Origin of the sequence: Microbulbifer epialgicus, assembly GCF_041447265.1 — a bacterium.
Taxonomy (GTDB): Bacteria; Pseudomonadota; Gammaproteobacteria; order Pseudomonadales; family Cellvibrionaceae; genus Microbulbifer; species Microbulbifer epialgicus.
This window is the reverse complement of record NZ_JBGMEK010000002.1, coordinates 1-57,671: the sequence shown is the minus strand read 5'-3', so window position 1 is coordinate 57,671 and position 57,671 is coordinate 1. Positions and strand designations below refer to the sequence as shown.

Genomic DNA, 57,671 nt, shown 5'->3' with positions numbered 1-57,671 from the left:
ATTATTTTGAGGGGGATTAGAGATTACTTTAATTCCCCTTTCGACAAAAATAAACTTTTAAAATAAAAGCCTTCATGATTTCTTGACCTTCCATTCTTAATGGAATTTTTAGTCCATATGAACCTTCATCGTTTTGTATGTAGGTTTTGCCACCTTTTAGGTTGTGTGATCGTAATTCTCTCTAAACGTACTATTGGGTCAGAAGGAGAGAATGCACTGCACTCAAGACTCGCTGTGAATACATCCCTATAAGCTCGTAATCGGCATCCATGCCTAATACGGTCCCGAGTGCAATGTATTCTTTCCTTTCCTCTTTTTAGTAAGATAAATATTGTTCGTTGGATGTAATGTTTTTTTATGGGTTTTAAAAAATGCGAATGATGCATAAAACAAGTTCACAAGAATATCCCCGACTGTTAATTAAAATTTATCGGGCGAAATTGATAGCTTGGTCTCAATTTGTTGCGGTATGTTTTTTTTGGTGTATAGGAAATACAAAGACTAAATGTTAACCTCTCCAAGGTCGCTGATTTAATTGCGATTAAAAAGGATGTATAACAATAATAAGGTTAGGAATATGGCTATCAAAAAAATTTTACTAGCAAGCTCTTTGTTAATTGCCTCATCCCTCGCTGTACCGGCATTTTCTGCTAATTTGGTTTGTCAGCTCAATGTTAAGTCCGGGGGGCAGGTTATGGGTAATGGCACCTCCAGCTGCAATGGAATAGATTTTAGTTTCGGCAGCTCCACTTCTGGGAGTTGGAGTATTACAAATATCACTAAATCCATTGATCGAATTCACTGGATAAAAGGCTGTAGTTCTGGATTATCGTGCAGCGTGACAGTCAGAGCCTATTCATCAAATGAAGCTCAAGCATATATTCATTATGACGATGGCAGTATTGAGTACGTGGAAGCAGATATGTGGTATGAAACTGGGTATTAATGTCTAGTGTATGGGCGTCGATAATTAATCGGCGCCGATTATAAGATCCTTATTTAGCAAATAATTTAATAAGTTGTGCCATTTCATAGTCCCTCTGTTTTTAAATCCCTCCTAATTGAATGACATAATCAATCGAAAAGTCTCTTGGAAATGTAACTAACGCCAAAATAACAACAAGTGAATGATGGCAAACTGCTCCATCATCGGCTTTTATTAAAGCCATGGAATACAAGGATTACTACAAAATTCTCGGTTTAGAAAGGAGCGCCGATCAGGCAGAGGTGAAACGCGCCTATCGGAAGTTGGCGCGTAAATACCACCCCGATGTGAGCAGCGAAAGTAACGCTGAAGAGCGCTTTAAAGAGGTCAATGAAGCTTATGAAGTCCTCAAAGATCCCGAGAAGCGCGCTGCTTACGACCATTTAGGGGCTGGTTATCAGTCCGGTCAGGATTTCCGTCCGCCACCTGATTGGGATCAGGGATTTGAATTCCACGGTGGGGGCTATACCGGTGCTGATTCTGCGGCGTTTAGCGATTTCTTTGAAAGTCTTTTTGGAGGGGGCGGATTTCGTCAGTCTTATGGTCATGGACAGCGCCGTCAATTCAATGCTCAAGGTGAGAACACCTATGCACGTATTGCCATAGACCTTGAAGACAGCTATCGAGGAGCCACACGTCAAATTAGCTTGAAGCATTCTGTACTCGGTGCAGATGGACGCCCACAGCTGCGTGAGCGAACTCTCAAAGTAAAAATTCCCAAAGGCGTTACCGAAGGCCAACAGATTCGTTTGGCGGGGCAGGGTGAGCCCGGTATTGGAGATGGACTTTCCGGTGATCTTTATTTGGAGATTACTTTTAACCCCCATTCGCTGTATCACGCTGAGGGCAAGACCGTGTATCTGGATTTGCCGTTGGCGCCCTGGGAGATTGCTCTGGGGGCTAAAGTTCAGGTGCCGACTCCAGATGGGCCGGTGAAGTTGACTATTCCAGCAAACAGTACAAACGGCAAAAAACTGCGTCTGAAAGGACGGGGGATTCCTGCCAAGCAACCTGGAGATATGTACGTAGTGATGCAAACTGTCACACCACCTGCCGGTAGTGATGCTCAGCGGGAAGCTTATCGACAGTTTAGCGATGCATTTGACTTCAACCCACGCCAGTCCATGGGGGGCTGAAGATGGAACGGAAGGAACTTGAGCAGGTTTCCGGGGTTCTTCTGGATGAAGAAAGTGAGCTCAGCCTCAGCGAGTTGTGCAGGGCCTGTGGAATGCCGGCGGAGCGTATAATTGCCTTAGTTGAAGAGGGGATTATCGAGCCTCGTAGGGGTGCAGCCCAGTGGCGTTTCAGCGGTATTTGTATTCGCCGTGTGCGTCGGGTTTATACCCTTGAGCGCGACCTGGGCGTGAACTTGGCCGGGGCTGCTTTGGCTTTGGAATTACTTGATGAAATAGAGCGATTGCAGGCGCACCTAGCTCAGCTTGAGGAGCGCCATAAGCGCTAATAACTTTTATTGTGCCACTCTCAAGTGTGGGCCTATAACCTCAATTTTTTCAATCCATATAGCGCCACTGTAGTCTTGGGGGAGGTAATTTAATTCCTCCGGCTTGTATATACCTGCCAATCCCTTCTTGCCGCCTTTGTGATTTACCGCCATAACCAAACTTCCCGCCTGAGCGACCCGCGCAGAATAGCGATTGGGCCAACCCCAAAGGGCCCATTGCCAAGTGTTAGGCGCGACCACAATGCTGTTGTGACAGGCATCGGGCATATAGCCGCTCCAACCAATAAGCACATATTGCAGCGCGCATTTCTTTGCGCTGGCCTTGCTGAAGGCTAGTGCCCCTGGTCGTAATTCCCGGATTCTTTCAATCGGGCGGGTGCCGCCGTAGACCATCAGACGGGAGTCAGTGAGTAACTGATGCTGACGCAGATAGGCATCTAACCGGTCTGCTTCTGTTGGGTCATTGCTTTTTATATTGATAAGGAATTGTCGATTCGGAAAATGTTGCAGAATCTCCTTTAAAGTAGGTAGCTGCCCGATACCTTGGCCGCGAAAGGGAAAAGTTACACCACCATCGAAGGTATAACCGTAGCCAATATCGAGCTTCTTTAAGTCTGCGAGGGAATGTTCCCGAGTAACGCCTTTTCCATCTGTACGGCAATCCAGGGTCCAGTCATGAAAAACGGCAAACTCACCATCAGTGGTGGGATGAATGTCTAGTTCAACAATATCTGCACCGTGAGCAAAGGCGGCCTCCATGGAGGGTATAGTGTTTTCCAGGTAGCTGTGTTCAGGTCGGAATATACGAATAGCAGTGCAATCGTCACGTCCCAGGTTATCGCGATTGTAGGTTTGGTAGACTCCACGATGGGAAATCAGGATGGGATCTCCCTGGGGAGCCGGTGCCAGCCAGGAAGCATTGAGTAGATAGATCGCCCCAAATCCGAGAAGAGAAGTCAGTACTCCAATTTTGATGATAGTACCCCGCCCCATAAAATTGTCTCCGCATTTCCTGTTGAAGATGCGCCAATACTAGCTGCCTTTGGTTCGTAGAAATGGACTTTGAGGGGGCAAATTAAGGCAAATTAAGGCAAATTAAGGCAAATTAAGGCAAATTCGGGCGAGGGACAGGGCGACCGGAGCCGCCCTGAATCTGGCTTTAGAGTGCAGCCTTCGTGATAGTAATAATCAGATAGCCTGTGTAGACAAGATAAGCTGTCAACAGAGCGCAGCCTTCCCAGCGATTAATGCGTCCCTGACCTCGAAAGCCGTAGGCGAAGATAAATAGAGCAATGGTGAGGCCAATCACCATGGGCCAATCCCTGGACAAAACTTCAGGTGGCACGCTTGGCATGGGAGCGATGGTACCGGCGATGCCAATTACGGCAAGCAGATTAAACATATTGGAACCGACCACATTGCCTATGGCGATATCGTGTTCGCCCTTGCGTGCGGCCACGATAGTGGCTGCGAGTTCTGGCAGGGAGGTGCCGAGAGCCACGATAGTAAGGCCGATAATCAGATCGCTGACCCCCAGGGACTCTGCAATCGTAACCGCACCCCATACCAATATACGTGAGCTGACAATTAATAGGACCAGGCCGGCTACTACCCAAAAAATGGCCCGCCCCAGAGGCATGGAATGTTCTTCCAGTTCTCCCGCGACTTCTCCTTCGAGTTGATCGCCCTTTCCACGCAAGGCGGAGAAAATACTCCAGCTGATTAGAGCGAAGAAGCCCAACAGCAGGATGATAGCCTCCCAACGTTCCAACTTGTCATTCCAAAGGAATGCGCCACTTAGCAAGGTGATTGCAAGCAGCAGGGGCAACTCCTTACGCACGATTTTTGAGTGAACCGTAAGTGGGATGATGAGCGCGCTAAGGCCGAGAATCAGGCCTGTGTTGGCAATATTGGAGCCAAAAGCATTGCCTAGAGCTAGCCCGGGGCTGCCGTCCAGCGCGGCAATGGCGGAAACCACCATTTCCGGCGCGGAGGTTCCGAAGCCGACGATCACCATGCCGATTAGCAGTGTAGGCATACCGGCGTGCTTGGCAGTGGCTGCGGCGCCTTCTACGAAGCGGTCAGCACTCCAGACCAGTACAACAAAGCCGGTGATAATGGCGAGAGCGGCAAGAAGCATAGGCGATCCTCAATAGATATAGTCGAATTGGGGCACTGCCCGACAAAAGGGAGCGATTGTAACGAGTCTCGGTGTTACAAACAGGGGTATGGTCTGTTAGACGGCGCGATAAATGAAAATAAACGAAAATGTCCCGCCAGTCAGGCGATTTTGCGCCAGTCTGGACTACAGTCAATGCATGGCCCGGTAAATCTGCGGGATGGCTTATGGGTGTCGCCCTTGGGCGCGGTGCCTCGCCCAGCTGGTGGAGATGTCGGGTAAATCTACGCGGGTCGCACAAAGCAATGCGCGGCAGATTCCGCGATATCCATGTCACCGGCCACTCGCCGGGTATCTAGGAGGCCTATATGCAACTCAAAGCTTCAATCGGAATACTGGCCGCGGCACTGGTGCTGACCCTGTCCGCCTGCGAACATCGTAAAAAGGAGGAGTCGATGGAAAAGAAAGGGATGGGAGCGACCGAAACCGGCTGTTGCCAGCACGCGGAAAGTGCCTGCGCCGGTGATGTCACCAAATCTCAATGCGACCAGATGAATGGTAAGTTTCACAAGGATCATATGTGCCGCAGGGACAACGGAAAGTGTGCCCGCGAGTAATGCTGATAACGCCGGGTGCGGTGCTGATCCTCACCGCACCCGATCTTTTACATCTTTAGACATCCCCCACTCTCCCATCAAAGAGTCGTTTTGCGACTAAAAAGGCTAACCGGATAAGCCGTTAGCTGACGGCGGCAAGCCCACTTGACATTAGTTACATCTGCAACTAACTTCGTTTGCGTTTTAAATCCACAATCCGCAGCCCACCTTTCGGGGCCGCGATGATAAGAAATGGAGGACCGCATGGCGGACTTATTTGAAAACCCGATGGGTCTTAACGGCTTCGAATTCGTAGAGTTTACCGCGCCAGAAAAAGGTATCCTTGAAACCGTATTTACTGCCATGGGCTTTGAGAAAGTCGCCCGTCACCGCTCCAAGGATGTTGAGCTATGGCGTCAGGGTGATATTAACTTTATCACTAACTACGAGCCCAACAGCCACGCCTATTACTATGCCCAGGAGCACGGCCCCTCTGCATGTGGTCTGGCCTTCCGAGTGAAAGATTCCAAGTTTGCTTACGAAGAGGCCCTGCGTAAGGGCGCGCAACCGGTAGAGGTGAATACAGGCCCCATGGAGCTGCATCTGCCTGCGATTAAGGGGATTGGCGGTGCGACCCTGTATTTGATCGACCGTTATAAAGACGGTGAGTCCATCTACGATATCGACTTTATCTGGGAGGAAGGCGCAGACCGCCGCCCCGAAGGTTGTGGTTTCCATACCCTGGACCACCTCACCCACAACGTATATCGCGGTCGTATGGACTATTGGGCCAAGTACTACGAGGACCTGTTTAATTTCCGCGAGATCCGTTACTTCGATATCAAAGGCGAGTACACCGGCCTGCTGTCAAAGGCTATGACCGCGCCCGATGGCAAGATCCGTATCCCGCTGAACGAAGAAGCGGCCGGTGGCGGTGGCCAGATCGAAGAATTCCTGATGAAGTACAACGGTGAGGGTATCCAGCATATCGCCTTTGCCTGTGATGACTTGATCGCCTGTTGGGATCGTCTGAAAGAGCGCGGTATGGAGTTTATGACTCCGCCGCCGGACACTTACTACGAAATGCTGGAAGAGCGCCTACCCGGCCACGGTGAGCCCACCGAAGAATTCCAGAGCCGCGGCATCCTACTCGATGGCACCACCGAGGGCGGACAGCCGCGTCTGCTGCTGCAGATCTTCTCCGCCAATATGCTAGGCCCGGTATTTTTCGAATTTATCCAGCGCAAGGAAGACGAAGGATTTGGAGAGGGCAACTTTAAGGCCCTGTTCGAATCCATTGAGCGCGACCAGCTCAAGCGCGGCGTCATTAAAGAAAAGGAATAAAAAGCGGAGGCTTCAATGGGCATTAAGCGCATTCACCACGTGGCGTATCGCTGCAGGGACGCCAAGGAGACAGTGGAGTTCTACCGCGACCTTCTCGGTATGGACTTCCAGCTGGCCATTGCCGAAAACGAGGTACCATCAACCGGTGAGCCGGACCCTTACATGCATGTCTTTATGGATGCGGGTATGGGGAATGTGCTTGCCTTCTTCGAAATCCCCAACTCCCCGGAGATGGGGCGCGATGAGAACACACCCAAATGGGTGCAGCATATCGCTTTCGAAGTGGAGTCCATGGAAGAAATGCTTGAGACCAAAGCGCGACTGGAAGCGGCCGGGGTCGACGTACTTGGCCCTACCAATCACACTATCTTCCAGTCGATCTACTTCTTCGACCCCAACGGCCATCGTATTGAGCTGGCTGCCAATACCGCCAAGCCTGGTATGCACAAAGAGCTGAAGCGGGTTGCTGAGGATATGTTGGAAGAGTGGTCGCGTACGAAAAAAGCCCCGAGACATGCCGCCTGGATGCACGGGGAAGAAGAATTTGTGGAAAAAACTGAAGGGGAGGCACAGTGAAGTTAGCCAGCCTTAAATCCGGCCGCGATGGTCAACTGGTTGTTGTTAGCGACGATCTTACCCGTATGGAGCCAGCTGGTGATATTGCCCCCACCATGCAGAGTGCGTTGGACAATTGGGCATCAGTTAGCAGCGAGTTGGAGAAGCTACACGAGCGCCTGCAAAATGGCGAGATTCAAGGGGAAGCCTTTGACCAAACTCTGTGTGCTTCGCCTTTACCGCGCGCATATCACTGGGCCGACGGTAGTGCTTACGTGAATCATGTTGAGCTGGTGCGCAAAGCCCGCGGTGCCGAGGTACCGGAGAGCTTCTACAGCGACCCGCTCATGTATCAAGGTGGTTCCGATACCTTCCTGGATCCACGCGAGCCGGTAAAGATGCCGCAAAGCAATGGCTTTGGCATCGACTTCGAGGCAGAAATTGCCGTGATCACCGACGATGTCCCTATGGGGGTGTCCGCTGAGGATGCACTGTCCCATATCAAGTTGGTGATGCTGGTGAATGATGTTTCCCTGCGCGGCTTGATCCCTGCGGAATTGGCCAAGGGGTTTGGTTTCTACCAGTCCAAACCCTCCAGCGCTTTCTCACCGGTATGCGTGACTCCAGAGCAGCTGGGTGAAAACTGGCGCGAGGGTAAATTGCACCTGCCGCTTGTTTCCCACCTGAATGGGGAAAAGTTCGGCGAGCCCAATGCCGGCGTGGATATGACTTTCCATTTCGGCCAGCTGGTTGCCCATGCAGCCAGAACCCGCCCACTTTGTGCGGGTACCATTATTGGTTCCGGTACCGTCTCCAATAAGTTGGATGGTGGCCCTGGTAAGCCTGTCGCAGAGGGTGGGGTTGGTTACAGCTGCATTGCAGAGATTCGTATGATTGAGACCATCCAGAATGGCTCAGCGAGCACGCCATTTATGGACTTTGGCAATACTATTGCTATCGAAATGCTCGATGATAAAGGCCAGTCAATTTTTGGTCGTATTGAGCAGACTGTAGAGCAGGTTTAATTTTACAGATGATAAAATCCGACTGAATGGAATCAACGGAGTCTTTTGACTGCTGAATTCTTTCAGTCGGTTTTTACTTTTACTGAGAATTGAATTTTCTTTCGTTTGTTTCTGACAAAAGAAAAGTTCAAATTCTTATTTTGGAAAATTTCCCTCTCTGTCATCATACAAAGAAGAGAGTATTATTTAAGCCGAATCTAGCGTTAAATAATGATACTGTCTTAAGCCAAAAAGGCATGTTTTTTGACCAGTTAAAAAACAGCCAGGCCTTGGCTCTATCCTAAATCCCTAGATAAGCTCTATGTCTAAAATGCCTGCTGTTGAGCGAATAAACTCAACTATAATCTTGAGCAGTGTGAATTAGTTTTTAACTCTGGTCAGAAATTATAATTTAATCAAATAAATTAAATTATAAGCCTTCCAGTTTACCTCTTCGACTTAAAGCCAATGCAGCGCTAAAAAATAGTGTCAGAGTCAGTTTAAAAATGCTTGCACACTCGGTGTATATGACTTTGACTAATAGCCCTTAACTGAATGATTTTGTAGTTCTTACTTGATTTTTGAGCATTTACTAGGCTTGTATTAGGTGCCTCAGGCAGTAGGAGCTCTTTGTTTGAATAGTGAAAATAAGCTGGAGGAAATTAATTTATGGAAATCTATTTAATTGGTCATGGAGGCAGACTTGAGTCTGATGGCGAATGTGAAGTGCCGCCCAATGTTATTTTACATTTTTATTGCCCGGATAAGAAAAAGTTTGATAGTAGCTGGGAGAAAGCAATAAGATCAGGGTCAGGTGTGGATCATAAAGATTTCAGTCATGAACCACACGTCTCTGGTAGCCGATGCAAGAATTATCGCTTGGCACACCCTGGAGGAATTAAATCACTTGTATCTTATGCATCTCTTCATCCTTTAAAAAATCCATATTATGTTGGTTCAAATCTACGAGACCAGCTGAATTGCGCAGTTAAGGATAGGGCCGGAGAATGGTACGTTTCTTTGCAGGATGTTCTTAATTCAGTAAAACCAAATGGCTCAATTTGTCACGTACATTGGTTCGCTTGTCGTGATGATATCACTGGAATAGAAGACGATTTTGCAAAAGAGGCGAAAGGCATGTATGGCGGTATTGCGCTTGAGAGCAACTCTAAAGCGCCTGCTGGAAAACTAGATATGAATAAATATGCCGGCTTAAGCTTATTTCAGAAAAAGTAGGGATTGATAATGTTCGAATCAGGAGAAGCTCGGGCTCTAGCTGGCTTTAAGGTATAAAGCTTACTAAGTCAGACTTTTTCTGATTAGCTATGATGCATGCAATGCAAATTAAATAGATACTAAAAAGGGGAAGGAAAGAATACACTGCGCTCGGGACCGTATGAGGCATGGATGCCGATTACGAGCTTACAGGGATGTATTCACAGCGAGTCTCGAGTGCAGTGTATTCTTTCCTTCTGGCCCAGTAGTAAAAGCTGTTTTATAATTTTTTACAGTTGTCCTGTTTATTTACATTAATGGTTTGAATGAAAACTATATAGACGTGAAATTTTTTTGAAAAAATAGAAAACTTTTGGTGGTTTATAGGTTTTTCCGAGTTTTAAAGCGGCCGCTATTCATATCGTAATTTGAATATTAAAAGGAGTATGGTTGGCAGGTGAATTGTGTTGAGCTACGTCTTCATGTCCTTATGCCCCGCTGAAAATTATTTATTTGATAATCCTTATGAACAGCTTATCAAGTTGATTTTTTCGTTGAGAGCTATTTGGGTAGCGCAAAATCCTAAATGGTAAGCGTATCAAAGAATATAATATCTAAGCATATGGCAAAGTGGAGTGTGTCTAGGCTCTGTACCATTTGATAACCTGGAAGTTTTCCAGGCATCCTCAGAATCATATCTGGCTAGAGAAACCAATCATTTTCTACCCCCACCCGTGTTAAGGTTGTCAGATAACTCGATCAAGAATTGGAAGACAACAACGGAGAGCGAAGTGAAAATCGGCAAGGCCCTCGCTAAATATCTTAAGCATACATCTGCTTTTATCCTGGCTATTAGTATTCTGCCTTCTATGTCTTGGGCGTCAACAGCGGCAGAGCAACTACAAGAGGTAATCGAAGAGCACTGGCAATACAGTCTACGTGAGGACCCGATTACTGCGGGTCGTATGGGGGTATCGGACTATAATCGCCAATTACCGGGGGTGGCTGCTGAGGACAGGGCGCGCCGACTGAAAGCCGAAGAGGAATTGCTCCGGCGTCTGCAAGCGGTGGATGCCAATGAATTGAGCGATTCGGATAGGGTCAATCGCGAGTTACTCGCCTGGGTATTGAAAAACTCTATCGAAGCCAATGGATTGTTCCTGGAGCGGGTACCCCTCAATACTTTCTACAGTTTTTATAGTGCGGCCCTGGATGCCAATAGTGGCCTGGCGATGACCCGTGTTGGCGATTATGAGGACTATATCGCCCGCATCCGGGACTTTGGCCGCTACTTCGATGAGAATATTGCCAATATGCGTGAAGGAGTTCGCACAGGTTTTGTCTTGCCCAAAATAGTGGTGCAGGGCATAGCCCCCACCGTGCGAGCTCAAGTTTATAAGGATCCCACCAAGAGCAGCTTGTACAAACCTTTTGTTGATATGCCTAGATCAATTCCCTCTGCAGAGCAGCAACGCTTACGCGATGCCGGGAAAGGGGCAATTGAACAGGTGGCCATTCCAGCCTTTGCCCGAGTGGCGAACTTCCTAGAGGGGGAATACCTCAAAGCTGCCAGCGAAACCATTGGCGCTGAGAAAATGCGCGGAGGCAGTGACTATTATCGCCACAATATCCGCAACTATGTGACCCTGGATATGGACCCGGCAGAGATCCATCGCACTGGCCTCGCTGAAGTGAAGCGTATCCGTGCGGAGATGGAGGAACTGATTAAGGAGTCCGACTTTGAAGGTACTTTTGAGGAGTTTACCCATTTCCTGCGCACCGACCCGCAGTTCTATGCCAAGACACCGGAAGAGTTGCTTAAAGAGACCGCCTATATCTCCAAGCGCATCGATTATCTGTTGCCCGAGTTCTTTAACCTGCTGCCACGCACTCCCTACGGAGTGGTTCCGGTACCTAGCGAGATCGCGCCCAACTACACGACCGCTTCCTATAATCCCGCCGCCATTGGTGGTACCCGCGGCGGGGCCTACTGGTTGAATACTTACGGCTTGGACCAGCGCCCTCTGTACGAGTTGCCCGCCTTGACCTTGCATGAGGCGGTGCCAGGCCACCATCTACAAAATGCCCTGTCCCAGGAGCTTGAAAATGTGCCGGACTTCCGACGGAATCTTTACTTGAGTGCTTTTGGCGAGGGTTGGGCACTTTACTCAGAGCGTCTCGGCAAGGAAATGGGCCTGTACACTACGCCTTATGAGCATTTTGGGCGCCTTAGCTATGAAATGTGGCGTGCGGCACGCCTGGTAATTGATACCGGCATCCACTCCCAAGGCTGGACCCGCCAGCAAGCGCTCGATTTTCTTTCCAGCAATACTTCGCTTTCTCCCGCGAATGTGCGTGCAGAAGTGGACCGCTATATTTCCTGGCCGGGCCAAGCCCTCTCTTACAAAATGGGAGAAATTAAGATCCGCCAGCTGCGTGCACAGGCGGAAAAAGAGCTTGGTGATCAGTTTGACTTGCGTGCCTTCCACGATGCGCTGTTAAAAAATGGAGCCTTACCTCTCTCCATGTTGGAAGAGCAGATGCAAGGTTTTATAGAGGAGCAGAAATCTTCTTAAAATATCGTTTCGCAATCCCGCTCTCAATCGCTAGAGCGGGATTGCAAATGAGAAAGCAGGCGCGCTTCTGGCAAATTTTCTATACAAGCTAATAGACAGCTTGTTTTCAGATAAAGTCTATCCATCCCATAGAATGGGCGTACTTTATTAGCATCCCGCTACACATAAGAACGACGACTCCTCTCAGGTAGGTAGGATTAATTTTAAATAGGCAGTGTGATCCTATCCACGCACCTATGATTTGTCCAATCATCATTAGGATGCCTACTATCCACGCAACATGTCCGGCAAGTAAAAATATAATTAAAGAAGCTATATTGGTAGAGAAGTTAAGAGGTTTTGCCATCGCAGTGGATGTCAATAAATCTTGTCCTCTGCAAGCAATACCTGACAAGGTAAAAAATGACCCTGTTCCAGGTCCGAACATGCCATCGTAGTACCCAATCAATGGAATTACCCCATATTTATATTTTCTGCTGGATAATTTTGGTTCTTCATTATTCTGAGTCAATGACGGGGAAATTAGGAAATAAACGGCAATAAATAAAAGCACTACAGGAATTATAAATGACAAGATGTCAGTGTTAATAAATTGTACTGCTATTGTTCCAATAGCCGCACCAATAAAAGCCGGTAGCATTAAGCTCTTAATCCCACTCCAGCTTATTTTACTGCTCTTAATCATCATATAAGTTGCAGTTGCTGTACCGATACTGCCTTGCAATTAATTGGTGCTTAGGGCTGTTAAGGGCGGTACACCACTCAGAATTAAGACCGGTACTGTTACCAGGCCGCCACCACCTGCCAATGTATCGAGTAGGCCGGCTATTACGGCAATAAAAAACAAAATAGACAATAATTCAATAGAGAAACTTGCGAACTCCAAGAGAGTACCTCCTTTCGCTTGTTGCTAAGACTTAACTTTCAATAGCCTTCTTTGTTTTTTTCCACCATGTTAGGAAATTTTCCCCAATGGAATGCTGTGGTAGGGAATGAGAATCTTTTTCTATCCCCTGTTCCTTTTCCATTTCAGTGACCTTTTTATTCGCCGTGCTAAACCAAACCTTGGGGTCTTTTATTCCCTGCTGTAGAGCATCGCCATAGAGTGCAGAACTGAACCAGGTGCGGTGGGAGTCATCGCTGCAACCAAAAGAGGTTCTGTTATCGGCGGCGGAGGTAAATACGATACGATTTGGGGTGCTCAAAGGCTTAATCCACTGGCCGGAATAGCAGGCTGAAATCACTATCCACTGGTACCTTACATTAAGGTTATCCAGCCATTTTTTTCCGTCTGCCACAGAGAGATCCTTTAGTGGCATTTTACCCTCAGCAATTGTTAAGTCGCCATTGCGTGCACCGTGGCTGACAAGGTGCACTAACAGTAGGTCTTCCTGTGGGTCCAGTAACTGATCCAGGGCATTGAGACTTTCTTGGATACTGGTGCGGGTGGCGAGAGGAAAACTGTAGCCGCCACCGTTACTGAGGCGCAGTACACGCTCATCAATACCAAAGGCCTTATCAAGGCGTTCTGACACCCAATCCAATTCCCTGGCAAATACCGGAGAGGTGCCATCACCGCCTACTAACAGCGTGTACACATCGCGTACACCAGGCCTCTGCGGTGCCAGTGCATCAATAGCACTTTGTAAGCGATCACTCTCGCTGTAAAGGCGTGTTTCCGCCTGGGCTGCAGGAATTTCTTGTTGTATGCGCCAGGCCGCCTCACTGGGAAAGTAGATACCCTTAGCAAAATAGCCGGACTCCTCAATAGTATTTCCCTCGCCATCAATGCTCACACGCTGGCCTTCTCCATCCGCCTCTCCGTAGCGGAAGTTGGCGCGAATAGTGGTCCCATCAGGTTGGGTCAATTCACCAGCGCCAGAGTAATAACCGTATTCAAAGTCGCCTTTGTAGTTGTAGCCCTCGATATCTGAGTAGCTTCCGCGTAGAAACATTCCCTGTTCAAAAGTGCCTTTATATTGACTGCCATCTTCAGTGGTCAGCTCACCTTCACCGTGTGGACCGTAATCCAGAAACTCACCACTATAAGTTTCTCCACCATCCCATTTTGCTGTGCCTTTTTGTAGCTCCCCTTCACTGAAATGACCCGACCATTCATCTTCACCACAGGTATAGCGGCCTTCGCCATGTGGTTCTCCATTGAGGAATTCACCCTCGTAAGTACAGCCATCCGCTTTGGTAAGTAGTCCCTGGCCGCTAATGCGGCCATTGTGAAAATCCCCGCGATAGTGATTGCCATCGGGCCATTGCAACTGGCCCTGACCATGGAAAAGGCCATTTTGTAAGTCACCTTTGTATACGGAACCATCTGGCAGGGCGGTGCCGCCTGCAAACTGTGTTGGCTCGCAGGCGCTGAGAAGAAGAAAAAGCGGGGTTAAGTAGGCGTATCTCATTCCATGATCCATCATTGATGCTCTGGAGTGAGATTAACAAAATGGTGCCAACAGGGCTCTAGGCTTGATTCAGTTGCTCGAACTTAAGCCCGTATTTTTCCAGTAGCTGGCGTACCCGGTGAGAATCGTTATTGGACTTTTTTGTAGTGCGGCTCACTTGGAAGAGTTTGCGTCCGGCCTCCGCCATGGAGCTGGACTCTTCACACACCTGAATCAGCCCCGCCAGTTTGATCTGCTCGTAGTAATCCATCTGTTCAATACTGTCGGGGCCCAGTAGTGCTTTGATACGCGCGAGGGGTAGTAATGATTCGTCTTTAAGGGCTCGCCACTTGACTTGCAGCCGTTGGATTTCTTCTTCTACCACCTGCGACGTGATGCGCCCACCAGCAGCGAGAGTACTCATACGCAGGATACTGGCGTTAAGGTCGCGAAAATTGGCGGACCAGCTGGCCTCTGCCGAGCGGCCAAAGTTGAGGTACCTCTCCCGTGCCACTTTATTGAAACTCACCAGGTGGCCGGACTTTCTGGAAAACGCCTCCAGCTCAAAATCGATATTGGGTTCCAAGTCTTCAATACGCTCCCGCAGGGAGGGCAGGCGGTAGGTCCACAGGTCGATACGGGCCAGCAGGTCTGCGCGAAACTTGTCTTCGTGGCTGAGTTGCACAAGATCCCGGTTGGTGCCTGCGATCAGCTGAAAGTGACTGCTCACTTCTTTGTCTGAGCCAAAAGGCATAAAGCGCTTGTGCTCTATAGCGCGCAGCAGCATCGCTTGCTCGTCCAATCCCAACTCGCCGATCTCGTCCAGAAAAAGCAGGCCCTTATCAGCCTCCATTAACAGTCCAGAGCGGTGTGTGGTGGCGCCGGTAAAGGCGCCTTTGCGGTGCCCGAACAGGGCGGACATGGCATTCTCGCCGCGCAGGGTGGCGCAGTTCACTGCTACCAAGCCCCCCTCCAATTTTCCGCGCTGCTTGCGCAACTCATAGACTCGCTGGGCCAGTTGCGGTTTGCCAGCCCCCGTCGGCCCTGTAATCAGGATGGGCGCATCGGAACGAATGGAGACCTGCTCCAACTGCTTGATCATCTGGTTGAAGGCGAGGTTGTTGGTCTCAATGCCACCTTTCAGATAGGTGGTGCCCTCCTGGTGTTCCCGCTGGAAGCGCGAGGCGATCTGGTCGTATTTGGATAGATCCAAATCGATGATTTGGTACTCACCTGGCAGGTTGCTGTGCTTTCGTGCCGGGGATGTTTGCAGCAGGCACCCGGGGAAATATCCGGCCTCCGTTAGCAGGTAGAGGCAGATCTGGGCCACATGGGTACCGGTAGTGATATGCACCAGGTATTGCTCCTGATCCGGCTTGAATACGTAACCGCGGGCAAAATCCAGCAGGTTGCTATAGACGCTTTCAAAGTCTCAGGGATCGCCGAAGTTGACTCGGTGATGAACTACTTCTGTCTCTGGAGAGATTTGCGCAATGTCCTTTGTGACCTGGTCGGCCAGGCCTTTTGAGTGGTTGTCGAACAGGAGTTCCAGCCGATCGATAAGCAGATCATCGTGCTGACACATGGAAATATTGGGCCGCCATTTGTCCCAGCGTTTGTCGCCTTTGCCGCGCCGGTCTTTAGTGGTACCGAGAATACTAATAGCTACTGTTTTCATGCTATCTAAAATATTAAATAGCTATCTAAAATATTAAATAGCTATCAAAAAAGATAGATAAGTTAATGCTTTGTAACTCGTTAAAGCCAGCTGAAAGCTCTGGGTGAAATTAAATTTCATTTAAAAACAATAGGTTAGGGAAAACCCAATAACTTTTACAAAAGTTGGCACCCTATTCGCTATATCAATAGCAAACGAAACGCATGAATTGATAACGCGGTTTTGCAAGATTTCAAAAGGAGCGAGAGATGAAACCATTGCCGTATGAAGTGATGCAGGAAGGCGGTGTCCCCATCAAGTCCTGGACTCTGGGTGTGCCATTTGAAGAAGAGGCCAGGGCGCAGCTCAGAAATATTTCGCAGATGCCATTTATCCACAAATGGGTGGCGGCAATGCCCGATGTACATCTCGGCAAAGGCGCCACTATTGGTAGTGTTGTACCTACCTTGGGTGCGGTGATCCCCGCTGCTGTGGGTGTGGATATCGGCTGCGGCATGATGGCGGTGCGCACCAGCCTTTCTGCGCCACAGTTGCCGGATAACCTGGCCGGGGTACGCAGTGCCATTGAGCGCGCAGTGCCCCACGGCCGTACTGGCGGCTTTCGTGGCAAGAGAAGGCGAGATAAGGGCGCCTGGGAGAATCCGCCGGATGATGCACTCGCTGGTTGGGCACCGTTGGCAGCGCAGTTTGAGCTGCTCAAAGAGAAGCATCCAGTTTTAAAAAACACTAACAATATTAATCACTTGGGAACGCTTGGTACCGGCAATCACTTTATTGAGATGTGCCTGGATGAGCAGGGTAGCGTGTGGCTGATGTTGCACAGCGGTTCCCGTGGTGTAGGTAATCGTATCGGCACCTATTTTATTGAGAAGGCTAAACGGGATATGGAGCTTTGGCATATCCATCTGCCGGATAGTGACTTGGCGTATTTCCCTGAAGGCACAGAGCATTTTGATGACTATGTGCAGGCGGTGGAATGGGCCCAGGAGTTTGCTTGCATCAATCGCGAGGTAATGATGGCGCGTACTATCGGTGCGGTGAAGCAGGCGCTGGGCACGGATTTCGAGGCGCGCATGGAGGCGGTGAACTGCCATCACAATTACGTTTCCCGCGAGCATCACTACGGCAGGGATGTACTGGTGACGCGCAAGGGGGCTGTAAGAGCGCGTGTTGATGAAATGGGCATTATTCCCGGAAGTATGGGGGCCAAATCTTTTATTGTGCGGGGGCTTGGGAATGAGGAAAGCTTCTGCAGTTGTAGCCATGGTGCCGGGCGGGTGATGTCGCGCACCAAGGCAAAAAAACAGGTCTCCCTGGAGGAGCACCGCGCGGCAACTGCCGATGTGGAGTGCCGTAAAGACGAGGGTGTGATCGACGAAACCCCATCGGCCTACAAACCTATTGAAAAGGTTATGGCAGCACAGAAAGACCTGGTGGAAATCGTTTACACCCTCAAACAGGTGGTCTGCGTCAAAGGGTGACTCAGAGCCGGTACGGGATTAGGCCGCCTGAAGGAAAGACCGGGAATGTTAAAGGGATGCCGGAAGATGGAATCACAGGAGTCCATTCTCCGCAAACAAGTTTGAGTGTTTTTGTTCCAGTCAGCGGAGCCGGTTTTGTATACCGGCCTGGCACCACCGCCGCTGGCCGCAGGTGTGCCCACTGTGTCGCTCACTTGGTAGTGCAACCGTTTTATCGGTTAGTTACAGGTTCAATTCCTCTCAAAGTCACGTCGCCTGGAAAGCGACCTTAGGGAAAGGCGGGAGCCTGGGGTTCGAATCCCCGCAAAGAAGCCTTCTTTGTTGAAATCTATCCGGGGCCTGCTGTGCCTTCTGGTTTTGGTTGTTGGTATACACCGACTGCCAAACTCAAAGGTATGCCGGTGACAGTATCGACTCTCGTGGATTTGCTTCGTGTGAGCAGGTTACAAGTTTTTTACTAAAAAGGGGGAAGGAAAGAATGCACTGCGCTCGGGACCGTATGAGGCATGGATGCCGATTACGAGCCTACAGGGATGTATTCACAGCGCGTCGCGAGTGCAGTGTATTCTTTCCTTCTGAGTCAGTAGTACCTAATTTGTTTTGATCAGGGATAGTGGCTGTGTTGCCCAAGATGGGCAGAAGGAAAATGGTTTAAAACCGCTGTATTCTACTTCCACGTTGTACAAGCGTAGGACTACCCTGTAACCGGGTGGGCTCCACCCAAAAGGAATAAAAAAGATAAGAGATCGGAAAAATGAAATCTCTCTTTAAAATATGGAAAATTGTGGATGTGGCAGATAACGAGCGTGCGCTTTTGTTTCGCCGCAGTCGTTTTGAAAGGGTATTACCTCCGGGACGTCACCGTATCTGGCGGCTTTCCGGTGATGTGCGGGTGGAGACCTATGATATTACCGAAGTGGTTTTTGATGCGATCAAGGCAAAATTTTTGCTGAATACTTACGGTGAAATACTAGGTGAATATTTGCAGTCCTACGAGCTGTCTGATCAGCAGGTAGGCCTTTTCTATCGGGACGGCCACCTGGTGGATATCCTTCCTCCCGGTACTTATCGTGCGGTGTGGAAAGGTGGTGAAACCGTGCGTGTAGGTATTGTGGATATCTCAAAGGAATATACGATTGATGAGAATATATTGGGCCTGCTTGGTCGTGGGGTGAAGATCGGGCAGATGCGTATCGCCGCCCAGGCGGTTAGCTATAACAAAATTCCCGATGAACATGTGGGCCTTTTGGTTGTAAACGGCAAATTGGAACAGACTCTACAGCCGGGTCGTTATGGCTTCTGGAAATATAATCGTTCTATTACAGTGAAACTGATAGATATGCGCCTGCAAACTATTGATGTGAGTGGCCAGGAAATTCTTACCAAGGATCGGGTTAGCTTGCGCATTAACCTGAGAGGCACTATCAAGATTACTGATCCACAGCGAGTAGCGTTAAAATTCGGCGACTACAAAAGTTTTATTTACCGGGGGTTACAACTACACCTACGCGAAGCGGTGGGCACCCAGACACTCGATAGCTTGTTGGCGGATAAAGATCGTCTGAATATTGTTATTGCGACTGGTATTCGTAAGAAATTGGCGGAATATGGTATCGAGGTTATCAGCGTAGAAGTGAAAGATATTATTTTACCCGGTAATATGAAGATGATTCTTAGTCAGATAGTGGAAGCGCAAAAAGAATCTGAAGCGAATTTAATAAAGCGCCATGAAGAGCCCCAGGCTGTGCGCTCCCAGCATAACACTGCCGAGATGATGGATCACAATCCTGTGTTACTGCAGTTAAAAGAACTGGAATCGCTGGGAAAAATCGATACACGCATCGATAAAAATTCAGTATCTGGCGGTCCTGAGGGCGTGCCTACCGATCAGGTGAAACTGCGACCAACTGCTTGACTAGAGAGTAAAAACATCAAGATTATTTAGCGGTATTAAAGAAACTAATTAGTGATTGAGATAGATGTTACCCAGATTCTTCTGGGCAAGTTATATAGGAAAATTTATCCTGGATGCCTTTGATATCTTCTCTGCAGGCTGGTTCGATAACAGCGTTAAGCAATTTATATAAATAAATTTTACAGCGCTGGGCGCAGAGATAGAGGCTGTCTTCAAGCCACTAAAAGAGACACTCGCACAACCAAAACAACCTTTGGCGGTGAAGTTGGCGAGTGTGATTCTATCGGTTGCGATCAGGCTGCCGGACGATGCCCCAGCTTACGCTGGGGAAATCCTCTAAGCTGTCCGGTCGGCTGTAATGATGGATATGAGACTAATAAAATGAAGCGTATGTTTACTGTTAATCAGTAAACATACACGGCGCCGGGATACAGCATATCATTATTGCTCTGGTCACCATTAATACCTTTGGCATTACTGCCCTCTCGAGGTGCCCCTATGGCAAGGGTATTGCTGTCATCGCTGAGGCTGACAGATGAGCCGAAAGAATCGTTTTTACCGGTATTGCTGGCCTTAATATAGGCCTGCTGAGCCCAGGTGGTATCGGCGCGGGCAAACATATACACAGCGCCGGAAAGCCGTTCATAGTTATTGCTCTGGTCGCCATCAATGCCTGTGGCATTACTCTCCTCTAAATTTGCCCCTATGGCGAGGGTATTGCCGTCACCGCTGAGGCTGATGGATTTACCGAAGCGATCCGATTCTTCGGTATTGCTGGCCTTGATATAGGCCTGCTGGGCCCAGATGGTATTGCCGCGGGCGAACACATACACGGCGCCAGATTTAATAGCATCATTATTGCTCTGGTCGCCATTGATGCCTATGGCATTACTGTCCTCGTAATATGCCCCCACGGCGAGGCTATCGCCGTCACCGCTGAGGCTGACAGAATAGCCGAATTCATCCCCTCCACCGGTATTGCTGGCCTTGATATAGGCCTGCTGGGCCCAGATGGTATCGGCGCGGGCGAACACATACACGGCGCCAGATTCAATAGCATCATTATTGCTCTGGTTTCCATCGATGCCTGTGGCATTACTGTCCTCCCAATATGCCCCCACGGCGAGAGTGTTGCCGTCACCGCTGAGGCTGACAGAATAGCCGAATTCATCCTCCCCACCGGTATTGCTGGCCTTGATATAAGCCTGCTGCGCCCAGGTGGTATCGGCGCGGGCGAACACATACACGGCGCCAGATTCAATAGCATCATTATTGCTCTGGTCGCCATTGATGCCTGTGGCATTACTGCTTTCTTTAGATGCCCCCACCGCGAGGGTATTGCCGTCATTGCTGAGGCTGACAGAATAGCCGAAGTAATCCTCTCCACCGGTATTGCTGGCCTTGATATAGGCCTGCTGAGCCCAAGTGGTATCGGTGCGGGCGAACACATACACGGCGCCAGAGTTCACCGCGCCGTTATTGCTCTGGTCGCCATCAATGCCTGTGGCATTACTCTTCTCTAAAACTGCCCCAACCGCGAGGGTATTGCCGTCACCGCTGAGGCTGACAGAAAAGCCGAAGTAATCCCCTCCACCGGTATTGCTGGCCTTGATATAGGCCTGCTGAGCCCAAGTGGTATCGGTGCGGGCGAACACATACACGGCGCCAGAGTTCACCGCGTCGTTATTGCTCTGGTCGCCATCAATACCTGTGGCATTACTGCTCTCGTTAGGCGCCCCTATGGCAAGGGTACTGCCGTCACCACTGAGACTGATGGATGTACCGAATTGATCCAATCTATCGGTATTACTGGCCTTGAAATAGCCGATGCTGTCAACGAGCGTACCGTCAACCGGGAGAATTTTGGAATCTGAACATCCTTCCGAATTACAGGCCTGTAATAAGTATTGGGCGTTGATTCTGGCATAGAGTGGCACTTCCAGGGCATAGCTCTCGGAACCTTGGGGGATATCCTCTCCGACTTGGCTAAACCCGGAAATACCGTCTGGATTTTCCTGAAGCCGGTAGTATTCGGCTCCCTCGACAGCATCCCAGTTAAACCGGAAGAGTTTGATCGCTTCCAGGCTCAAGCTGAAATTCTGCGGCTGGTCTGGTGCGGCAGGAGGCTCTGGCTCTGGCTCTGGCTCTGGCTCTGGCTCTGGCTCTGGATCTGGATCTGGGTCTGGATCTGGGTCTGGATCTGGTTGGGTTGGTGCGGCTGGAGGTTCTTCAGTACCAGAACTGCCCGAACTGCCGCCGCCACAGGCGGTAAGCAGGGACAAAAGAAGCACGAAGGCAGAGACTGTTAGGTTTTTCATGTTGCTATTTGGATTAGTAAATTCCATTTAAATAAGAGCTGCACATTCCTGTACAAAGTGAGGTCTAGATTGTGCCAAAAGGTGAGGTTTAAACCAAATAATATGTGGAGCAGTCACTCCTATAAATGTCTGCGGAGCGATAGTGTTTAATAATTTCCTGGAAAAATTCTGTTTTTTTACTGGATTACATTTTTCCTAACTTTTGTGGGTACTCGGGGTTACGGCAGGCTGTGGATGAAGTGCTGGGTTACTCACAACAAAAATACTCGTTGGGATAATCCCGAAAGTAAAGATACGTGGTGATAAGCACTAGTATGGGAGTAAACCAACCGTACCAGTTTCTATGGATTGAAGTTGACCATTTATTTATCCAGAATGCTGACACTATTGCGCTTGCCTTTGGTAGGCGCCATCAAAACAGTTGGCTGCGGGGATACCTTTACCGCTTTCACTATGTATCCTGGATTTTACCGGAGGAGAGCGGTTTCTCGGTCGTTCGCCTGCGCCTGATAATACTGGTATATGGAATATGGTTGGTGGCGGGGAATATCCGGGGAGGGCACCTATTCTAAGAGTGCAAACCGCTGCCGGCGCCGAATCGCATTTTTGCCACTTAGACTATTGTTCTACTTGCCCTTGCTTTTAATGCTGCCAGCCCTGGGGCTGCGGTACCCACTGTATTGTTTTGTGGCGCTTTTGCTTTTGGAAATGTGATTGATCTGCGGTCCAGGCGGTGCAGCTTACAGAAAAACTTCTCTCTCCGAGGCGGTGGATATGGCTTCGGAAATGAATATTGCCGTTTTTAATATGGGTATTACTACTGGGTCAGAAGGGAAGAATACACTGCACTTGCGACGCGCTGTGAATACATCCCCGTAAGCTCGTAATCGGCATCCATGCCTCATACAGTCCCGAGCGCAGTGTATTCTTTTCTAGTACATTTGCTTCGACCCTTTTATCCACAAAATTTAATCGCCGCGACCATACTTATTTTTAGGTCAGTTTGATCAGCTTTAAATACGTACGGGTTGCTGTGTCAGGGTCATTTACCCTTGGCGGCAGCCCGGTACTATCAATACAGGTTAATTGGAAAACCCGATGAAGCAGATTCCAATGTTGGGAGTCGGTACCGCACGGCTGGAAGGTAAACAGGTTGTCCAGTCGGTGCGGATCGCATTTGAGCTGGGATTTAGACACATTGATACCGCGCAGATATACGGCAATGAGGCGGATGTGGGCAAGGCCGTTGCCGGGAGCGGCCTAGAGCGTAGGGAAATATTTTTGACCACCAAGGTGTGGCTGGAAAACCTGGGACGAGCGCGTTTCCTTCCCAGTGTGCGGGAGAGCCTGCAAAAGCTGCGCACAGAGTATGTGGACCTGCTGCTGATTCACTGGCCCGCCGGTGAGGATGGCACACCGATGGTTGAGTATCTGGAGCAGTTGTCTGCAGCCAAACAGGCTGGTTTGGCGAGAGCGATTGGTGTCTCTAATTTTACCAATGCCCAGCTGGACCAAGCAGTGGCGCAGCTGGGGGCTGGGCAGATTGCCACTAACCAAGTGGAGGTGCACCCCTACCTGCAGAACGATGTGGTTGTGGATCATTGCCAAAGCCTTGGCATTCCAGTGACCGGTTATATGCCGCTGGCTAAAGGCAAGGTGGTGGAAGATAAGGTGCTGGGCCAGATTGCACAAAAACACCGGGCCAGCATTGCTGAAGTGGTGATTGCCTGGAGCCTGGCGCGCGGGATTATCACCATTCCATCATCCACCAAGCGTGCCCATCTGCAGAGTAATCTCGCTGCCGCTTCGCTGCGGCTCACTTCCGATGACGTCCAGCAGATCAAGGCACTGGAGCGTGGCGAGCACCTGATAAACCCCAGTTATGCCCCGGCCTGGGACCTTTAAATCCTTATACCAGACCCGCGTTGCCTGAACGTATGGGTTGGAGGAAAGTGCCCGGCCGAGCTATACCGCATCGCGCCAGACCAGCTCGCGCTCGCGCGCGTACTGGGGCACAAAGCTGAACTGCACCTCTGTGCCGCCCTCTTCACGCCGACAGATATGCAGCTTGCCGTTCAGGTTGCTGGCGCGCTCCTGCATGATGGACATGCCGAAATGATTGCGTTTTTCCGGTGAGCTGCTGATGCCGATACCGTTGTCGCGGATATGGACGCTGACGGAGTGGTTGTCGGTTTGGGTCATACCGATTTGCACCATGTCTCCCTGTGAGTGGTAAACTGCGTTTTGCGAGGCCTCGCGTACCAACTGCAACAGGTGAATCTCCTCGTGGGGGCTGAGGGGAACCTCGTCCAACTGGTAGTCCAGCAGGATTGTGATCTGCGGGTGCTGCTCGCGGTAGGCGAGGATTGACTGCTCAAGGATATTGCGCAGACCGCCGGGGCCTATTTGTAGGCGGAAGGTGGTGAGCAGCTCGCGCAGCTGCCGGTAGGAGGAGTCCAGGCCCTCCTTCAACTCGGTGATAATTTCCTTGACTTTGGTTTTGTCCACCTGCTCGCTGCGGTTGGTCCGGTTCAGGCGGGTGACCTGGATTTTCAGGTAGGAGAGGGACTGGGCCAGGGAGTCGTGAAGCTCCCGCGCGATAATCGCGCGTTCATCCAGCAGGGCCACACGGCGCTCCTGTGCCTCGCGCTCATTGATGGCAATGGCCGCAGTGACACTGTCGGCAAAGGTGGCCAGGCGCTGTTGTTGTTCGTCGTTTAGGCTTTCACCTCGGGGTAGGGTGCAGGTGAGTACGCCGTAATTGCGCTTATCCACTTCCAGTGGGAATCGGTACACACGCTGCTGTTCTTCATCAGAGGGCCCGCAGGTACTCACACAGGTGCGGCACTCGCTGCTGTGGCACAGGGCATTGCCAAGGCCTTGCACCAGGTGCTCGTATGGGAGCTCACCCTCTGGAGTCATCAGGCAAAGGTCCAGATTGCTGATATCGGCAACATTGGCGAACTCACCGAGCCACTGACCCAGTTCGGCCCCGGTTAAAGGCCCCTCACTGATACGTCGCGCCAGGCGGTATTGAAAGTCCAGCGCTTTGTGGCTCTTCTGTAACTGGGCGGTTTTCAGTTCCACGCGGTGGGCCAGGTCCCGGTGAGTCGCGTGGATCTCGTCACTCATGTAATTAATAGTGCGTGCCAGGACTCCCAGTTCATCGTCGCTGTCGATCTCCAGGCGGTTTTGTTTAAAGTTACCCTGGGCGATGCTCAGTGAGCGGTTGGTGAGTTGCTTGAGGGGCTGCTCCACAGAGCGGTGCAAGATATATAGCGACAGGTACACCAACACTACTATGGCGAACAGCGAGCCCAGCTGTACTAGGCGCAGCAGGCTGATTTTTTCTTCAGCGATGGTTTGGTAGTCGAATACCAGAGTGTCCACGTCGTAAATAAAGGGTTCCAGGCGGGTGGCCAGTTGCAGCGAATCCATGGAGGAGCGGCCAGAGGTAATGGATTCCAGCAGAGGGCGGATTTCCTCCTCCCAGCTGTCCATCACTTTGCGATAATTGTGCGCGGCACGCAGATTGTCGCTGGCACTGAAGTCCGAAATACTGAGCACCCGCTGCAGGCGCTCGGTAACCTCGTTCTCAAGCGCCCTGGTGGCTGCAATATCGCCGGAGGGCGCGGTGGCCGAAAGACGGTAACTCATGGCGCGCAGGGAGCCAGCCAGATTCACTGCAGCGGCATCGTTTTCGGCAGCGTCAGAGATTACGTAGGAGGCGACCATGGAACTGAGGGCCACGAGCACAGTGAGCAGCATCAGGATACCGATGCGGTAGACGATGGACTGTCGGATTCGGTTCAGCATATCTGGTTCACTTCCCCTGCGGGCGGCTGCGGGTGGCATGCCCGTATTGTGCCGCCGATTGGCGCTCAAATTTGGGAGTACCACCAAAGAACGCTAGTTTTGCACAAAATTCAACCTGCTGCTCGTCTTTTGAGTGGAGGCCCAGCCACTCCGGGGCTTTCACGCAATTCTCGCCATAGGCTGCCCCTTTTTTCCTACCCATTCAGGGGTAGTTCGACGCTTTTCTACCCCTTTTTGGTCAGGTGATCCCCACAAGACACACTTTTATATTCCCGCAAAACCGATGCTTTAACCGCATGCCGATGCCCTGGAGTACCGCATGAGCCATTTCCTGGACCGACTGAAATACCTGAAGAAACAAAAGGAACCTTTCTCCAAAGGACACGGAGAGAAGACCAACGACGACCGGAGCTGGGAAGATGGCTACCGCCGCCGCTGGCAGTTCGACAAGATTGTACGCTCCACCCACGGGGTGAACTGCACCGGCTCCTGTAGCTGGAAGATCTATGTTAAAGACGGGCTGGTCACCTGGGAGACCCAGCAGACCGACTATCCGCGCACCCGCCCGGATCTGCCCAACCATGAACCCCGCGGCTGTCCGCGTGGTGCCAGTTATTCCTGGTACATGTACTCGGCGAACCGCCTCAAGTACCCGAAGATCCGCAAACGCCTGGTAAAACTGTGGCGCGAGGCCAAGCTTCAGCACAGTGATCCGGTGGAGGCCTGGGCGAGCATTGTAGAGGACCCAGCCAAGGCGAAATCCTACAAAGAGCGTCGTGGTATGGGCGGCTTTGTACGTATCAAGTGGGACGAAGCCAATGAGCTGATCGCCGCCGCTAACGTCTATACCGCCAAGAAGTACGGCCCCGACCGGGTCTCCGGCTTCTCGCCAATCCCCGCCATGTCCATGGTGTCCTACGCTGCTGGCGCACGCTACCTCTCCTTGATTGGTGGTAACTGCCTGAGCTTCTATGACTGGTACTGCGACCTGCCGCCCGCCTCACCGCAGATCTGGGGCGAGCAGACCGACGTGCCCGAGTCCGCCGACTGGTACAACTCCAACTACCTGATCGTGTGGGGCTCCAATGTGCCGCAGACCCGTACCCCGGATGCCCACTTCCTCAGCGAAGTGCGCTACAAGGGTGCCAAGACCTGTGTGATTACCTCTGACTATTCGGAGTGTTCCAAGTTTGGCGATACCTGGCTGGCTCCACGTCAGGGTACCGATGCGGCCCTGGCCATGGCCTTCGGCCACGTGATCCTGAAGGAATTCCACGTTGAGAAACCCAGCGCCTACTTCACCGAATATGTGCGCACCACCACCGATATGCCGATGCTGGTGACCCTGGAAGAGCGCGATGGCAAGCTGGTACAGGGCCGCTTCCTGCGCGCCTCTGACTTAGCCGATAACCTCGGCCAGGATAACAATCCCGAGTGGAAGACTATCGCCATTAACCACGATGGCCAGCTGGTTTCCCCGCAGGGTTCCGTGGGTTATCGCTGGGGCGAACAGGGCAAGTGGAATATCGAGCAGCGCGATGGCCGCAACGGCGAAGAGGTGGAGCTGAAGCTGAGCCTTAAAGACTGCGCCGATGAGATTGCACAGGTAGCCTTCCCCTATTTTGGTGGCCAGAGTCACGAACACGACTACTTCCAGCACACCGATCACAGTGAAGTGATCGACTACAAGGTGCCGGTGAAATTCGTGCAAAACAAAGACGGCGAGATTCTCAAGGTAGCCAGCGTCTATGACCTGACTCTGGCCAACTACGGTGTTGAGCACGGCCTTAATGACCCCAACTGTGCGCAAAGCTACGACGAAGACAAGCCGTATACCCCTGCTTGGCAGGAAAAGGTCACCGGTTGTCGCCCGGAAAATGTGATTCAGGTGGCGCGCGAGTTCGCCAACACCGCCGACAAGACCCGCGGACGTTCCATGGTGATTGTGGGCGCTGCGCTCAACCACTGGTATCACATGGACATGAACTACCGCGGCCTCATCAACATGCTGATGATGTGCGGCTGTATTGGCCAAAGTGGCGGTGGCTGGGCTCACTACGTGGGTCAGGAGAAGCTGCGCCCGCAGACCGGCTGGACCCCGCTTGCCTTTGCACTCGATTGGCAGCGTCCACCGCGCCATATGAACGGCACCTCCTTCTTCTATAACCACGCCAACCAGTGGCGTTACGAGAAGCTGGAGATGGACGAAGTGGTGTCGCCACTGGCCGACAAGAGCAAGTGGCAGGCTTCCATTATCGACTACAACAGCCGCGCCGAGCGCATGGGCTGGTTGCCGTCCGCACCTCAGTTGGGAATGAACCCGCTGCAGCTGACCAAAGATGCTGCCGCCGCAGGTATGTCTACCAAAGACTACACCGTGCAGCAGCTCAAGCGCGGCGCCCTCAAATTCGCCAACCAGGACCCGGATAACCCGCAGAACTACCCGCGCAATATGTTTATCTGGCGCTCCAACCTGCTCGGTTCCTCTGGTAAGGGCCATGAGTACATGCTGCGCCACCTGCTCGGCACCAAACACGGTCTGATGGGTAAGGATCTGGGTGAGGCCGGCGGCAAGAAGCCGGAAGATGTAGCCTGGCACGACGCGCCCAGCGAGGGCAAAGTAGATCTGCTGGTGACATTGGACTTCCGTATGTCCACCACCTGTCTCTACTCCGACATAGTGCTGCCGACCGCTACCTGGTATGAGAAAGACGACCTCAACACCTCCGATATGCACCCCTTTATCCACCCGCTCACCAAGGCAGTGGACCCGGCCTGGGAAGCGCGCAGCGACTGGGAAATCTTCAAAGGTGTAGCAAAGAAATTCTCCGAGCTGACCGACGGGCACCTTGGCGTGGAAAAAGATCTGGTGACCCTGCCGATCCATCACGATACCCCGGGAGAGATTGCCCAGCCATTTGGCGTGAATGCTTGGTGGAAAGGCGAGTGCGACCTGATCCCCGGTGTTACTGCGCCGAGCATGATCGAAGTGGAGCGCGATTATCCCAACACCTACAACCGCTTTACCTCCATAGGTCCGCTGCTGGAAAAACTCGGCAACGGCGGCAAGGGCATCAGCTGGAACACTGATGATGAAGTGGACTTCCTCAAGAAGCTCAACCGCACCTGGACCGAAGATTCCGCACGCGATGGCCGCGCACGTATCGACAGCGCGGTGGATGCCGCAGAGATGATCCTGTCACTGGCACCGGAAACCAACGGCCAGGTGGCAGTGAAGGCATGGGAAGCGCTGGGCAAGGCTACTGGACGGGATCACACCCATCTGGCCAAGCCTAAAGAAGACGAGAAGATTCGTTTTAACGACATCGTTGCGCAGCCGCGCAAGATCATCTCTTCACCCACCTGGTCTGGCCTGGAAGATGAGCATGTGAGCTACAACGCCGGTTACACCAATGTGCATGAGTTGATCCCCTGGCGTACCGTGACCGGCCGTCAGCAGTTCTATCAGGATCACGAGTGGATGCGTGATTTCGGCGAAAACCTGTGTGTGTACAAGCCGCCGATCAACCTGAAAACCGTACAGCCGGTACTCAACCAGAAATCCAATGGTAACAAGGAGATCCTGCTGAACTGGATCACTCCGCACCAGAAGTGGGGTATTCACAGCACCTACTCCGACAACCTGCTGATGCTCACCCTGTCCCGCGGTGGCCCCATTGTGTGGATGAGTGAGAACGACGCCAAGTTGGCGGGCATCGAGGACAACGACTGGATTGAGATTTTCAACGTCAACGGCGCCATTGCTGCCCGCGCAGTGGTATCCCAACGGGTGCCCGACGGCATGGCCATGATGTATCACGCCCAGGAGCGCATCGTGAATACGCCGGGCGCGGAAACTACCGGCACTCGTGGCGGTATTCACAACTCAGTGACCCGTGCGGTGATGAAGCCAACCCATATGATCGGTGGCTACGCGCAGCAGTCCTACGGCTTTAACTACTACGGAACCGTGGGCTGTAACCGCGACGAGTTCGTGGTGGTAAGAAAAATGAACAAGGTTGACTGGCTGGACGGCGAAGATGTTAAAGCGCCGGCACGTGAGGAGGTGTAGCAATGAAAGTTAGAGCCCAGATAGGTATGGTGCTGAACCTCGATAAATGTATCGGCTGTCACACCTGCTCAGTGACCTGTAAAAATGTGTGGACCTCCCGTGAGGGGGTCGAATATGCCTGGTTCAACAACGTCGAGACCAAACCCGGCGTTGGCTATCCCAAAGAGTGGGAGAATCAGGATAAGTGGAACGGCGGCTGGATACGCAAGAACAACGGCAAACTGCAGCCGAAGATCGGCAGCCGCCACCGCGTGCTGGCAAATATTTTCGGCAACCCGGATATGCCGGAGATTGACGACTACTACGAACCGTTTGACTTCGACTACCAGACCCTGCACAAGGCGCCGGATCAGAAGCACCAGCCGGTGGCCCGCCCGCGCTCACTGATCAGTGGCGAGCGCATGGAGAAGATCGAATGGGGCCCCAACTGGGAGGAAATCCTCGGCACTGAATTTGAAAAGCGCAAGAAGGATAAGAACTTCGAGCAGGTGCAGGCCGACATCTACGGTGAATTTGAAAACACCTTTATGATGTACCTGCCTCGCTTGTGCGAGCACTGCCTCAACCCCGCCTGTGTGGCCTCTTGTCCCAGCGGCGCTATCTATAAGCGCGAGGAAGACGGCATCGTCCTGATCGACCAGGACAAGTGCCGCGGTTGGCGCATGTGTGTGTCCGCCTGCCCCTACAAGAAGATTTATTACAACTGGAAAACCGGTAAATCTGAAAAATGTATCTTCTGCTACCCACGTATCGAGGCGGGCCAGCCCACTGTCTGCTCCGAGACCTGTGTAGGCCGTATCCGCTACCTCGGTGTGTTGCTGTACGACGCAGACCGCATTGAGGAAGCGGCAGCGATAGAGGATGAAAAAGCCCTTTACCAGGCCCAGTGCGATATCTTCCTCGACCCCAGCGACCCCAAGGTGCAGGAGGCCGCGCGCGCCGAAGGTATTCCGGAAGCCTGGCTTGAAGCTGCGCAGAAATCCCCGGTTTACAAGATGGCCATCGACTGGCAGATCGCCCTGCCGCTGCACCCTGAGTACCGCACCCTGCCCATGGTTTGGTATGTGCCGCCGCTGTCACCGATACAGAACGCGGTACAAGCTGGCCAAGTGGAAACCGTTACCGTAGGCCGTGGCGCTGAGATTCCGGATCTCTCCACTCTGCGCATTCCCCTCAAGTACCTGGCCAATATGCTGACCGCTGGTGATGAGAAACCGGTGGCCCGTGCCCTGGAACGCATGATCGTGATGCGCGCTTATATGCGCGGTATCCATGTAGATGGGGTACAAGAGCGCGAATTGCTGGAAGAGACGGGACTGACCGTGGCCCAGGTGGAAGAGATGTACCGCTATATGGCTCTGGCCAACTATGAGGATCGCTTCGTAGTGCCCTCCAGCCACAAGGCCTATGCAGAGAACGCCTACGACATGAAATCCTCCTGCGGCTTTAGCTTTGGCAATGGTTGCGGCACCGGCAACGACAGCACCAATATCTTCGGTGGCAAGCAGCACGCGGTGCGCGAAGTAATCCCGGCCAAAGTCATCGACTGAGGCCGAGGGGAGAAAACTGATGAAAGTGTTAAATCTGATTGCCCGCCTACTGGATTACCCGTCCGATGAGCTGGTAGCCAATCTGGATCAGCTGACCAACTGGGTGGCGGAATCTGACGACCTGGATGCGTCCTTGCGCGACCTGCTGTTGCTGTTCATTTCCCACTACGAGCGTATGGACGCGCTCGATTGGCAGAGTGAATACGACGGCCTGTTTGAGCGGGGGCGTGCTGTGTCCCTGCATATTTTCGAGCATGTGCACGGTGAATCCCGCGATCGCGGCCAGGCCATGGTCGATCTGATGGCCCGCTACCGCAGTGCCGGACTGGAACTGAGTGAGCGGGAACTACCGGACTACTTGCCCACCTACCTGGAGTTTTGCGCTACCCAAGGCGAGGAAGCCTATGGCTGGGTGCACGATATCACTCATGTGATCGCACTGCTGAGTGCGCGCTTATCCAAGCGAGAGAGCCCCTATCACCTGTTAATGGATGCGCTCTTGCAGATGGCCGGGGTTTTTGTAGACCTGGCCGCGCTCAAGGAGGAGGTTGCCAATGAAGAGCGCGACGATACCCCCGAAGCGCTGGACAAAATCTGGGAGGAGGAAGTGGTGAGTTTTACCGGTACCAACCAGTGCGACCAGTCAAACTCGCGGCCCAGTACAGCGCAGTTGCGCGACAGCCAGCCCCTCACCTGGGCTGATGCCGCGCAGAATTCCGCCCAGCCTGCACTACAGGAGTAACAAGATGAACTATCTGAATACGCTGCTCTTTGCCATCTATCCGTTCGTCGCCCTCACGGTATTTTTGGTGGGTAGCCTGATCCGCTATGACCGCGACCAATACACTTGGCGCACCGGTTCCAGCCAGCTATTGGAGCGCAAGCAACTGCGTATTGGCAGTTACCTGTTCCATATCGGCGTAATCGCCATCCTGGCGGGCCACTTTGTCGGCCTGCTGACTCCCAAGGCGGTGTGGCATTTCCTCGGCATTGAAGCTTCCACCAAGCAGATGATGGCTATGGGTGTCGGTGGTTTCTTTGGGGTGATCTGCTTTATCGGTCTCACTATTCTGGTCAAGCGCCGCCTCACCAACCCGCGGGTGCGAGCCTCCAGCACCAAGATGGATGTGACCATATTGCTGATGCTCTACGCCCAATTAATCCTCGGATTGATCAGCATCCCGGTATCCTCAGGCCACATGGACGGTGCAGAGATGCTCAAGCTGATGGCCTGGGCCCAGTCCATCGTCACTTTCGATGGCAGCTCCGCCGCTGCGGCCATTGCTGACGTGAACATTATCTACAAGCTGCACATTCTGCTTGGCATGACACTGTTCCTGCTGTTCCCATTCAGCCGCCTGGTCCACGTGTGGAGTGTACCGGTGCAGTATTTCCGCCGTAATTACCAAGTGGTGCGCGCCAAAGCGGCACGCTAAGCCTGAAACCATTAACCTGGCCCGCTTAGCGGGCCCAGTGTGGAGTTGAGTCATGAGTGCATTACTGACCTCCGACGCCGCCGGGCGCGAGTTTGAACTGGCCGAAGCGGTAGCCGTTAATGGCAGGGAAATACCCGCAGATCTGATTTATCAGGAAATGCAGTACCAGCCGGCTAAATCGCCGCGCCAGGCTATCTACCGCGCCGCGCGGGCCCTGGTAATTGGTTGGCTGTTGCGTGAACGCGCCGCGGGGCGGGGCTTGTGTGCTGCGGATGAGGATCTGCACAGTGAGGCCTTCGACCGCGCAGTAGCAGACCTGCTCAAGGGAGAGTTGCAAGTGGGTGAACCGGAAGAAGCCGAGTGTCGCGCCTACTTCGAATCCCACCCGCATAAATTCCGCTCCGATCCCCTAGCTGAGGTGCGCCACATCCTGCTGCCGGCAGCACCGGACGACACTGCTGCCTGTGCCAAAGCCCGTACCGATGCTGAGACCCTGCTGGAGCAAATCCGTACTGATGCCAACCCGCTGCAGGTTTTTGCGCGCCTGGCCCAGTCCCATTCCGCCTGCTCTTCTGCTGAGGCTGGCGGTAGTCTCGGTCAAGTGGGACGCGGTGATACCGTGGCCTCCTTCGAGCGTGCGGTGTTTGCCCAGGAGGGTGCCGGCCTGGTGCCGGAACCAGTGGAGACCCCCTACGGTGTGCACCTGATTTATGTGGAACAGTGCGAGCCGGGCCGCCCGCTGGAGTACGAGTATGTTGCCGAGCGAATCCGGGATTATCTGCTGGAGAAGCGCCGCCGCCAAATGACCAGTGACTACCTGCAGAAAATGGTAGAGAGTGCACAGATCTCCGGTCTCGACCTGTCCCCCGAGGGGGCACATTGAGATGGCGGAAATTCGCCAGCTGTTTGCGCGCAACCGCGCTTGGGCTCTGGATCAGACAACACAAGATCCGGAATTTTTTGAGCGCTTGAGTCGTCTGCAGGTACCCAAGTACCTGTGGATTGGTTGCTCAGACTCCCGCGTGCCAGCCAACGAAATTGTGGGCATGGCGCCGGGAGAACTGTTCGTGCATCGCAACATTGCCAATGTGGTGGTGCATACGGATTTCAACTGTCTGTCGGTGCTACAGTACGCGGTGGAAGTGCTCAAGGTCGAACATGTAGTGGTTTGTGGCCACTATGGTTGCGGCGGTGTACAGGCAGCCATGGGCCACAGCGAGTGTGGCCTGGTGGATAACTGGCTGCGCCATATCAAGGATGTCTACGCCCGCCACCGGCAGGAGCTGGAATCCCTCGATACGGAATCGCGCGCGGCGCGCCTGTGCGAATTCAATGTGATGGCGCAAGTGCAAAACCTGGCCATGACCAAGATAGTGCAGCACGCCTGGGACAGGGGGCAGCGCCTCAGTCTGCACGGCTGGATCTACGATATTTGCGACGGCCTGATTCGCGACCTGGGTATGCGTATGGACGACCGCAGCCAGGTGCCGGAGATCTACCACGTCTCGCCCTAGATATCGCCACGGGAGCCACTATAGTCCCTCAGTGCTGTTGTCACCCCATATCTTTATCTTTCCACTCTTACCGATTTCCTGCCTCGGCGTAGCCTGAATTCCCCAAGGTTTTTTCTCCACCGTAAAGAAGTTTTCTATGGCGGTGTCGATACTGTGAATTAGCTCGAGTACATCACCAGTACCAATATCATACATTTCTAGAAGACGACGAAAATTAAAAATTCTTATCTCATCAGGGATGTTTTCAGCAAGCGCCACCCCTACATGCTAACGCATAGAATCCATTTTTATAAAATGCGCCTTACATTGCCGGACTACTGACATTGCTAAACAGCCGTAAGCAGTGAATGTACAGTAAGAAGTATGCGGAATTGGCTGACTGCCCTTAGGGTAACAAGATGCGATGCGCCCTTACGGATGATCACAAACTAGGAGGCATTGCATCAGCGCCAGAGGTCTTTCTCGGCGGGATTAGTAGTGCTTGCTACAGTATAGGACTTTGGTAAAAATGACTTAATGTATGTTTATAGGTAAGCTTGGCGAAAGGATAACTTGTCTCCTTAGGCTTGGAATTGTTCAGGGTTTCCCTAAATTTAAAACTGTAGTCCTAATCTTTTTTAAAAAAGCTCAGTTTTGACAAAGCTCTGCTGACTTTATAGGATGAAATTCTATTGAGGTGTTGCTCATTAACTGAGAAGTTGGAATTTTAAGAATCCTGTATGATTTATGGGCATATGAATAGTAGCTTCTGCAGTTTATATTTTAGAGTCCTTAATGGGGTTCGTTGAATTATTCAGTTTGTGGAAATTTTAAGTGAAAAATGAAAGTAAAGAGTTTGCCTATATTCTATTAGAGAAAATCGGGCGAGCGAAGCATGTAGTCGAAGTTGGAGCGTATAAACCAGAGCATTTAATTTGCTTGCCCTTGATTTTTGATACAAATTGCAGGGTTCAACTTATAGAACCCAACCCAAAGGGTATTAAGGAATTGCGGAAATATTTTTCGAATTTTTCTAATATAGAAATTTATGAGTGTGCAGTATCCGATACTAAAGAGAAATTAACATTAATTGTTCCAGATATTACGAAGAATAACCCTGATGCCGAAGCATCAGCCTTTTTAGGTCAGCAGGACAGTTCCCCCTACAGGTCTAGGGAAGCTCACGGTCAAGTTGAAAAGCTAACTCCAATCGTAGTTGCCGCAGAAACATGGGATAACTTTGACGATGGAACTATTGACGGATTGGTTGTTGACACTGAAGGATCTGAATGGACTGTCATCAAGCAGCTTAAGAGCCGCCCAAAAGTAATATGTATTGAAATGGAAGGCCCCTGTGGTTACAAAAATCCAAATTACAATAAAATTATTTCATGGATGAACGACAATGATTATGACTTATATAGAATTGAAAAGGTGCGCTGCCTAGAAGGGGAGGTCCCCACAGATTACATTTACATTAGGAATGACTTGAAATAGTTCGGGGGAAGTATCAAAAGTTTGACGCGGTTCGAGAGTGTAACTAATTCTGTGTTATAGCGCCTGCAAGTTGTCTACGAGGGTATATGATTCTGTGGAACTGCTCTTGTGTTAGCCAGCGAGTGACATGCCAAATTCGATTATAAATCGGTTCAATGCCAGCTTTCAGTTGCGGATTGATATAGCCCACTCTCTTCGAGGCGACCTGTATGGCCAAGTGCCAGAAATCTTTCTTGTCCATGAAATATTTTTCTGGACACCCACTAAAGAAAAAGCTTAAGACGCCATACCCATTGACACAATACAGAGACCACAATAAAAATACTGGATATTAAAACAGACAGATCTCTATCCCATGACCCAGCCACACGGCTGATAAATCTCTCTCAATATAGCAGCATACTATTACTGTGTCTCCCGCTGTGTGCGCACGGCGTTCCTTTGTGGAAAAGATACTCAATCTGGGAGGGGTGATCTTACCCAGAACTTCGCACTTATTCCTCCGTGACTCACAGAAAATCATTTCGCGCACGGCCTACCTTGAGAAAGATGTGCCACATACGATGTACTGGCGCACAAATCTTCCCCTGGTTTTCGACCTCCCAATCTATGGGTGTCCAAAATTGCTTATCCAAGATTGCTTAAGCACTTCCGATATTTAGCCTCAGATAAAAAATGATTCAAATTGGCATCAATTACCACACGTCTACAAATTAATGATTAAAACTGGCACCAAATACCACGCGCATAAAATTTTTCATCCCCCCGAACTGGCGGGAGAAGCGACTTATAGAAGCGGAGAGGGGAGGATTTGGAAAATAACGATCAATGTAGTTCTAGTGAACCCAATTTTTCGCTTCTCCAGCGATGATTAATGCAGATGCATTACCCGATAGGGCGGATACCCAGTGTATTCACACCCCTATCTGTTTTAACTATTGCAAATAGGAAATAATTAACATGAAAAAGATCCTTACCGCACTCACCCTGGCTATTGCCAGCACCGGCGTTGCTGCCGATAGCTGGTCACCGCAGGGTGCGATTGGCCTGGCCAATGTCGGCAATATAAAAGTATCTAAAGGTATAGACCTTAATTGTGCTCTATCCGGCAGCGCTACTGTAGATGCCGCAGGTAATGCCTCTGTGGGCAGCCTGTCACTGTCAACTGGTTTCCTTTGCTCCAATGTTGACTTTACCAATCTGCCATATACATTGGTAGGTAATGCAGGCAATACAGTCACCCTACAAGACGTGACCGTTACAGCCATTACAGGTAATTGTTTTGGTGATATTACCGGTAATTTTAACCAGGCTACCGGAGAAATTACTTTTAATGCAGCACAGCTTCCAGCTGTTGGCTCTGGTGCCGACTGCGAGATAACAGGTACTATCTCCACCAACCCTCAGGCTTCTTTTGTACCCTAATCGGCCCTAAAAAATCTGATATCCAAAGAGAGCAGCCAAAAGTTATCGGCTGCTCTGCTTTAGAACCTCCCCCTTATTCAAAAAATCACAGGCTGAATATTTTTAAGTATTAATTATTATCCAGAACCAAATCAATAGACACTACTTTAAATACATATAAACCATTCACTTACAAAATAACCAGACTATATTTTAGGCAACACAGTTTGACACTTTAAGCCCAGCCCTAAAATATTTGTTCCCTTCCGATATTTAGTCTCGCATCTAAAATTGATTATATCTGTCACCAAATACCACGCGTATTCAAATTTGTATCCCCCCAAACTGGCGGAAGAAACGTCTTGTAAAGTGGAGATAGGAAGATCTGGGAAATAAACATTAATACAGTTTTAGTGCCCCCAATTATTCGCTTCTCCAGCGATGATTAATGCAGATGCATTACCTGATAGAGGGTGGATACCCAGCGTATTCATCCCTTTATCTAATTTAACTATTACAAATAGGAAGTAATGACCATGAAAAAGATTCTTATTGCACTTACCCTGGTTATTGCCAGCATCGGTGCCGCTGCTGATACCTGGTCACCTCAGGCTACAATTGGCCTGGTAAATGTTGGAACTAGAAGTATAGAAGTATCTGGAGGTTTAACCTTTGCTTGTAACCTATCCGGCAGCGTTACTATAGATGCAGCAGGTAATGCCTCTGTGGGCAGCCTGTCACTGATAGAAGGTTTCGCTTGTCCAGCAATTTTTTTTAACAGTCTACCCTATACAATGGTAGGTAATACAGACAATACCGTTACCCTACAAGAAGTGAACATGTCAGGAGTTACTGGCCATTGCTTTGGTGATCTTACCGGTGATTTTAATCAGGCTACCGGAGAGCTTTCTTTTAATAATGCAGTACTTCCAAATGTTGGCACTGGTCTGGACTGCAAGATAAGTGGTACTATCTCCACCAATCCTCAGGTATCTTTTGTTCCCTAAGTGGCCCTAAAAAGTCTGATATCAAAAGTAGAGCAGCCAGAAATTACCGGCTGCTCTATTTGAGAGTCTCTCACTTATCCAAATGTCATAGGATGAATATCTTTAAATATTAATTTTTATCCGAAACTAAATCACTCATCCTCCGCTTTTAATACATCTACCACAACCTAACCCTTTCACTGCTAGAAATTGGCAATCCCAAGAATAAAACAAATATACATTCAGATATTTTTTATCAATAACTATTTATCGAGAGATTGCATAAACTTGCACTTTAGGCTCAGAGTTACTTTAGATCTTAAAGAGTAGATAATGCAGGAGGATCTCAGGAGTTTTAGGAGTAACGTCGAGAGTAAGTGTTATTGAGAGGTGTATAACCAGCCCCGCAAACCACTATCAACCGCCCGCTATGCGAATGCTTGATGGTTTACACAAATAGAAAGAAGAGTATTAAAAATTGGCAGTACTACCAAGGTGTTGTCAAACTGAAGCCCCAGTAAGGCACTATAGACCTATTAGTGCCTTACCAGGAATATGAAAATCAGAAACGCTTATTTAGACTAAATCCTATAATACGCGGGTCCAGGGTAAATACATTGGTCGTAAGTCCGGAATCATCACTATTAGTAAATGCGCCTGTGATAGGCGTATCATCAAAGATATTCTTCACATATAGCTGCATTTGCAATTCCGAAATAGGATGGGTCAGGGTCACTGATGCATTGAAGTTATCCCAAGCTTTTAAACGGTCATACTCGGTATTATATACCCGCGCGTAACTCTCTGACTGCCGATAGTAATCGGCACGTAAAGCTAACTCCCAATCTGCCAATGGAATAACATGCTCCACAGCAAGATTAAACGTTAAATTAGGGGAGTTCGGTAACTCATTACCGCCTAGATCTGCAGAAAAGCCACGTCCACCATTAGGCGCATCAGTTAGAGGATTATACTGACCGTCCTCATAGCCAAGGGATGCTAAATCCATCCATTGATTCCAATAAAAATTCGTCTCAATGTCATCTGAGTAGCTGCCATACTGTGATGAGCCTGCACAAAGAGCCCAAATAGGTAGTGGATTAGCGTTACCTACTAAAGTCAGAGCTTGTTCAACTATATCTACTGGAGCAATACAGTTAGAGGGCACCTGTAAGCTGGGACGTAACACAATCCAATCTTCATTCCCTTGGGTCCGATCCATAACATCTATAGATTCCTCCCCTTCTGCAATGCGGGTTTTCAGGTAGCCCACATTCATATTCACCCTGGTGTTTTCGGTCATTTGCCAGGCTAGCTCCAACTCCAGGCCCATACTTTCTGCATCAAAGTTTTCATTTAATGCGATACGGTCAACAATCTGGGAGACTTGGTAGTCGGTATAGTCATAATAGAAGGCGGTTGCATTTAAATTTAAGCGGCCATCCAGCAAAACATTCTTGGTACCAAATTCAAGGGAATTTACAAATTCCGGCTCAAAAGTGTTAGGCAATGGCTGGTACTGCACCCGCGCTGGATCAATCTCTGCTCGTGGTGGATTGGAGCCGCCCCCTTTATAACCGTGGGCAAAAGAAACGTAGAACATTGTATCATCGGTAAACGGGGTATCAGTACGCCAGTCCAGCACCGCCCGCCCGGTATACTCCTGCCAACCCTGGGAAAACTCCTCCCCTTCAGGGTATCCCATATGCGTATAGCCACCAGAGGTGCTACCTGTTTCAATAACACCGTCTTCTTCATCATAATACGTGCCTAGTAATAACTGGCTGGGTACTGGGGTGGTTGTTTTTTCATCATCGGTATAGCGCAGGCCTGTGGTAAGCTTCACATCGTCCGTAATTTGCCAATACGCTTCACCAAATACAGCCCAAGAGTTAGTTTCTACCAAGTTACGGCTAAGGAAGTAGTTATGCCCCATTTCATCAATATTATCTAACGAGTTCGGGTCCACATACATACATTCACCGCCTGCAACATCAGTAGGGTCGGTGCAATTAACTGTAATTAAATTACCATCCTCATCTGTTGAATTGCTGTAAACATATTCAGCAATCATGGTAAATAAATTATTAAATACGAAGTAATCATCCTGGGTTTTAAAATCCAGGTAGTTGGCACCTACTGCAAAATTCCACGGACCATCAAAAGCTGTCTGTAAGCGGAATTCCTGGCTCCATTGTTTGTTATCGGATCGGCTAATATCTACTGCCAGAATACCGTCAGAAGGCCCCAACTGTGGATCGGTATAAATGCCCCCTGGCGAAATCGCAACATCTGGATCTATTCCATATTCATTAGAATCAGAAAAAAGTGCATTTGATACATAACGATTGTAATCCTGTGAGGAGTAGTAATCGTCTTTTGCATATGTAGTTTGAGAATAGAATGTCAGTGAGTCTCCCAAACCCCACTCAAAGTTCAGCTGGATTAAATCGTTTTCCGCACGAAAAACTGGATCATAGCTGGTGGCTATTTCACGTAAATCCTTTGACTGCTCAACCCCCGAATAAGGATCCAGCCATGATGATAAATCCGGATTGTCCTTAAAAAGAGGGTACCCTGCAAAAATCAATCCCTGAGCGGTTACAACATAAGCAAGACCACTTCCATTTGGTGTGCCATAGGCAGCATCGTTATATAACGATCCTGCTACACACCCTTGATTTAAAAGTGCTGTGCCTAAACTTGATACCTCTGTCTCTCCAACCATGGTAGTACCTGGATCAGCAGTACAAAGCTGCTTTCCAGTACGGGACCGCTTATCATCTTCCTCAAAGTGCTGCCAAATTAAATTCGCACTAAAATTATCACTGGGAGTCCATTCAAAAATGGCACGGGTGGAATAGAGATCCCGGTCATTAACATCATTTTCAGTATAGGTATTGTAATCAAAGCCATCCCGCTTGGTCATGGCACCAGAAAAACGGAAGGCCATAGTTTCACCCAGTGGTATATTCAACATACCCTTGGTGCGCTTACTATTATAATTGCCCACTTCCATCTCAATTTCTGAGGCAAATTCATCTTCCGGCATAATTGGTAACATATTAACCACACCGGCGGTGGCGTTGCGGCCATATAATGTGCCCTGGGGCCCACGCAGAACCTCTACCCGCTGTACATCAAAAAATTCCTGCTCAAACAGACGGTTCCTGATTAAAGAGGCATTATTAAAGCTTACTGCAACAGCAGGGTCACTACTGGCCGAGATTGACTGTGTACCCACCCCACGAATAGAGAAATTGTATGAGCTAAAGTTTGTTTTGGAGAAGTTAACATTAGGAATGGCCCGCAACAGTTCATTCCCCCCCTCAATCTTTAAAGCATCCATGTTATCCCCAGATAATGCAGAAACCGCAATTGGTACATCCTGAATGCTTTCCTCCATTTTTTGCGCGGTAACCGTAACTTCTTCAATTGCTGAACCAGAATAGTCACCGGGCTCGTCCGCTTGTTGTTCCTGGGCAAAGGCTGTCACGGGTGCGGTGCTTATTACCAGACAGGCAATCGCCACACTGTACCAGGGGGTTGAATAATCGCTAGAGTTTGCGGTGGGGATTGCTTGCGCAATCAACTTTTTTTGCTTACGAAGGCTCATCATCATAATACTGAGTCTCTCTCTTATCTCTCTATTATTTTTATGCAGGCCTAAAACAACCTTCTCTCAGGCCCAACTAGAGTAAGGACGCAAGAAAATGATAAGAGGGGGGATGAAAAACTAAAAAAAAGTTAAAAAATTTTAGTTTTTTTAAGTGATGCACAAAAATCGGACACAATTGAAGCCTGTATTGTCGATTAACGCGCCTGAATGGTTGGTCAGTATGAGTATTTCATTTATAGACACCGACTCAAGAAAAATTTTAAGGCGTCACACCCACTGACACATTACAGAGACCACAGTAAAAATATTGGATTTAATATCGTTAAATCCCTATTCCATGACCCAGCCTCGCTGCTCACAAACCTCTCTCAATGCAACACCCTATTACACACGGTGTCTGCCGCTGTGTACACAAGGTGTTCCTTTGTGGAAAAGATGCTTAATCTGGGGGATATGAGCACCGACGCCAGGGAATTGAGACCAGGGTGCAAAAACTGACTGGTGTCTTTGCGTTCGATATTGCAGCTTATGCTGTGATAAGCAATCACTAACATATTGTGTACTATATCGATGCTAAGACAGCCAAAACTTGGTCGGATACGGCAGTGTTTACCCGCTAGCAGGAACTTTTTAATACTTGCGTACTGGCCCAAAGCTATGATCAAGGCAACACTCTTGATCATAGCGAGATGGAAAAGCTCAATGAGATTATTGTCCTTTAGCAAGAGCGGCTGATGGATATCAGCTGGTTTATACGCTGCCTTAATGAGTCTATTGCTCGCCAGACAAACGCCGAGGACAAGTGCAGTGACCGCATTTGGGGGGGCCTCAGGCTTAGCTGGATGAGCGAGCTCTGGCAGCCTGCATGACCTATGTGGATCTGGATCCTGCCTGGGCCAATATTGCCAAAACCCCCGGGAAGTCTGATTTCACCTCGATTCAACAGTGGATTCACGCAACTGCTATTGGCAGGCAGCCCAAAAATCTATTGCCAATGCTCGTTGGCGAGCGCCAAACTATGCCCAAGGGCCTACCTTTTCAGCTGGATTAGTATCTCGAACTGGTAGATTGGAGGAGCCACCAACTCAATCCACAGAAGCGAGGGGCAATTGATGAGAACATCCACCCAATTCTAAATCCCTTGTTTTTTGAGTAATGGATTCTGTTCATAGAAAGTGCATCTTCAAATTACGTAACTTTAACATCTTGATCAATATTGGCAGTCAAAATGTATTTATCTTTATAATCAAAAAAAACTTTCGAATTCTCTGTTAAAACGGATTGAGATAAGAAAAGCACTAATGCAAGTAAGATTTTTATACAAGCCCGACTAAATATAATTCCTCATTATGAGTCAATTTTACGCGCAATAATGAAAACTACCATATTATGCATGCCATGTTGCCATTGAACTTCAATTATAAATCCAGCTTCTTCAATTTCTTTCGCCAATTTTAATTTTGTTAGAATGAAGACATCGGGCATTAAGCCCATGAATTTTCCCAGAGGTGCTAAGAGCTTAATAAACCGTATATAAGAATTACCTAGACAAACAGTACTACTCACGAAAACACCACCAGGCTTGAGGATTCTAGCAACCTCTGCCAAAACATCTCTTCTATCTGGTAGTAAGTGAATAACATTTAAACCCAATACTGCATCAAAATTCTCAGACTCAGCATTAAATTCAATTAAAGTACCTCTGGTAAATTTAATATTATCGATGCAGGCTTCCCTGGCCTTAGTTCGACCAATCTCGAGCATGTTTTCGGATATATCTACCGCTTCAATATGTTGCACATGCGGAGCATGGTAAATCGCTGTAGTCCCTGTTCCACAACCAAACTCCAAAATATTCATATCGGGCGTAAAGAATTTCTGGGTATCTGAGAGCTTCTTCTGATAACTTGCCTCATCAGAGATAGGGCTTCGAGCATACCCCTCTGCTTTTCTATCCCAGAATTTATCAGATCTAGCCATATCAATTCCTATATAAATACCGAGGCATTATTGGCACTGACTTCTGACTCATAACGCCTCAAGCTGCGGCCCGAAGGGTCCGACAGCCTTAACATTTTATGTTTTTAAAACCCATTAAGGAAACCCCACAACTTATCCCAACGTTCAAGCTTTTCACCGGCACTCAACAGTCTTGGTTGAATTTGAATAGGGTTGCCAAGTTGATTCACGTCTTGCAATAAATTGGAATTTACTGCTCCGCGAAGCTGACCATTTATATTGCAGCCTACGGCTAGTAGTTCATTACAAGCTTTGCAATGGTAGAAATTAGCAAGCTGATCACCATTTTGTTTAGTTGAAATCCCATCACCAATGAAAACCACTGACATATTCGGATCACTTATAATAAGTGACGGGTTGGCTTGGCAATAATTACAATCGCAAACGCGCGGATTCAAACCTTCGAGCGGTCCAGCTAACTGAACTTCAACCCGCCAACGGTTACATTTACACGATCCCTTAAAGAGCATAATAAATAGCGCCAATTACGATGAAAGATACGCTCGCCTCAATCGCCGGAGGCTACTAGCGCCTTTTTGCCGGGATTGTGGCAAAAAAGGTGACAGCAACCGGAGATCAGATTGCAGGCACTTGGTACGCCCAGCATAGGCGTGAACTAATAGGGTGAAAGTCCCCTGTAGGAAGATCACCATTTAATGGCATTCCATTAAATGCTAACTACTAGCGAATGGCAACTGCAATACCGTGAGGTCTTTGGGGGGAGGATGCCGCTGGCAAAACTACGAGCTGACAAACAGAAACATCATATAAGGCTTAGCCTAGAGGCGAGGTAGCCAAGGACGCCGAAGCCATGTGATCTAATGGGTAGAGTAAATGATGCAGTTGTGTAGTGAAAGTTCACGTTCTTATCTGGGGAGGTCTGTTTAACTTGCTGCTGCTGACTCATAAGTAGGCCCAACCCGCTAACCACCATCGCGGGGGTAGAACAAAGTGGTGGAACACAGCAGCACCTTGGTCAGTAATGACCAAGGTGATTAGGCAGAAGTCAGCCGACGGCATAGTAGCCTAATGCCAAGATTAATACCTTGGTCATGGTGAAGGCTTGAACCTAAATCCATGAGTTAAAAGACAGGGCTAGCCTGCCGATATGTTTCCAGTCGGATATAAAGTTGAGGTAGCGCACTGCCATGACTCTCGACTCAAATGAAAACCTGCTCGACACTATCGTTGGGTAGAAATTCATTACGGATAGGGAGCCGCCCATTACAGACCCGCACGATGGGTGGTGTGGGGGCCGGTAGCTAGAAACCACCGACTACCCGATTTAATTTTCTGCTACCTCACTTTCAGATTCATAAACAATGGAAAATCCATTTTACACGGTGAACCCGAACATTTAGCGGGCTTAAATTCGGTCTCCCTCAATACCACAATTGCTAATTTAGTCATAAGCTCGCTCGGAGTATCGAATACAGAAATACTCTCTACCTTACCCTCTTCATCAATTAAAGCTATGATATGTAATTTCCCTTTTTTCAATAGCTTTTTATGCCCAGCATATATAGGCATATAGAGTTCCTGAAGCCCATTAACAGGAAATGGAGGCTCATCGCCTTCATTCAGATTTTCATATATGGAAGTGAATCTTTTCTTTTGAACCTCGCTGAGTTTTCCATAAGGTTTATCAAACGGGATATTCCAAGATATCGCCACTTGTTTGATGCGGCTTCCGTTACCTGGTTCAGTCTTAACATTGAACACTTCCGCACATATGCTGCTCGAGGAAATTAGTAACCAGATATATAAAATATATTTTCTCATCGTCCATTCTATACTTAAAAAAAGTAAGCGATCTTACCAGATCGTAGGTGAGAGTTGTATTTAGAGTACAGGGATAGCACCGCTGAACGCCAGGGCCTGGAAAGCTCAAAGGGGTGTGACATCAACAGACAAATACGGCTATTCAACAGAGGTCCACCTTCTTGCGAGCAGCACCGCACCAAAGTGATTTGGCAGAACTCAGCCGACAGCATAGTAGCCTAATGCCAAGATTACTACCTTGGTCATGGTGAAGGCTTGAACCTAAATCCATGAGTTAAAAGACAGGGCTAGCCTACCGATAGTTTTCCAATCGGATATAAAGTTGAGGTAGCGCACTGACATGGCACTCGACTCAAATGAAGACCTGCTCGACACTATCGTTGGGTAGAAATTTATTGCGGATAGGGAACTGTCCATTGCAGAACCGCACGATGGGTGGTGTGGGGCCGGTAGCTAGAAGCTACCGGCTACCCGATTTATATCCTTAGCTAAATAGTGGCACATCATCATGGATGTTCGACCAAGGTGGTTTTTCTGAGGTATACACTTGGATTTGTGGTGCTAGCTCATCAGTATAATTTTTAATTATACCTAGTGGTAAAACAAAATCGTCCGGGAAATGCTTCCCGTTAATAAGGTGAGTTGGTGTTCCACATGTGGAGCAGAAATTTTTGTATGATTTTTCGGTAGCTTGGTAACTGATAACCGAGTCTTCACCTTTAGATAATGAGAATTGTTCTTTTGGAACAACAGCATATGTACTGTGATCAGAGCCTTGTAACTTTCTACACATAGAGCAATGACACTTCACTACTGTCTTAATAGGAAGATCAAATTCCCAAGCTACAGAACTACAATGACAGCCGCCTTTTATTTTATTCAATTTCGCATCTCCGTGAAATATAACCGTTGATTATATTCATTTATTTTATTTTCTTCGGTTTAAGATAAAGCTACATGTTAAACGACATATAATATATGATACAGATCATATTAAATTGTAGGCACATAAGAACTCATGCCTTATACAAAAGAGCATAAGGAAATTACTCGTAGACGAATTCTTGAAAGCGCGTTCAGGCTTTTTACGGTCAAGGGTTTTGATGGCGTTACAGTGGATGGAGTGATGAATGATTGCGGACTCACCAGAGGAGCGTTTTATGCTCACTTTGACAGCAAGGCGGTGTTGTATCGCGAGTCCTTAAAATTTGCAGTCAATGGCACTAAACTTGCCGAACTTAAGCCAGATGGCACCACCGATAAGGCATGGCTATGCCAACTGCTTGATGGATACCTTAGCTTAGAGCATGTGCGGGGTGAATACCCATGTCCACTTGCATTTTTGGCTACGGACATAGCCATGCATGATGAAGAAACAAAAGCAACTTATGCAAATGTCTACGATGGCATGAACAAAGCAATTTTGGAATATGCTAAAAGCTATGTTGATTGCGACGAAGATGATATTTTGTCAGTAACTGCAATGCTCATTGGTGCGGTAGCCATAGCAAGAATCATAGGTAACGAGAATTCCGTTACAAAATTATTGCAAGCGTGTCGCCAACAGGCGGGATTGAAGTTAGGTGGAATATAACGCCCGCAATACATGACAAATTGGAGCGTAGCGAAAATTAGATCCGTGTGATTGTGCTTGTTAAAAATTTTACTCTTGACCTTCGTGAAACTGAAGCACACCTTCGGGTATAACTTCCCAATTTGCTTTCGAGCCAACGAAAATATGTTGGCTTATTTTGATATCTGGTGATCCGTTAAAACATCCTAAGGTGACTTGGAAAACCCTACCATTATGTATAGTGCGCAGTGTAGATCCACAGTTTTACAAAACTGTAAGCCATCCCCATGCTTGCCGACAAACGAGGTTAAGAGAGACTCGCCAGAAAGCCACTCAAATTCATCTGGATCTACAAAGGCTGATACAGATGCTTGCGCACTAAATGCCTTGCGACATCGAGAGCAATGGCAAGATTTTGCATCTCGAAGCTTTCCATTTACTCTATATTGAATGTTTCCGCAGAAACATTCGCCCGTTATAGGCATAAATTCCTCCATGATTCTTAACGCCCAGCACAGCGGCCGGCAAAGCTACAAGTAATTGCGCAACAATTTGAGTGACTGGTTTGACAGTCCGTTGCTACTGCTTGTTAGGGCTACCATGCTAATTACTCTTGGGGGATTGGCAAACCATGTTGTTTTAGAAAAGAAAGCTTATCCCAATACCCTCTTTGAAATACGATCTTTCCATATTGGACTTGAAAGAAACCACATCCACGCAAACCTAGAGGGTCTCTCCACTCTAAAATTGCCCAATCTCCATCTTGAAAGATATGCTCTACAATGCAGACCATTTCTGCCGAGGTAAATTCTTCTTCAAATCTAGCCCGAATTGCTTCTTTACCAACCACCTTATCATTAGCTACTTGATGGTTAATTGCATCGTCAGAATAGAAGCTCACTATCTGATCTACATCAGCTTTATTAAAGGCTTCTACCCAAGCTTGAACAACTTCTTTTGGCTCCATAACTCGAATCCTCTTAGGCCCTAACAGTGTATTCAAAAGAAGATGCATCATATCACTTGTAAGCATATCCCCAGAGTGGAAAGCCACTCTAATCAGGAAAAAACAGATAAATCAGCACGTTAGCTATTACCGGTGCGAAATTACCCTAGTGGATATGTTGCGGCCGCAATATATCTTGTTATTTTGTTCCTTTTGATCACAGGTGTAAACCATTAAAAAATCAGCAAGTTAGGCTATATGTTGCTGTGAATATGTGAAGCTGCTCTTGATCATTGGTGGTGACAGTACAATAAATCGCCAGAGGTTGAGCTGCATCTAAGGACAGTATAAAAAAGTGTGATGGATGATATCCGCTCAAATGATCTGTTAAAGCAGAGTACTTTATTAATTTTTTGGGTCAATGTATTCGAAAATATTTACCACCGTACCGAATAACCTTATCTTAAATACTTGATGAAAACAGCATTGCCTCCGCTAATAGGGTAGCTACTAAAAATCCACAGCAATAACCTAAAAGCCTGCAAGATACTTAGGCTATCGAGAGATCATTCCCATAGATACAGGGAAGGTGTTTCTAGTGGCGGTATTGATGATCTATTGTTTCTTGAATTTAATATGAGAGTCAGTGAAGAGTACTCATCCATTCTCCCTTTTCTATAGGCAACTGAAATTTTTCGCAGTATGCACATTAAGAAATATAGGCACAAAAAGGATCTTATTGGAATTTATTCAGTTTGTTTTAGTGTCAAAGCTGCGTAAAATCGATAGATATTTATTGGTATTTTGGCCGGAATTGGGTGGCCTTTTGAAGGCCGATGACCAAAGACCAAAGGGATTCGAGAGAATCAAGCGATCCAGGAATTTTCTAAAGAACCACCCTCTCATAGAAGAACGGTAGCGTGACGTAAGAGACAGTAAAAGGCGCTGACCCAAGGTGCAGCAACACCAGGGGCCAGCTAACCAAATTGATAATCAGAGTATCAAAATGGCTATATGGATCATACGCTAGAAACCCGCTCGTCTTCAATAAAGTGGAGTACATCCAGCGGCTTGGAGCGATTCCTCAAGCTCTGGAGGCGTTGTGCCTGCCTTTTCTTTTCTATGCCTACCGTTCCCGCGCACCACCCTGTATTTCCTCACAGCGTTACTTTCTCAGCCTTCCATAAGGGAAGGTCTAACCATGGTTTGAGTATCAGTAGGATGATCTTAAAGCGTAAGCGATGAGTCAATGACATTCCACAGAGTTACACCGACCTCGACATAAAAATACATACGACTATCAAAACGCGTACTTGTATGGCGTTAAGTTTAAAAAACCCGAAGCAGCCCCTTAACTTGCACGGAAAACAGATGCCCGTATTTTTTAGAAAAATATTTTATTCTTTCTCTTCCTCTTTCTCGTCAACCGCTGGTGTTGTTGCATCTGAGTAGTCTTTAAGCAAAAAGTTAAAATTTTCAAATGCATCATCAAAATCTTTTGCTACCATTCCTGCTTCATAGTACTGATGTAGATATGCACCGCTCGTACGTATAAGCTTGGCTGGCTGAATTACATTCGTGTCAAAAAACTTCATTATTCCGCTATTATTTCCAAGTATTGTTACCGTGGCATCCTCTCGGTCGACATGGTCAAACACTGGCCTGACAGAAGAATGCAGACTTGATCGAATTTGACCAGGAAACCAATGTTTAAACTGTCCTGCATATTTCAAATTAAACCAGGTCATCGCGGAGTTTATGGCCTCTGTATTAAGATTACCCCAGAAAATAAAATCCATTCCCAGATATTTGTCAGTATCCCAGTTGAAATCAGGAATACTCGCTATAAAATCCCTCGGATCGAAGGCTGACTCGCTTAATCTCTGTGCGGAATTATCTGCACCGAAGCGACTGGAATCAATAGCTTCATGAACTGCAAGCATAAAGCTAAAGCGAGGGAAGGGCACAAGATTATCAATTAATTCACGAATACTTTTATATGCCCCATTCTGATCTCTAATGGGCGCTGTGACATCAGAGATAATACAAGCAATCTTGTTATTTTCGTTTATCTGTTGTGAATGGGAATCTCTAAGATATTTGAAAGTACTGTTTTCTAGCACCACTGTCATATCCGCATCACGCAGAAGCTTATGACTTGACATTAGTGAATTATATGGCGAAGTTGCATTCGCTTCTAAAGCTGAAGGATAAACCGCAAAAACCAGACGCGGTATTTTCAGATATTTTTGCCTTAGTTGCTCCAGGATTAAAGCCCCTAAACCCGCTCCGGTCCCACCACCAGTACTCATAAAAATCATGAATCCCTGAATAGAATCACAGTTATCTTCTATTTTTCGGATTTTATCGAACACGGTATCTATGACTTTTTTTCCTTGCTCGTACCCTCTTGCATAGACTCCGCCAGTACCGCTATCACCGGAAACTAAATAATCCTCGTGAAAGAGTGCCCCCATCTCATGCTGTTTTACTTCGTTAATCGTACGTGGATCAAGGTCTACAAATAGGCTTCTCGGAACCTTGGCCCCAAACCCAGTTTCCTGAAATAATGTTTCTGATGCCTTAGTACTTATTTCCCCGGTTGGTTTTCCCTGCGTATCCAAACCCGATTCTCTGCGAAGTAAATCCCAGAAACTCAAGCCAATTCGACAACCAGCCCCACCAATATGAATACTTATAATTTCGTTTGCCATGTTTAATGTCCCATAATTTTTTATCTTTTCTCAAGCTCTAAACTCGAAAACTATTCTTCCTCTTCAGGGGAGCCCGTACCTGAGCCAGGACCAGAACCTTGATTTTCAATGACAATTTTTTCTACTTCTTCATATTTGGAAATCAAGTTTAAAACGGTCACATTCGCGGCTTCTAACTCCATTTGATGCATCCCTTCGCCCTTGTACCAGTGCAAAAATGCCTTTCGTGAATACATCTCGTGAAAATGTTCAGAAATTCTCTGAAACAAAGATTTAATTGCCGTTGAGTTAGCAATAAAAATTCCACTTATTTTTGAATGCGTAGTTGGCGTGGAAAGATGGGATGTTCCGAAGTTATTTGGTATCCATTGTGCCAACTCACTGTCTAGGCGGGACTTTATTCTTTCCCTTTCCTGGTAAACTTCAAGGTCTGTTGTATTGCCGCGAATGATTAATCGGGAATTTAGTATTTTACCATTAACGAAATCAGTTCCTGTCATATTATTTATGTCGGATATTGCCTGCACGGCGATTTCGTTAATCCTTACATTCAGCTTACCAATTGCTTCCTCAGGATATATCGGTGCTCCACCAAAGATAACAAAATTAAACCCCGGGTAGCTGACCATTTGTGCAACTATATCTCGCAATACCCACGGTTTATACCCCAGCCGAAGGGGAGAGGTTGAATCACGAATAATATTGGCGATAGTCCAACTAAAATCTGAAGATTTCGGATTTTTGTTCTTTAGAACGAAATGCATCATGCTGAAAATTGCACCCGCGTCGATAACAAACACAAGATCTGCATGTTTGCTCAGCTGGTGTATCGTGAGTGTCGCGTTATAAGGCTCAACGACAACATCAGATACTTTTGGAGAAGGAAATACCGAATAAGTCACACAGCATAAATCGGGGTTCATTGTTTTAATTTTGCTTAAAATTAAACTACCAAGACCAGAACCGGTACCACCACCCAATGAATGAAACAGGATTACTCCCTGAGGATTCGCACAGGCATCCAGTTCTTTTTTAACTCCTGCCATAATTTCATTTATGAGTTCAGCACCCTTGGTGTAAAACCCTTTTGCCCAGTTATTGTTAGTACCTTCTGTGCTAAAAAAGTAGTTATCTGTCAAAAGAAGTTTGCTGATAGAAGAAGCTCTTAGACTATCCAGAGTGGCCGGATCTAGATCTACATTTATGGTTCTAGGCAAGTATTTACCATCACTCGTTTTTTTAAAAAAAACCTCGATATTTTCTAACAGTTCGCTAGAAATTGAGGAAGTATCCACTATCGTGCCAGTGTTGTCGATACCGTATTCCTGGCGCAATTGATCCCAAAAAACCTCTCCGACCTGATTACCACAGCCACCAACCTGGATACAAAGAATTTCCTGTGACGATTGTCTCTGCGTTGACATGCTTTTCTCCTGATTCAAAGGGTATATGTCTTACCCAAAAAAACTCATATTTATAAAGTATTACTACTTTGGTAACACCATTAGAGGAGACGTTACATTCTGTTTTCGTATATCTTTTCTGCTTGAGATCATATTTCAATGAAAACTAGGTTTCGTTTACAATAGGTTTTAGAAACTGATGGACTGTATCTATTCACTGTAAGCGTTGAACCAAGCACCTTCTAGCCAAGCTCCATATTCCAAGGCAATAATGCTTCAATCCCCTCAACACAACTGGCATTGGGGAGTTCTTTAAAAAAAGCGTTAAATAGCCATACGGATTAAGGTTGTTTGCCTTAGCCGTCTCAACAAGTGAATATAGATTCGTGCTCGCTTTTGCTCCCGCTTGGCTTTTTGAAAATAGCCAGTTTTTCCTTCCCGCTGTAAAGGGACGGATTGCGCTTTCCGCAAGATTATTATCAATGGAGTAATGACCGTCCTCAATGTAGGCCGCAAGCCTATTCCATTGGTGTCTCAGATAGACAAGCGCTTTACCAATGGCTGTACTTGGTGGAACATTCAATAAGCTTTTTTCCATCCACGATTTTAATTTTTCGAGAATCGGTTTTGCTTGTGTTTATCGATACTCAAAACGTTTATCAGGCGGTTCGTTTTTAATTTTCTTTTCAATCACATAAAGCTTTTGAATATAAGCTAATGCTTGATCAGCTTTACCTGTTTTTCCTTTAGGTTGTAGCTTTTAGGCTTCCACAAATTTTCTTCTTGCATGCGCTAGACAGCCAAGGCGTAGAATCCCATATTGGTTGCAGGCGTTTTGACAGGCCTCATACCCATCCACCATGATGCCCGGAACAGATTTATTGAGTAGCTCAACTGGAACACTCTGGCTTCGTGTCGGGGCATAGTGGAACACGGTTGCAGGATTATCCTTAAATGTAGCCATTAATCAAAGGTAGATTTTACTTTACACAGTTTTTCCTGGCTCATCAAGAACTTGTAAGGTGGTTTCGTCGAGATGTAATACCTGCTGCTGATGTAGATGATCGACCAGCAGATTAATCAGTGGTTGGACCAACTTTCCGACGCGCACCATCCAGTTCGCCAGGTTGCTGCGATCTAGAATAAAGCCGGCTCGCTCCAAAATTGCACTTTGCCAATAGAGTGGTAATGCATCACAATATTTTTTAACAGCGATGTAGGCAAGTAAACCAGGGCTGGCAATGCTCTTTTCAATGGGCTGCTTGGGTTTACTGGCGGTGACAATGTGTTGATCGCAAACGGGGGCATGCGTACTTCAAACGCTTATGGCGTAACACCTTGATCTGTGCTGGAATGATGTCCAACTGCTCGTGATCTTCACTGCCAATGAGTTTCAGTTCAGCACCATCATGCGGGCAGGTCTTTTCTGATTCTGGGAGGACATGAATAATCTCTTCGCGAGGATAGGCGTCTCCGGTACGCACCGTGGCTGTGAGTGCTTCTTCCTTACATCCGGTTAGCAGGGTGAGTAAGGCCGATACGACAAAAAATTTCGCAATTAGAGTTTTCATTTCCCTTTCCCTTTCCCTTTCCCTACTTCTTATTGATTTTCTGGGCACGCATGGCGAGGCGCTCAATAACAATGACGTCGCCAAGATCGATGCTGCCGTTGGCATTGACATCACCGTGTCCAGCTTTTAATTGATCTTCGCTGGCCTGCTCCAGCCCCATGGCGATACGTTTCACGGTGATGACATCCACTAGATCCACCGTGCCGTCATTGCTGAGATCTCCATGCAGGTAATAGGGGTCTGTTCCCCGGGCAAACTCTTCCAGGTTACTCATACCATCGCCGTCGCTATCGAGGCTGGCATCAGCAGCACTGTTGGGGTTCAGTTTATGAGCAAGCTCGAAGGCATCGGGCATGCAGTCGTTGTCAGCATCGCCGGAGTTGGCCATTAGGGTTTGTGCAGATGCTGACATCGCTTCGGTACATCGGTGACTGTGATCACGCCATTGGTAACCGTATGTGGAATCGTTTCACCACCGATAATGCCATCTGGTGTTGTTGCCAATGTGCTGATTACATCCAGGGCGGTCACTTCCAGGGTGACCTCTCCAGAATCCGCCAGCAAAACACTGAAGCTTCTTTACGCCGGTATACTAAAAGCCTCCGAACGCTGGACACACCCGATTCAAAATCGGAATCTGACACTGTCACAGCTAGCGATCCGCTTTCCAAATCGCTTGGAGAAATACATCAGTCTATAGCTGCTTGGCTGACACAGAGTTTTGACCACCTTCTCATAGCTACAAAGCTAATTCAGAACTTCGTGGGGCTACCAACAATTAAAACTAGTAGCCCTCAAGTATTCTTTATGGTGGCTCAAAATTACGTTTGATAAACACTAAAATATGCTCAAAGCATCCCGTAATACTTGATGCTTGAACTTACTGTTTTCTCCTAATATACCACTGAAATAGATATCGCTATCCAGCTTATCGCCATGGATGCTCTTGTTTGGCCACCTATCCTTGTTTTTACCAATAGAATCTACAAATAACTCTACCGCCCCATCAAAAGGTTCTATAGCTACGATTTCATTAGGAACCCAACCTCTAACATTGAATTTATGATTAAGGTCGAAATCAACCGTCACATTTATCCAGTATTGTGTTTCTCTGCCGTCATCATCTACATCATAATATATAAAGTCATCTTGCCTCCATGCTAAAAAACCATCAGTAGACTTGAGAAAATACCAAGATAAATCAAGTAACTCCATGCAACGTTCAATACTTGGAGGCTCAGCATCATTATGTTCAATGTCATTCCTGACAGTCATAAGCTTTTTCAACATAAGAGGTCGAACTAGATTAAATGTTTCAAGAAGCTCTAAATATCCTTTGGGGGATAATTCTAAGGATATCTCTCTAAAGCCATATACGTACTCAATGAACTTTAATCGCTGATTCAAACAACGTTTCAAAGTTGAAATCGCGTCAACTCGGTGCAACTCATCATTATTAGAGTTAAGGATAGACTCGGCATGATTCCACAGTTCATAAGCCCGCATTCGGTCCTTATGGCTAGTTTCCGAAGAGCTTTGTGAACGCACATTCCAATCTAGAACTAGTTTATCCACCCAAATCCTGTTGTCTTCCATAATCTGTCTTGTTTAACGGTGTATTCAAAAGAAGCTGTATCATATCATTAGTCAACTTATCCCAAGAATGGACACTCATCTTAAACAGAAAAATATATCAATCAGCTGATAAGTAAGTGCTGATGCTAATACAAGGCATATTACTTCTCTCGCACAACGGCATAAATCTATAAAAATCAATAAGTTAGATGTCAGAAATTAAATCCAATGCCTTTAAGCTCTGCAAGATACTTTTAGACTTTCGAGAGAAAATTCTTATCGATTCAAGAAAGTTATTTCTAGTGGCGGTATTGTTGATCTATTAATTTTCTAATTAAAACGTGAGATTTGGTGAAGAGCGCAATCTTTGCCAACTGAAAGTTTTCAAGCACAAACGAACAAAAATATAGGCACAAAAATGATCTTATTGGAATTTATTCAGTTTGTTTTAGTGTCAAAGCTGCGTAAAATCGATAGATAATTATTGGTATTTTGGCCGGAATTGGGTGGCCTTTTGTAGGCCGATGACCAAAGACCAAAGGGATTCGAGAGAATCAAGAGATCCAGGAATTTTCTAAAGAACCACCCTTTCACAGGAGAACGGTAGCGTGACGTAAGAGCAAGTAAAAGGCGCTGACCCAAGGTGCAGCAACACCAGGGGCCAGCTAACCAAATTGATAAACACAGTATCAAAATGGCTATATGGATCATACGCTAGAAACCCGCTCGTCTTCAATAAAGTGGAGTACATTCAGCGGCTTGGGGCGATTCCCCAAGCTCTGGAAGCGTTGTGCCTGCCTTTTCTTCTTCTACGCTTACCGTTCCCGCGCACCACCCCGTATTTCCTCACAACGTTACTTTCTCAGCCTTCCATCAGAGAAGGTCTAGCCATGGTTTGAGTATCAGTAGGAAATAACTATGTTGATCTTAAAGCGCCGGACTGGTGAAAACTTAAGGATTGGAGCTAATGTCTCAATTACAGTCTTGGAAGTTAAGGGTAATCAGGTGAAGATAGGAATACGTGCTCCCAGATCCCTGCCCGTGTACCGTGAGGAAATATATATACGTGTGGAAAAGGAACGGACACAGGGGGGGGGGGGGAATCGTTGATAACCTGGTCGGGACTATGGAACGCTTTCATCATTGGCGTGCCATGGGGCAAGTCTGACGCCCCCGTTCGCCATAGATCTAAAGTCTTTTATATTACGAAAGTCGTAGCTAGACGGGCTATTTTTGATGCTTGTAGCTAGCTTGGAAATGTAATCCTTGCCTCGCTCAAAGTAGTGTTGAGACTCTACCTCGTTGAGATGTATTGCCACTTCATATAGGCCAACTGAGCCACACATTACTGACAAGTAATAATCGTTGGAGTCCTTGTATAAGACGTAGCTCCACTTCTTTGATTCGATAGTTTGCATAAGACTTACCGCCCGCATCAGTCCTCGAAGCAACCAAGCAGCTTGGTTAGCTGCACGTACTCATTAAGTTTTTTCCAGTTTAAATACATGGTTTCGGTCATTAAGATCATACACAGTGCTTGTTAGCTTTCCTGCTTGATCTAAATAAAATTTCTCCCAATGACCATTTTCTCGAATTATGATTTTGGTCTGGTATATTAGCCCTACACCATTTGATAGAAAACTACATAGATGTGCTGTTTTATCCATTAGACCGCGATCGTTGCTGTCTTTATGAGGTAGAACAACAACTCCAAAACTTTTTCTGAGTGGATATATCCTGTTATCCAAGAAGTCATCATCGTGTGTTAAAATTGTTCTTCGTTCCGTTTGGCAATATCTCCAGATATTTTCATCTGGTTTCCCTACGAGATTACTTTCCCATACATCTGTAACGTTGTATCCCCAATCTCTTAAAAGCTCGACTCCATACGGTCCTAGGTTTTCGTCGATAAAGTATTTCGTTTTCTTTTCAAAAGAAAAGCCATACTCACGCCTAAAATCCTTCTTTAGTTCTTTAAATCTATCTATATCAGAGCTATCTAACTGTGTCCAAGGCATACTCTTTCCGTAAATTTAATGTCCACCGCAACGGTGAGCAATCTGTTGCGATTCCAGCTTTTGAAGCAAGTGACTTTTAGGTTCTTCTGTATTCATCTAGTAGTTGGTAAAAAGTTTCTATTGAATTTTTATGATGAACATTTGTAGCAGCAGCGTCAAAATCAGACCATATAATTTTTTGAGGATCATGGCCTAGCTCAACAGCAAGAATCATATTTGCCCATCCAGCAGTTGATTCATAAAAACCATACTTACGTGCAACAAAGTCATGGAAACCTTTAAAATTATTGTGGGAGTCATTTAAATCTTGATTATCTTTAAGAGCAAAATTATAGCCATTTATGAAAGAGCGTATATGAGATAGGGTCTCTACACTGGTATACATACCAGTCCGTAATTTAATTATTTCGAGTAATTCGTATATGTCCATAAAGAAATCTATCGCTCTGGTCATGTGCTCACGCCTCAAAGCAGTGGCTTCCACGTGCGCTGGCTTGTATGGTTGTTCTTGTCTGATTCTGATGTTGAAAACCTTTTTCGCTAACGGGTAAATTGA

At 47.9% G+C, this 57,671-nt stretch carries 49 protein-coding genes and 3 pseudogenes; 26 read left to right on the top strand and 26 right to left on the bottom strand.

The features are described 5' to 3' along the window. The first annotated feature begins 577 nt into the window (after window positions 1-577). The 3 genes from ACCI49_RS01595 (at window position 578) to ACCI49_RS01585 (ending at window position 2,447) form a co-directional block, all read left to right on the top strand. Window positions 578-946 (top strand): hypothetical protein, encoded by a 369-nt coding sequence (locus ACCI49_RS01595; RefSeq protein ID WP_371837218.1) that lies wholly within the window; start codon window positions 578-580, stop codon window positions 944-946. Window positions 947-1,167: 221 nt separating this feature from the next. Then, window positions 1,168-2,121: a DnaJ C-terminal domain-containing protein gene (locus ACCI49_RS01590; protein ID WP_371837217.1), complete on the top strand. Its 954-nt coding sequence runs from the start codon at window positions 1,168-1,170 to the stop codon at window positions 2,119-2,121. 2 nt (window positions 2,122-2,123) lie between these two features. Beyond that, window positions 2,124-2,447, top strand: a complete 324-nt coding sequence (locus ACCI49_RS01585) for a chaperone modulator CbpM (protein ID WP_371837216.1) — start codon at window positions 2,124-2,126, stop codon at window positions 2,445-2,447. 6 nt (window positions 2,448-2,453) lie between these two features. Here ACCI49_RS01585 and ACCI49_RS01580 read toward each other — a convergent pair whose 3' ends face one another. Beyond that, entirely contained in the window at window positions 2,454-3,440 is a 987-nt protein-coding gene (locus tag ACCI49_RS01580; protein WP_371837215.1) for a glycerophosphodiester phosphodiesterase family protein, read from the bottom strand. Window positions 3,441-3,606: 166 nt separating this feature from the next. Beyond that, the gene (locus ACCI49_RS01575) at window positions 3,607-4,587 is read right to left on the bottom strand and encodes a calcium/sodium antiporter (protein WP_371837214.1); all 981 of its coding nucleotides are present in this window, start codon (window positions 4,585-4,587) and stop codon (window positions 3,607-3,609) included. Window positions 4,588-4,715: 128 nt separating this feature from the next. Between ACCI49_RS01575 and ACCI49_RS01570 the strand changes: the two genes are divergently transcribed. The 7 genes from ACCI49_RS01570 to ACCI49_RS01540 all read left to right on the top strand — a co-directional run bounded on the left by ACCI49_RS01570 (window position 4,716) and on the right by ACCI49_RS01540 (window position 11,856). Continuing rightward, a complete protein-coding gene (locus ACCI49_RS01570; protein ID WP_371837213.1) occupies window positions 4,716-4,925 on the top strand; it encodes a hypothetical protein in 210 nt (69 codons plus the stop codon). A 9-nt stretch (window positions 4,926-4,934) separates the two neighbouring features. Next, a complete protein-coding gene (locus ACCI49_RS01565) occupies window positions 4,935-5,183 on the top strand; it encodes a hypothetical protein (protein WP_371837212.1) in 249 nt (82 codons plus the stop codon). A 243-nt stretch (window positions 5,184-5,426) separates the two neighbouring features. After that, complete coding sequence (hppD, locus tag ACCI49_RS01560) at window positions 5,427-6,506, top strand: 4-hydroxyphenylpyruvate dioxygenase (RefSeq protein ID WP_371837211.1); 1,080 nt, start codon at window positions 5,427-5,429, stop codon at window positions 6,504-6,506. Between the two features lie 15 nt (window positions 6,507-6,521). Further along, a complete protein-coding gene (locus tag ACCI49_RS01555; RefSeq protein ID WP_252084079.1) occupies window positions 6,522-7,082 on the top strand; it encodes a VOC family protein in 561 nt (186 codons plus the stop codon). Beyond that, the gene (locus ACCI49_RS01550) at window positions 7,079-8,086 is read left to right on the top strand and encodes a fumarylacetoacetate hydrolase family protein (protein ID WP_371837210.1); all 1,008 of its coding nucleotides are present in this window, start codon (window positions 7,079-7,081) and stop codon (window positions 8,084-8,086) included. Before ACCI49_RS01555 ends, ACCI49_RS01550 begins: the two co-directional genes overlap by 4 nt. A 648-nt stretch (window positions 8,087-8,734) precedes the next feature. Beyond that, window positions 8,735-9,301: a putative adhesin gene (locus ACCI49_RS01545; RefSeq protein WP_371837209.1), complete on the top strand. Its 567-nt coding sequence runs from the start codon at window positions 8,735-8,737 to the stop codon at window positions 9,299-9,301. A gap of 770 nt (window positions 9,302-10,071) precedes the next feature. Next, window positions 10,072-11,856 carry a DUF885 domain-containing protein gene (locus ACCI49_RS01540; RefSeq protein WP_371837208.1) on the top strand — a complete coding sequence of 595 codons (1,785 nt, stop codon included), beginning with the start codon at window positions 10,072-10,074 and terminating at the stop codon, window positions 11,854-11,856. A 106-nt stretch (window positions 11,857-11,962) separates the two neighbouring features. On the opposite strand, the gene ACCI49_RS01535 is transcribed toward ACCI49_RS01540, so the two are convergent. From ACCI49_RS01535 to rtcR, 4 genes and pseudogenes are all read right to left on the bottom strand, one after another. Further along, on the bottom strand, window positions 11,963-12,580 hold the full coding sequence (locus ACCI49_RS01535; RefSeq protein WP_371837207.1) for a TSUP family transporter: 618 nt from the start codon (window positions 12,578-12,580) through the stop codon (window positions 11,963-11,965). Beyond that, window positions 12,581-12,742, bottom strand: a complete 162-nt coding sequence (locus ACCI49_RS01530) for a hypothetical protein (RefSeq protein WP_371837206.1) — start codon at window positions 12,740-12,742, stop codon at window positions 12,581-12,583. A gap of 31 nt (window positions 12,743-12,773) precedes the next feature. Next, on the bottom strand, window positions 12,774-14,270 hold the full coding sequence (locus ACCI49_RS01525; RefSeq protein WP_371837205.1) for a C13 family peptidase: 1,497 nt from the start codon (window positions 14,268-14,270) through the stop codon (window positions 12,774-12,776). A 58-nt stretch (window positions 14,271-14,328) separates the two neighbouring features. Then, window positions 14,329-15,927 (bottom strand): annotated as a pseudogene (gene rtcR / locus ACCI49_RS01520) (RNA repair transcriptional activator RtcR). Between the two features lie 248 nt (window positions 15,928-16,175). On the opposite strand from rtcR, the gene ACCI49_RS01515 reads away from it, so the two are divergent. Continuing rightward, entirely contained in the window at window positions 16,176-17,408 is a 1,233-nt protein-coding gene (locus ACCI49_RS01515) for an RtcB family protein (protein ID WP_371837204.1), read from the top strand. A 754-nt stretch (window positions 17,409-18,162) separates the two neighbouring features. Further along, window positions 18,163-19,323, top strand: a complete 1,161-nt coding sequence (locus ACCI49_RS01510) for a slipin family protein (protein ID WP_371837203.1) — start codon at window positions 18,163-18,165, stop codon at window positions 19,321-19,323. Window positions 19,324-19,727: 404 nt separating this feature from the next. Here ACCI49_RS01510 and ACCI49_RS01505 read toward each other — a convergent pair whose 3' ends face one another. Beyond that, on the bottom strand, window positions 19,728-21,668 hold the full coding sequence (locus ACCI49_RS01505) for an FG-GAP repeat protein (protein ID WP_371837202.1): 1,941 nt from the start codon (window positions 21,666-21,668) through the stop codon (window positions 19,728-19,730). A 1,071-nt stretch (window positions 21,669-22,739) separates the two neighbouring features. Between ACCI49_RS01505 and dkgB the strand changes: the two genes are divergently transcribed. Beyond that, window positions 22,740-23,546 (top strand): 2,5-didehydrogluconate reductase DkgB, encoded by an 807-nt coding sequence (gene dkgB, locus ACCI49_RS01500; protein ID WP_371837201.1) that lies wholly within the window; start codon window positions 22,740-22,742, stop codon window positions 23,544-23,546. A gap of 60 nt (window positions 23,547-23,606) precedes the next feature. On the opposite strand, the gene ACCI49_RS01495 is transcribed toward dkgB, so the two are convergent. Beyond that, on the bottom strand, window positions 23,607-25,457 hold the full coding sequence (locus ACCI49_RS01495) for a histidine kinase (protein ID WP_371837200.1): 1,851 nt from the start codon (window positions 25,455-25,457) through the stop codon (window positions 23,607-23,609). Window positions 25,458-25,464: 7 nt separating this feature from the next. Continuing rightward, the gene (locus ACCI49_RS01490; RefSeq protein WP_371837199.1) at window positions 25,465-25,659 is read right to left on the bottom strand and encodes a hypothetical protein; all 195 of its coding nucleotides are present in this window, start codon (window positions 25,657-25,659) and stop codon (window positions 25,465-25,467) included. A 117-nt stretch (window positions 25,660-25,776) separates the two neighbouring features. On the opposite strand from ACCI49_RS01490, the gene ACCI49_RS01485 reads away from it, so the two are divergent. Genes ACCI49_RS01485 through can form a run of 6 tightly spaced genes read left to right on the top strand, consistent with a single transcriptional unit; the run spans window position 25,777 to window position 34,029 of the window. Beyond that, window positions 25,777-29,529, top strand: coding sequence for a nitrate reductase subunit alpha (locus ACCI49_RS01485; RefSeq protein WP_371837198.1), 3,753 nt, complete (start codon window positions 25,777-25,779; stop codon window positions 29,527-29,529). 2 nt (window positions 29,530-29,531) lie between these two features. Further along, on the top strand, window positions 29,532-31,079 hold the full coding sequence (gene narH, locus ACCI49_RS01480) for a nitrate reductase subunit beta (protein ID WP_371837197.1): 1,548 nt from the start codon (window positions 29,532-29,534) through the stop codon (window positions 31,077-31,079). Between the two features lie 19 nt (window positions 31,080-31,098). Next, complete coding sequence (gene narJ / locus ACCI49_RS01475; protein WP_371837196.1) at window positions 31,099-31,821, top strand: nitrate reductase molybdenum cofactor assembly chaperone; 723 nt, start codon at window positions 31,099-31,101, stop codon at window positions 31,819-31,821. Further along, a complete protein-coding gene (gene narI / locus ACCI49_RS01470; RefSeq protein WP_371837195.1) occupies window positions 31,781-32,515 on the top strand; it encodes a respiratory nitrate reductase subunit gamma in 735 nt (244 codons plus the stop codon). Before narJ ends, narI begins: the two co-directional genes overlap by 41 nt. A gap of 52 nt (window positions 32,516-32,567) precedes the next feature. Then, window positions 32,568-33,398: a peptidylprolyl isomerase gene (locus ACCI49_RS01465; protein WP_371837194.1), complete on the top strand. Its 831-nt coding sequence runs from the start codon at window positions 32,568-32,570 to the stop codon at window positions 33,396-33,398. Between the two features lies 1 nt (window position 33,399). After that, window positions 33,400-34,029, top strand: a complete 630-nt coding sequence (gene can / locus ACCI49_RS01460) for a carbonate dehydratase (RefSeq protein WP_371837193.1) — start codon at window positions 33,400-33,402, stop codon at window positions 34,027-34,029. An 18-nt stretch (window positions 34,030-34,047) separates the two neighbouring features. Here the strand turns inward: can and ACCI49_RS01455 are convergent, their stop codons facing one another. After that, window positions 34,048-34,287, bottom strand: coding sequence for a hypothetical protein (locus ACCI49_RS01455; protein ID WP_371837192.1), 240 nt, complete (start codon window positions 34,285-34,287; stop codon window positions 34,048-34,050). 555 nt (window positions 34,288-34,842) lie between these two features. Here ACCI49_RS01455 and ACCI49_RS01450 point away from each other — a divergent pair. From ACCI49_RS01450 to ACCI49_RS01440, 3 genes are all read left to right on the top strand, one after another. Continuing rightward, window positions 34,843-35,505: an FkbM family methyltransferase gene (locus ACCI49_RS01450; protein WP_371837191.1), complete on the top strand. Its 663-nt coding sequence runs from the start codon at window positions 34,843-34,845 to the stop codon at window positions 35,503-35,505. A gap of 960 nt (window positions 35,506-36,465) precedes the next feature. Next, a complete protein-coding gene (locus tag ACCI49_RS01445) occupies window positions 36,466-36,930 on the top strand; it encodes a PraA/PraB family alkane oxidation protein activator (protein WP_371837190.1) in 465 nt (154 codons plus the stop codon). A gap of 515 nt (window positions 36,931-37,445) precedes the next feature. Continuing rightward, entirely contained in the window at window positions 37,446-37,916 is a 471-nt protein-coding gene (locus ACCI49_RS01440; protein WP_371837189.1) for a PraA/PraB family alkane oxidation protein activator, read from the top strand. A gap of 541 nt (window positions 37,917-38,457) precedes the next feature. Here ACCI49_RS01440 and ACCI49_RS01435 read toward each other — a convergent pair. Continuing rightward, window positions 38,458-41,517 (bottom strand): TonB-dependent receptor, encoded by a 3,060-nt coding sequence (locus ACCI49_RS01435; protein WP_371837188.1) that lies wholly within the window; start codon window positions 41,515-41,517, stop codon window positions 38,458-38,460. A gap of 862 nt (window positions 41,518-42,379) precedes the next feature. On the opposite strand from ACCI49_RS01435, the gene ACCI49_RS01430 reads away from it, so the two are divergent. Further along, on the top strand, window positions 42,380-42,565 hold the full coding sequence (locus tag ACCI49_RS01430) for a hypothetical protein (protein ID WP_371837187.1): 186 nt from the start codon (window positions 42,380-42,382) through the stop codon (window positions 42,563-42,565). A gap of 296 nt (window positions 42,566-42,861) precedes the next feature. Here the strand turns inward: ACCI49_RS01430 and ACCI49_RS01425 are convergent, their stop codons facing one another. The 4 genes from ACCI49_RS01425 to ACCI49_RS01410 form a co-directional block, all read right to left on the bottom strand. Continuing rightward, on the bottom strand, window positions 42,862-43,494 hold the full coding sequence (locus ACCI49_RS01425; RefSeq protein WP_371837186.1) for a class I SAM-dependent methyltransferase: 633 nt from the start codon (window positions 43,492-43,494) through the stop codon (window positions 42,862-42,864). 104 nt (window positions 43,495-43,598) lie between these two features. Next, a complete protein-coding gene (locus tag ACCI49_RS01420; protein WP_371837185.1) occupies window positions 43,599-43,862 on the bottom strand; it encodes a hypothetical protein in 264 nt (87 codons plus the stop codon). Window positions 43,863-44,829: 967 nt separating this feature from the next. Further along, window positions 44,830-45,315, bottom strand: a complete 486-nt coding sequence (locus ACCI49_RS01415; protein WP_371837184.1) for a hypothetical protein — start codon at window positions 45,313-45,315, stop codon at window positions 44,830-44,832. 484 nt (window positions 45,316-45,799) lie between these two features. Beyond that, entirely contained in the window at window positions 45,800-46,198 is a 399-nt protein-coding gene (locus ACCI49_RS01410) for a GFA family protein (protein WP_371837183.1), read from the bottom strand. A gap of 135 nt (window positions 46,199-46,333) precedes the next feature. On the opposite strand from ACCI49_RS01410, the gene ACCI49_RS01405 reads away from it, so the two are divergent. Then, entirely contained in the window at window positions 46,334-46,909 is a 576-nt protein-coding gene (locus ACCI49_RS01405) for a TetR/AcrR family transcriptional regulator (protein WP_371837182.1), read from the top strand. A 185-nt stretch (window positions 46,910-47,094) separates the two neighbouring features. Here ACCI49_RS01405 and ACCI49_RS01400 read toward each other — a convergent pair whose 3' ends face one another. From ACCI49_RS01400 to ACCI49_RS01365, 8 genes and pseudogenes are all read right to left on the bottom strand, one after another. Continuing rightward, window positions 47,095-47,373: a GFA family protein gene (locus tag ACCI49_RS01400; protein ID WP_371837181.1), complete on the bottom strand. Its 279-nt coding sequence runs from the start codon at window positions 47,371-47,373 to the stop codon at window positions 47,095-47,097. 122 nt (window positions 47,374-47,495) lie between these two features. Continuing rightward, window positions 47,496-47,855, bottom strand: coding sequence for a nuclear transport factor 2 family protein (locus ACCI49_RS01395; RefSeq protein ID WP_371837180.1), 360 nt, complete (start codon window positions 47,853-47,855; stop codon window positions 47,496-47,498). Window positions 47,856-49,231: 1,376 nt separating this feature from the next. Continuing rightward, window positions 49,232-50,548: a tubulin alpha chain gene (locus tag ACCI49_RS01390; protein WP_371837179.1), complete on the bottom strand. Its 1,317-nt coding sequence runs from the start codon at window positions 50,546-50,548 to the stop codon at window positions 49,232-49,234. Window positions 50,549-50,598: 50 nt separating this feature from the next. After that, a complete protein-coding gene (locus ACCI49_RS01385) occupies window positions 50,599-51,972 on the bottom strand; it encodes an FtsZ/tubulin family protein (RefSeq protein ID WP_371837178.1) in 1,374 nt (457 codons plus the stop codon). A gap of 193 nt (window positions 51,973-52,165) precedes the next feature. Beyond that, window positions 52,166-53,167 (bottom strand): annotated as a pseudogene (gene tnpC, locus ACCI49_RS01380) (IS66 family transposase). 52 nt (window positions 53,168-53,219) lie between these two features. Then, entirely contained in the window at window positions 53,220-53,522 is a 303-nt protein-coding gene (locus ACCI49_RS01375) for an IS66 family transposase zinc-finger binding domain-containing protein (RefSeq protein WP_371837177.1), read from the bottom strand. Between the two features lie 22 nt (window positions 53,523-53,544). After that, window positions 53,545-53,934, bottom strand: a complete 390-nt coding sequence (locus ACCI49_RS01370; protein ID WP_371837176.1) for a dockerin type I repeat-containing protein — start codon at window positions 53,932-53,934, stop codon at window positions 53,545-53,547. Beyond that, on the bottom strand, window positions 53,910-54,086 hold the full coding sequence (locus tag ACCI49_RS01365) for a hypothetical protein (protein WP_371837342.1): 177 nt from the start codon (window positions 54,084-54,086) through the stop codon (window positions 53,910-53,912). The genes ACCI49_RS01370 and ACCI49_RS01365 overlap by 25 nt, the downstream gene beginning before the upstream one ends. 4 nt (window positions 54,087-54,090) lie before the next feature. Between ACCI49_RS01365 and ACCI49_RS01360 the strand changes: the two are divergent. Next, window positions 54,091-54,222, top strand: a pseudogene (locus ACCI49_RS01360) (IS256 family transposase); the annotation flags it as partial. 137 nt (window positions 54,223-54,359) lie between these two features. Here the strand turns inward: ACCI49_RS01360 and ACCI49_RS01355 are convergent. After that, entirely contained in the window at window positions 54,360-55,118 is a 759-nt protein-coding gene (locus ACCI49_RS01355; RefSeq protein ID WP_371837175.1) for a hypothetical protein, read from the bottom strand. 897 nt (window positions 55,119-56,015) lie between these two features. Here ACCI49_RS01355 and csrA point away from each other — a divergent pair. Continuing rightward, window positions 56,016-56,207, top strand: coding sequence for a carbon storage regulator CsrA (gene csrA, locus ACCI49_RS01350; protein ID WP_371837174.1), 192 nt, complete (start codon window positions 56,016-56,018; stop codon window positions 56,205-56,207). A gap of 371 nt (window positions 56,208-56,578) precedes the next feature. Here csrA and ACCI49_RS01345 read toward each other — a convergent pair whose 3' ends face one another. Continuing rightward, window positions 56,579-57,115, bottom strand: a complete 537-nt coding sequence (locus ACCI49_RS01345; RefSeq protein ID WP_371837173.1) for a DUF5615 family PIN-like protein — start codon at window positions 57,113-57,115, stop codon at window positions 56,579-56,581. Window positions 57,116-57,191: 76 nt separating this feature from the next. Then, window positions 57,192-57,671, bottom strand: a 480-nt coding sequence (locus ACCI49_RS01340; protein WP_371837172.1) for a hypothetical protein, incomplete at its 5' end; no start/stop codon positions are given.

Excerpts from the sequence above, each read along its gene's own strand:
- ACCI49_RS01595 (WP_371837218.1), top strand. The coding sequence starts at position 578 with ATGGCTATCAAAAAAATTTTACTAGCAAGCTCTTTGTTAATTGCCTCA.
- ACCI49_RS01590 (WP_371837217.1), top strand. The coding sequence starts at position 1,168 with ATGGAATACAAGGATTACTACAAAATTCTCGGTTTAGAAAGGAGCGCC.
- ACCI49_RS01585 (WP_371837216.1), top strand. The coding sequence starts at position 2,124 with ATGGAACGGAAGGAACTTGAGCAGGTTTCCGGGGTTCTTCTGGATGAA.
- ACCI49_RS01580 (WP_371837215.1), bottom strand. The coding sequence starts at position 3,440 with ATGGGGCGGGGTACTATCATCAAAATTGGAGTACTGACTTCTCTTCTC.
- ACCI49_RS01575 (WP_371837214.1), bottom strand. The coding sequence starts at position 4,587 with ATGCTTCTTGCCGCTCTCGCCATTATCACCGGCTTTGTTGTACTGGTC.
- ACCI49_RS01570 (WP_371837213.1), top strand. The coding sequence starts at position 4,716 with ATGTCCCGCCAGTCAGGCGATTTTGCGCCAGTCTGGACTACAGTCAAT.
- ACCI49_RS01565 (WP_371837212.1), top strand. The coding sequence starts at position 4,935 with ATGCAACTCAAAGCTTCAATCGGAATACTGGCCGCGGCACTGGTGCTG.
- hppD (WP_371837211.1), top strand. The coding sequence starts at position 5,427 with ATGGCGGACTTATTTGAAAACCCGATGGGTCTTAACGGCTTCGAATTC.
- ACCI49_RS01555 (WP_252084079.1), top strand. The coding sequence starts at position 6,522 with ATGGGCATTAAGCGCATTCACCACGTGGCGTATCGCTGCAGGGACGCC.
- ACCI49_RS01545 (WP_371837209.1), top strand. The coding sequence starts at position 8,735 with ATGGAAATCTATTTAATTGGTCATGGAGGCAGACTTGAGTCTGATGGC.
- ACCI49_RS01525 (WP_371837205.1), bottom strand. The coding sequence starts at position 14,270 with ATGAGATACGCCTACTTAACCCCGCTTTTTCTTCTTCTCAGCGCCTGC.
- ACCI49_RS01515 (WP_371837204.1), top strand. The coding sequence starts at position 16,176 with ATGAAACCATTGCCGTATGAAGTGATGCAGGAAGGCGGTGTCCCCATC.
- ACCI49_RS01510 (WP_371837203.1), top strand. The coding sequence starts at position 18,163 with ATGAAATCTCTCTTTAAAATATGGAAAATTGTGGATGTGGCAGATAAC.
- ACCI49_RS01505 (WP_371837202.1), bottom strand. The coding sequence starts at position 21,668 with ATGGAATTTACTAATCCAAATAGCAACATGAAAAACCTAACAGTCTCT.
- dkgB (WP_371837201.1), top strand. The coding sequence starts at position 22,740 with ATGAAGCAGATTCCAATGTTGGGAGTCGGTACCGCACGGCTGGAAGGT.
- ACCI49_RS01495 (WP_371837200.1), bottom strand. The coding sequence starts at position 25,457 with ATGCTGAACCGAATCCGACAGTCCATCGTCTACCGCATCGGTATCCTG.
- ACCI49_RS01490 (WP_371837199.1), bottom strand. The coding sequence starts at position 25,659 with ATGGGTAGGAAAAAAGGGGCAGCCTATGGCGAGAATTGCGTGAAAGCC.
- ACCI49_RS01485 (WP_371837198.1), top strand. The coding sequence starts at position 25,777 with ATGAGCCATTTCCTGGACCGACTGAAATACCTGAAGAAACAAAAGGAA.
- narH (WP_371837197.1), top strand. The coding sequence starts at position 29,532 with ATGAAAGTTAGAGCCCAGATAGGTATGGTGCTGAACCTCGATAAATGT.
- narJ (WP_371837196.1), top strand. The coding sequence starts at position 31,099 with ATGAAAGTGTTAAATCTGATTGCCCGCCTACTGGATTACCCGTCCGAT.
- narI (WP_371837195.1), top strand. The coding sequence starts at position 31,781 with ATGCCGCGCAGAATTCCGCCCAGCCTGCACTACAGGAGTAACAAGATG.
- ACCI49_RS01465 (WP_371837194.1), top strand. The coding sequence starts at position 32,568 with ATGAGTGCATTACTGACCTCCGACGCCGCCGGGCGCGAGTTTGAACTG.
- can (WP_371837193.1), top strand. The coding sequence starts at position 33,400 with ATGGCGGAAATTCGCCAGCTGTTTGCGCGCAACCGCGCTTGGGCTCTG.
- ACCI49_RS01445 (WP_371837190.1), top strand. The coding sequence starts at position 36,466 with ATGAAAAAGATCCTTACCGCACTCACCCTGGCTATTGCCAGCACCGGC.
- ACCI49_RS01440 (WP_371837189.1), top strand. The coding sequence starts at position 37,446 with ATGAAAAAGATTCTTATTGCACTTACCCTGGTTATTGCCAGCATCGGT.
- ACCI49_RS01435 (WP_371837188.1), bottom strand. The coding sequence starts at position 41,517 with ATGATGATGAGCCTTCGTAAGCAAAAAAAGTTGATTGCGCAAGCAATC.
- ACCI49_RS01430 (WP_371837187.1), top strand. The coding sequence starts at position 42,380 with ATGACCTATGTGGATCTGGATCCTGCCTGGGCCAATATTGCCAAAACC.
- ACCI49_RS01425 (WP_371837186.1), bottom strand. The coding sequence starts at position 43,494 with ATGGCTAGATCTGATAAATTCTGGGATAGAAAAGCAGAGGGGTATGCT.
- ACCI49_RS01420 (WP_371837185.1), bottom strand. The coding sequence starts at position 43,862 with ATGTCAGTGGTTTTCATTGGTGATGGGATTTCAACTAAACAAAATGGT.
- ACCI49_RS01415 (WP_371837184.1), bottom strand. The coding sequence starts at position 45,315 with ATGAGAAAATATATTTTATATATCTGGTTACTAATTTCCTCGAGCAGC.
- ACCI49_RS01405 (WP_371837182.1), top strand. The coding sequence starts at position 46,334 with ATGCCTTATACAAAAGAGCATAAGGAAATTACTCGTAGACGAATTCTT.
- ACCI49_RS01400 (WP_371837181.1), bottom strand. The coding sequence starts at position 47,373 with ATGCCTATAACGGGCGAATGTTTCTGCGGAAACATTCAATATAGAGTA.
- ACCI49_RS01395 (WP_371837180.1), bottom strand. The coding sequence starts at position 47,855 with ATGGAGCCAAAAGAAGTTGTTCAAGCTTGGGTAGAAGCCTTTAATAAA.
- ACCI49_RS01390 (WP_371837179.1), bottom strand. The coding sequence starts at position 50,548 with ATGGCAAACGAAATTATAAGTATTCATATTGGTGGGGCTGGTTGTCGA.
- ACCI49_RS01385 (WP_371837178.1), bottom strand. The coding sequence starts at position 51,972 with ATGTCAACGCAGAGACAATCGTCACAGGAAATTCTTTGTATCCAGGTT.
- ACCI49_RS01375 (WP_371837177.1), bottom strand. The coding sequence starts at position 53,522 with ATGAAAACTCTAATTGCGAAATTTTTTGTCGTATCGGCCTTACTCACC.
- ACCI49_RS01370 (WP_371837176.1), bottom strand. The coding sequence starts at position 53,934 with ATGTCAGCATCTGCACAAACCCTAATGGCCAACTCCGGCGATGCTGAC.
- ACCI49_RS01355 (WP_371837175.1), bottom strand. The coding sequence starts at position 55,118 with ATGGAAGACAACAGGATTTGGGTGGATAAACTAGTTCTAGATTGGAAT.
- csrA (WP_371837174.1), top strand. The coding sequence starts at position 56,016 with ATGTTGATCTTAAAGCGCCGGACTGGTGAAAACTTAAGGATTGGAGCT.
- ACCI49_RS01345 (WP_371837173.1), bottom strand. The coding sequence starts at position 57,115 with ATGCCTTGGACACAGTTAGATAGCTCTGATATAGATAGATTTAAAGAA.